This window comes from Methylobacterium sp. 190mf, assembly GCF_900107945.1.
In the GTDB taxonomy this organism is placed as follows: Bacteria; Pseudomonadota; Alphaproteobacteria; order Rhizobiales; family Beijerinckiaceae; genus Methylobacterium.
Genome location: NZ_FNVI01000008.1, coordinates 222183 through 262606, shown reverse-complemented (window position 1 = coordinate 262606; position 40424 = coordinate 222183). Strand labels below are relative to the sequence as shown.

At 72.0% G+C, this 40424-nt stretch carries 35 protein-coding genes and 1 pseudogene (1 of these 36 only partly in view); 7 read left to right on the top strand and 29 right to left on the bottom strand.

The genetic code is table 11. From position 1 onward, the window contains the following. Together C4T42_RS12265 and C4T42_RS12260 are read left to right on the top strand one after the other, a co-directional pair. On the top strand, positions 1–955 hold a 955-nt coding region (locus C4T42_RS12265), incomplete at its 5' end, for an autotransporter outer membrane beta-barrel domain-containing protein (protein WP_146073998.1). Between the two features lie 51 nt (positions 956–1006). Then, positions 1007–1157: pseudogene (locus C4T42_RS12260) on the top strand (IS5/IS1182 family transposase); the annotation flags it as partial. A gap of 75 nt (positions 1158–1232) precedes the next feature. On the opposite strand, the gene C4T42_RS12255 reads toward C4T42_RS12260, so the two are convergent. From C4T42_RS12255 to C4T42_RS12240, 4 genes are all read right to left on the bottom strand, one after another. Next, complete coding sequence (locus C4T42_RS12255; protein WP_081636521.1) at positions 1233–2729, bottom strand: diguanylate cyclase; 1497 nt, start codon at positions 2727–2729, stop codon at positions 1233–1235. Positions 2730–3087: 358 nt separating this feature from the next. Further along, a complete protein-coding gene (locus tag C4T42_RS12250) occupies positions 3088–4206 on the bottom strand; it encodes a metallophosphoesterase (RefSeq protein WP_020094937.1) in 1119 nt (372 codons plus the stop codon). A 161-nt stretch (positions 4207–4367) separates the two neighbouring features. Next, positions 4368–5009 carry an HAD-IA family hydrolase gene (locus C4T42_RS12245; protein ID WP_020094936.1) on the bottom strand — a complete coding sequence of 214 codons (642 nt, stop codon included), beginning with the start codon at positions 5007–5009 and terminating at the stop codon, positions 4368–4370. A 241-nt stretch (positions 5010–5250) separates the two neighbouring features. Further along, a complete protein-coding gene (locus C4T42_RS12240) occupies positions 5251–6432 on the bottom strand; it encodes an alanine racemase (protein WP_020094935.1) in 1182 nt (393 codons plus the stop codon). Positions 6433–6527: 95 nt separating this feature from the next. Between C4T42_RS12240 and C4T42_RS12235 the strand changes: the two genes are divergently transcribed. Next, on the top strand, positions 6528–7481 hold the full coding sequence (locus C4T42_RS12235; protein ID WP_020094934.1) for a LysR family transcriptional regulator: 954 nt from the start codon (positions 6528–6530) through the stop codon (positions 7479–7481). Between the two features lie 60 nt (positions 7482–7541). Here the strand turns inward: C4T42_RS12235 and C4T42_RS12230 are convergent, their stop codons facing one another. Together C4T42_RS12230 and C4T42_RS12225 are read right to left on the bottom strand one after the other, a co-directional pair. After that, entirely contained in the window at positions 7542–8081 is a 540-nt protein-coding gene (locus C4T42_RS12230; protein WP_020094933.1) for a L,D-transpeptidase family protein, read from the bottom strand. 78 nt (positions 8082–8159) lie between these two features. Next, positions 8160–9608: a GGDEF domain-containing protein gene (locus C4T42_RS12225; RefSeq protein WP_081636520.1), complete on the bottom strand. Its 1449-nt coding sequence runs from the start codon at positions 9606–9608 to the stop codon at positions 8160–8162. Between the two features lie 487 nt (positions 9609–10095). Here C4T42_RS12225 and C4T42_RS12220 point away from each other — a divergent pair, with 487 nt between their 5' ends. Next, positions 10096–11109 carry a crotonase/enoyl-CoA hydratase family protein gene (locus tag C4T42_RS12220; RefSeq protein WP_091681712.1) on the top strand — a complete coding sequence of 338 codons (1014 nt, stop codon included), beginning with the start codon at positions 10096–10098 and terminating at the stop codon, positions 11107–11109. Here C4T42_RS12220 and C4T42_RS12215 read toward each other — a convergent pair. From C4T42_RS12215 to C4T42_RS12170, 10 genes are all read right to left on the bottom strand, one after another. Next, entirely contained in the window at positions 11098–13428 is a 2331-nt protein-coding gene (locus tag C4T42_RS12215) for an EAL domain-containing protein (RefSeq protein WP_020094930.1), read from the bottom strand. The genes C4T42_RS12220 and C4T42_RS12215 overlap by 12 nt on opposite strands. A gap of 619 nt (positions 13429–14047) precedes the next feature. After that, complete coding sequence (locus C4T42_RS12210; protein WP_020094929.1) at positions 14048–15172, bottom strand: putative sulfate exporter family transporter; 1125 nt, start codon at positions 15170–15172, stop codon at positions 14048–14050. Positions 15173–15200: 28 nt separating this feature from the next. After that, on the bottom strand, positions 15201–15533 hold the full coding sequence (locus tag C4T42_RS12205; protein WP_020094928.1) for a hypothetical protein: 333 nt from the start codon (positions 15531–15533) through the stop codon (positions 15201–15203). A 13-nt stretch (positions 15534–15546) separates the two neighbouring features. Further along, complete coding sequence (locus C4T42_RS12200) at positions 15547–16752, bottom strand: molybdopterin-dependent oxidoreductase (protein WP_026605217.1); 1206 nt, start codon at positions 16750–16752, stop codon at positions 15547–15549. An 89-nt stretch (positions 16753–16841) separates the two neighbouring features. Then, a complete protein-coding gene (locus tag C4T42_RS12195; protein ID WP_049961882.1) occupies positions 16842–17681 on the bottom strand; it encodes a GntR family transcriptional regulator in 840 nt (279 codons plus the stop codon). Positions 17682–17756: 75 nt separating this feature from the next. After that, complete coding sequence (locus C4T42_RS12190) at positions 17757–18746, bottom strand: Ldh family oxidoreductase (protein ID WP_042672188.1); 990 nt, start codon at positions 18744–18746, stop codon at positions 17757–17759. Between the two features lie 4 nt (positions 18747–18750). Continuing rightward, the gene (locus C4T42_RS12185) at positions 18751–19692 is read right to left on the bottom strand and encodes a hydroxyacid dehydrogenase (protein ID WP_103985146.1); all 942 of its coding nucleotides are present in this window, start codon (positions 19690–19692) and stop codon (positions 18751–18753) included. A gap of 12 nt (positions 19693–19704) precedes the next feature. Continuing rightward, complete coding sequence (locus C4T42_RS12180) at positions 19705–21069, bottom strand: cation:dicarboxylase symporter family transporter (protein ID WP_100251796.1); 1365 nt, start codon at positions 21067–21069, stop codon at positions 19705–19707. A 136-nt stretch (positions 21070–21205) separates the two neighbouring features. Further along, on the bottom strand, positions 21206–22486 hold the full coding sequence (locus C4T42_RS12175; RefSeq protein ID WP_103985153.1) for a UxaA family hydrolase: 1281 nt from the start codon (positions 22484–22486) through the stop codon (positions 21206–21208). A 7-nt stretch (positions 22487–22493) separates the two neighbouring features. Continuing rightward, a complete protein-coding gene (locus C4T42_RS12170; protein WP_020094921.1) occupies positions 22494–22811 on the bottom strand; it encodes a UxaA family hydrolase in 318 nt (105 codons plus the stop codon). Positions 22812–23148: 337 nt separating this feature from the next. Here C4T42_RS12170 and C4T42_RS12165 point away from each other — a divergent pair, with 337 nt between their 5' ends. Beyond that, on the top strand, positions 23149–23895 hold the full coding sequence (locus tag C4T42_RS12165; protein ID WP_103985145.1) for a sulfite exporter TauE/SafE family protein: 747 nt from the start codon (positions 23149–23151) through the stop codon (positions 23893–23895). Between the two features lie 17 nt (positions 23896–23912). Here the strand turns inward: C4T42_RS12165 and C4T42_RS12160 are convergent, their stop codons facing one another. The 10 genes from C4T42_RS12160 to C4T42_RS12115 all read right to left on the bottom strand — a co-directional run bounded on the left by C4T42_RS12160 (position 23913) and on the right by C4T42_RS12115 (position 33890). Further along, complete coding sequence (locus C4T42_RS12160; protein ID WP_103985144.1) at positions 23913–24917, bottom strand: ABC transporter substrate-binding protein; 1005 nt, start codon at positions 24915–24917, stop codon at positions 23913–23915. 259 nt (positions 24918–25176) lie between these two features. Then, complete coding sequence (locus C4T42_RS12155) at positions 25177–26802, bottom strand: thiamine pyrophosphate-binding protein (protein ID WP_103985143.1); 1626 nt, start codon at positions 26800–26802, stop codon at positions 25177–25179. Between the two features lie 12 nt (positions 26803–26814). Further along, complete coding sequence (locus C4T42_RS12150) at positions 26815–28539, bottom strand: FAD-binding protein (RefSeq protein WP_103985142.1); 1725 nt, start codon at positions 28537–28539, stop codon at positions 26815–26817. Beyond that, the gene (locus C4T42_RS12145) at positions 28536–29147 is read right to left on the bottom strand and encodes a fumarate hydratase C-terminal domain-containing protein (RefSeq protein ID WP_020094916.1); all 612 of its coding nucleotides are present in this window, start codon (positions 29145–29147) and stop codon (positions 28536–28538) included. The genes C4T42_RS12150 and C4T42_RS12145 overlap by 4 nt, the downstream gene beginning before the upstream one ends. Positions 29148–29157: 10 nt before the next feature. Then, positions 29158–30030, bottom strand: coding sequence for a fumarate hydratase (locus C4T42_RS12140; RefSeq protein ID WP_042672195.1), 873 nt, complete (start codon positions 30028–30030; stop codon positions 29158–29160). A 30-nt stretch (positions 30031–30060) separates the two neighbouring features. Further along, positions 30061–30438 carry a succinate dehydrogenase gene (locus tag C4T42_RS12135; RefSeq protein WP_020094914.1) on the bottom strand — a complete coding sequence of 126 codons (378 nt, stop codon included), beginning with the start codon at positions 30436–30438 and terminating at the stop codon, positions 30061–30063. Further along, positions 30435–30764, bottom strand: a complete 330-nt coding sequence (locus C4T42_RS12130; protein ID WP_020094913.1) for a succinate dehydrogenase membrane anchor — start codon at positions 30762–30764, stop codon at positions 30435–30437. The genes C4T42_RS12135 and C4T42_RS12130 overlap by 4 nt, the downstream gene beginning before the upstream one ends. Continuing rightward, a complete protein-coding gene (locus C4T42_RS12125; RefSeq protein WP_020094912.1) occupies positions 30761–31513 on the bottom strand; it encodes a 2Fe-2S iron-sulfur cluster-binding protein in 753 nt (250 codons plus the stop codon). The genes C4T42_RS12130 and C4T42_RS12125 overlap by 4 nt, the downstream gene beginning before the upstream one ends. Then, complete coding sequence (locus C4T42_RS12120; RefSeq protein WP_020094911.1) at positions 31510–32532, bottom strand: ABC transporter substrate-binding protein; 1023 nt, start codon at positions 32530–32532, stop codon at positions 31510–31512. The genes C4T42_RS12125 and C4T42_RS12120 overlap by 4 nt, the downstream gene beginning before the upstream one ends. Before the next feature lie 434 nt (positions 32533–32966). After that, complete coding sequence (locus tag C4T42_RS12115; RefSeq protein WP_049961883.1) at positions 32967–33890, bottom strand: CDP-diacylglycerol diphosphatase; 924 nt, start codon at positions 33888–33890, stop codon at positions 32967–32969. 120 nt (positions 33891–34010) lie between these two features. On the opposite strand from C4T42_RS12115, the gene C4T42_RS12110 reads away from it, so the two are divergent. After that, on the top strand, positions 34011–34310 hold the full coding sequence (locus C4T42_RS12110) for a hypothetical protein (RefSeq protein ID WP_020094909.1): 300 nt from the start codon (positions 34011–34013) through the stop codon (positions 34308–34310). A gap of 51 nt (positions 34311–34361) precedes the next feature. Further along, the gene (locus C4T42_RS12105) at positions 34362–36059 is read left to right on the top strand and encodes an IlvD/Edd family dehydratase (protein ID WP_103985141.1); all 1698 of its coding nucleotides are present in this window, start codon (positions 34362–34364) and stop codon (positions 36057–36059) included. Positions 36060–36235: 176 nt separating this feature from the next. On the opposite strand, the gene C4T42_RS12100 is transcribed toward C4T42_RS12105, so the two are convergent. From C4T42_RS12100 to C4T42_RS12090, 3 genes are all read right to left on the bottom strand, one after another. Then, positions 36236–36778: a TetR/AcrR family transcriptional regulator gene (locus C4T42_RS12100; protein WP_020094907.1), complete on the bottom strand. Its 543-nt coding sequence runs from the start codon at positions 36776–36778 to the stop codon at positions 36236–36238. Between the two features lie 246 nt (positions 36779–37024). Next, the gene (locus C4T42_RS12095; RefSeq protein ID WP_103985140.1) at positions 37025–40138 is read right to left on the bottom strand and encodes an efflux RND transporter permease subunit; all 3114 of its coding nucleotides are present in this window, start codon (positions 40136–40138) and stop codon (positions 37025–37027) included. Then, positions 40135–40424 carry the 3' portion of an efflux RND transporter periplasmic adaptor subunit gene (locus tag C4T42_RS12090; protein WP_091978509.1) on the bottom strand. 796 nt of this gene lie beyond the right edge of the window, so only the last 290 of its 1086 coding nucleotides appear in the window; the start codon falls outside the window, past its right edge; the stop codon is at positions 40135–40137. Before C4T42_RS12090 ends, C4T42_RS12095 begins: the two co-directional genes overlap by 4 nt.

The window sequence follows — 40424 nt, the reverse complement described above, 5'->3', positions numbered from 1 at the left end:
GCTGGGCGGGGGCGCGGGCGCGTTCAGCGCGGGCGATCCGGGCCCGGGCCCGAACCGCACGGCGCTGCAGGTGCGCGGCGGCGCCGGGGCGGCGGCGGCGCCGCTTGGGGTGGGCGAGGGCCGGGTCTGGGCCGACGCGCTGTACGGGTTCGGCGCGCGCGCCGGCGACCGGGCGGCCACGGGCGCCGGGTTCGACGCGGGCGGGCTGCTGATGGGCGTCGACCGCCAGGTCGGGGCGGACACGCAGGTCGGCGGTGCGTTCAGCTACCTGCGCGCGGGCGGCACGTCGCGGGGCGCGGGGCTGGGGCGGTTCACCACTGACAGCTACGGCGGCACGCTCTACGCGAGCACGCGGCTCGGCGCCGTGGTGCTGCGGGGCACGGCGGGGGTGTCGTACGCGGACGGCCGGGTGGACCGGACGGTGGCGCTGGGCGCGGCGGTGTCGCAGGCGAGCGGGGTGTCGTCGGGCTGGAACGGCGGGGTGTCGGGCTTTGCCGGGTACGCGCTGGCGACCGGCCTGCCGGTCGAGGTCGTGCCGGAGGTGGGCTTCAGCTACGACCGGCTGACGCGGGGCCGTGTGTCCGAGCGGGGCGGTCTGGTCGGGCAGGGCTTCGGCGGGCAGGGCTTCGCGGTGGCCGACCTCGACGCGGCGCGCAGCCTGGTCGGCGGGCGGGTGACGAGTTGGGCGTTGGCGGGCATTCCGGACCTGCGGCTTGAGGGTCGGGCGTACTGGGCGCACGAGCTGGCCGACACGGCGGCTTTGATCCGCTCGAGCCTGTTCGGGGCGGGGTTCGCGGGTCGGACGAGCGCGCTGGGCCGGGATGGCGCGGTTCTGGGGGTGAGCCTGACGGGGGCGGTCGCCGAGGGCGTGCGGCTGTCGGTGGGCTATACCGGCGACGTCCGCCCGGGCGCCACCGCCCAGGTGTTCACCGCCGGCCTCCAAGCCGCGTGGTGACGGCCTCTTGAGCCACGCTCCTCGTCGCGGCCGGGTCGCTCCCGGCACCCGTGCCGATCCCGCAGCATCACGCCGCGCATCGCACGGCGCGGCGGCGAGGGCAGCGAGGATCTCGGACGCCACCGCTGGATCGTCGCGCACGCCGGCGTGGTCGGCGCGCTTCCGCCGCCTCGCCATCCGCTCCGGGCGGCGCGACGATCTCCGCGCGCCTTCGCCCATCCCGTCCGCGCCCTCGTCCGCCGGACCCGGGCCAGAGGGTCGTGTGGCCGTCTCCGCGTCAGAGGCGTCGGTGAGGAGCCAACTCGAGAGCGGACGCGCCGCGAACCGGCGTGGCAGTCGGATCCGTCGCGGCCGAGTAGGTTTCAGCCGTCCCCTTCTGCTTACGCTTCGCGGCGTAGAGGGCCGCGTCGGCGTGGCGCAGCAGCACGTCGCGGTCCTGTCCGGCCTCTCGTGACCGCGCGAGGCCGATCGTTCCCGTCACCCGCGCGATCTGACCCTGCCCTTTCACGACCATCTCGAGGTCGTGCAGGAGGCGCCGCACCATCGCCTGCACGCCCGCGCCATCGCAGCCGGCAGGCACCAGGATCGCGAACTCGTCGCCCCCCAACCGTGCCGGGAAGCAACCGGCGTAGCAGGGCGCGCGCAACCGCTCGGCTACGCAACGCAGAACCTCGTCGCCGGCCGCGTGCCCGAGGCGATCGTTCACGCCCTTGAAGCCGTCGAGGTCGATCAGGAGGACAGCCACATCGTCGTCGGAAGCGCGCGCCTCGCGCAGCCGCGCGTCGAGCGCGCGGTGGAATTCGGCTCGGTTGGCGAGTTGCGTCAGGTCATCGGTGCGCGCCTGATGGCGAAGACGCTGCTCCAAGCTGTGCCGTTCGGTGATGTCCTGGATCAGGCCGATGAGGGCGACGGGCTTACCCTTGACCAATTCGATCTCGCAGGAGCACCGCACGCGCCGGGCATTGCCCTTGGCGGTCACGAAATCGGCGTCCATCTCGAACGGCTCGCCCGTGTCCAGCACGCGCCTGACGGCCGCGCGGAAGAGGGCGCGATCGGGCTCGGGAAAGAAGTTCATGATCGCGCCAATCGGCACACCGCCGCTGACGGGCAGCTCGTGAATGACGAAGACGCCGTCCGACCAGGAGGTCGACCGCGTCTCGATATCGTAGCGGTACGAGCCCATCTCGGCCATGCGCTCCGCCTGCTTGAACTGGCGGCGCTCACGCTCCAGGCCCTCGACGGCCATCCGGCGCTCTTCGGCAGCCTCGGCTGCGCGCAGGGCCACGGCGCGCGCCTCGATCAGGGCCTCCGCGATGCAGGCCAGCTCTTCGAGCACCTCCAGGTCTGTCGTCGTCGGCTCGCGGGGCTGTTCGTCGAGGACGCAGAGCGTGCCGATCGTGATCTTGTCGCCGTCGGCTTGCCGGACGCGGACCGGCACGCCCGCGTAGTAGCGGATGTACGGGGCGTTCGTGACGAAGGGGCTGGCCACGAAGCGAGGGTCGAGGCTGGCATCCGCCACGATCAGCGGAGCCTCCGTCTCGAACACGACGGGGCAGAACGCCTGGGCACGCGGCGTCTCGGCCGCCAAGGGACCGCAACGCGCCTTGAACCACTGGCGCTCCGGGTCGATCAGGGTGATCGAGGACATGCCGGTGCCGAGCATGCGCTGCGCGAGCTTGGCGAGTGCATCGAACTCGCGCTCCGGCGGCGTGTCGAGGAGGGCGATCTCGGCCAGCGCCTGCTGGCGGAGTGCCTCGCGCTGGGTATTCGATATGGTCCCCTGCAGCACTGTTCGACCTCGCCGGAGCCAAGATGGTATCCGGGGGATACGACGAGAAGGATTAATCGAGGGTGCGATGGCCTGACCTTTCGTCGAGGCCCGGCTTCGTCCTGGGACCGGCGCTGTCCGGCACGCGCGCAGGGGCCGCTCTCACCGCTCTTCTCCCGCGAGCCGGCCGGCAGCTTCCGAGCGGGGGCGATCCGGCAGCGACCCGGGGTAGCCGTTCCGACGAACATGGCCCCTCCCGGGGGAAACAGCCGAGTGTCCGGCGATGCGGGCTTCGGCCGGCGCTGGGGCCTCCCGGGCCTGGATCGCTGACCCGTGCGAGAAGCCGCGCGGCGGCGCGCGCGCGTCAGGTGGCTGCCCGCAGGGTGATCCGCGTCAGCTCCGACGGACGCCCGAGCCGGAGGGCGAAGCCGGGCCAGAGCCCGGTGCCGTTGCTGACGTAGAGCCGCATGGCCCCGACCCGGTACGCCCCCGAGACGAACCCGGAATTGCCGCGCGCCACCAGCCGGTCCAGGCCGCGGATCATGCCGCCGTGGGTGTGGCCGGAGAGCTGGAGCGCCACGCCGCGCGCCGCGGCCCGCGCGGCGTTGGCCGGCTGGTGATCCAGCAGAACGATCGGCGCGCCCGGCGGTGCGCCCGCCAGGGCCGCGTCGAGGTCGGGCCCCGGATGCCCCGTGGCGGGCGCGGAGCGGTCGGTGACGCCGGCCAGCACCAGCGCGCCGCCCCCGCGCCTCAGGATCGTGTGGGTGTTGGCGAGGACGCGGATCCCCAGGCCCGCGAGATGGCGCATCCAGGAATCGTGGTCGAAGAAGTACTCGTGGTTGCCGGGCACGGCCCAGACACCGTCGCGCGCGCGCAGGGCCCGCAGCGGCGCGACGTCGTCTCGCCGGGCCTCCAGCGAACCGTCGATGAAGTCGCCGGTCACGACGATCAGGTCGGCCTGGAGGGCGTCGGCCCGCGCGACGACGGCCCGCGCCCAGGCGGCCGGGAACAGGCGGCTGATATGCAGGTCGGTCAGGTGCAGGATCGTGTAGCCGTCGAGGCCGGGGGGCAGGTCCGCGATCGCGACCGGGACGTCTTTCAGGGGCGGCACGCGCACGGCCTGCCACACGGCGACGGCCGAGAGGCCGGCGGCCGTCGAGGCCACCGCGATGCGCCAGGCGGTCGGGATCGCCCAGCCGCCCCCGGGCAGAGCCAGCGAGATCAGCGCGACGGCATCGAGGCCGAGCTGCATCACCGCCGCCAGCGCGATCGCACCGAACGCCCAGTTGAACAGGATCACGATCGGGCGCGGGAATTCGGGCGCGAAGACCGACCCGGAGGAGAGGCGGCTCCACAGGTGGTACTGGGAGGCGACCAGGAGGAGCCCGGCGAGGCCGAGCCTGAGCGCGAGCGGCACCGGCAGGGGCCACACCACCCGCGCGATGACGTAGGCCGCGGGCAGGCTGGGGATGAGGCGGATCATGGGCGGCTACATGGACCGGGCGACGGCCGAAAGGCAAAGCTCGCGCCGGGCCGCCCGGTGCGCGGCGGCACATGCGGTCGCCTCGCGCGGGTCGGGAGGTGCCCTCTGCCGGCCCGTCGCCCGCCCCGCCTTCCCCCCGCCGCGCCCGGAGAAGGTCAGCGTCAGCGCGCGCCCGGATCGAACCAGGCGCGCAGCGGATCGAGGGTGGTCTCGTGCGCCAGCGGGGGCGACGCGCCGTCCGGGGCCGCCATGCCCACGCGGTCGTGCCAGTACGTCGCCAGCCCCACCTGCGCCGTGCCCACGAGGTCGAAGGCCGAGCCCGCGACGAACAGGCAGCGCGCCGGCTCGACCCCGAGGGCCTGCAGTCCCAGCCGGTAGGGACGCGGATCGGGCTTGTAGAACCCGGCGCGCTCCGCCGTGACGACCGCGTCGAGTTCGACCCCCAGGCAGCCGGCGGCGATGCGACCCAGACGTTCGGAGCAGTTGGTCACGACGCCGAGCCGCACGGAGCGCGCCGCGAGCGCCTGCAGGGTCTCCGTCACGCCGGGCCAGGGCCGGAGCTCGCCGTAGCGATCCTCGAGGTCCGCCGCGAGGCGGCGCGGCAGGCCCACCGCCGCGGCGGCCTCCGCCACGAGATCCTCGTAGGGCTGGTACGCCCCCGTCCGGTAGGTGATCCGCAGGTACTCGGCCCGCCACCGGCGGCCGGCCTCCGTGCTGCCGGCGACCGAGTCCCACAGGGACCAGCTGTCGAGCAGGGCCGTCAGGAGGTCGAACAGGACGGCGTCGAACCGGTGGGCTGTCATGATGGGCTTCTCCTTCCGTATCGGGCGCCGCATCGGGCGGCGTCGGTGCCGGGGGCCTCGGGCCGCGCCGACCGGGCCCGGAGCGCGCGTCAGTGCGCGCGTCAGTGCGCGCGGGCGGCATGCGCCGCCCCGAGGAGGGCGGCGGTCACGCGCCTCGCGGTGTCCAGGCGGGCTCCCGCCGCGTCCGGCGCCGCCGGGCGCTCGCGAGGCGCCCGATCCGCGACGTCACGGTCGGCGCCGCCTACCAGCCATTGATGCGCGGCCAGACGGCGGCGACCCGCCCGTCGGCGTCGAGGACGTGGTAGCGGTCGTACTGGGCGCCCGTCGCGCAGGCGTGGTTCGGCAGGACGCGCACACGATCGCCGAGGGCCAGGTCGGGGAGGGCGGCGCGGGAGCCCGGGCGCAGGGCGAGGATGCCGTGCTCCTGGTTGGCGTCGGCGACGATCAGGTCCGGGTAGGGGCGGCCGGCGCGGTCGCAGACCACGCCGTAGCCCTGATCGACCGCCTGCCGGGCCGTGCCCCGGTCGCGCGACAGCGCCATCCAGCCGGCATCGGTGATGATCCAGCCCTTGTCGCGGCGGTGCCCGATCACGGTGGCGAGCACGCTCACCGCGATGTCGTCGACCGCGACGGAGCCGACCCCGGCCTGGAACAGGTCGCCGAACATGAACACGCCGGCACGGACCTCGGTGATCCCGTCGAGGTTCCGGGCGTAGCGCGCGGTCGGGGTCGAGCCGACGCTCACCACCGGGCACGGCAGGCCCGCCGCGCGCAGGAGGGTGGCCGCCGTCACCGCCGCCGCGCGCTCGCCCTCCGCGGCCGCGGCGAGATCCTCGGGATCGCTGAGGCCGTAGCTGTCGCCGGCGTGGAGCAGCACGCCGCGCAGGTCCGCCCCCGCGCCGAGCGCGCGCCCGATCGCCACCAGCAGCGCCGCGTCGGCCGGCTTCACGCCGGAGCGATGCCCGTCGGCGTCGACCTCGATCAGGACCGGTAGACGGTCGCCGGTCCGCGCGGCCCAGGCGGCGACCGCGTCCGCCTGCTCGATCGAGTCGAGCACCACGGCGAGGTCCGCACCCCAGCGGCGCCGGACCGCTCCGACGCGGTCGAGCTTCTGCGGGGCGATGCCGACGCCGTAGATCATGTCCCGGACCCCGCCCTCGGCGAAGTACTCGGCCTCGCGCAGGGTCGAGACGATCGCCGGGCCGGCCGGACCGGTCATCGCCAGGCGGGCGACGTCGATCGACTTCGCCGTCTTCAGGTGCGGCCGGAAGGCGACGCCCAGCCGGTCCAGGTGCGCCCGCAGCCCCGCGAGGTTCGCGCGCAGCCGCGCCTCGTCCAGGAGAAGGCACGGTGTCTGAAGAGGACCCGACGCCCCGTCGGCCTCCGCTGACGGCACCTGCGTCCCGACTCCGGTCTCCGGCATGTCCACGCCTCTCTGTCTCGCTGCCGGGTGACAGATCATGCCGGACCGCGAGACGCCATTAATCTGTTCGGCATTCTGGATTAAGGTCGGCCTTAATGCTCGACACCGACGATCTCCGCTTCTTCGTCGCGGTCGCGGCCAGCCCGTCCCTGGCCGCCGCGGCGCGCAGTCTGAACGTGTCGCCCCCCGCCGTGACGCAGCGGCTGCGCAGCCTGGAGAAGCGGCTGCGGGTCCATCTGGTGGACCGGTCCGGCCGCGGCCTCACGCTGACCGACGAGGGGGAGCTTCTGGCCGAGCGCGGTCGCGACCTCCTCGGCGCCTTCGACGATCTCGCCGACGCCCTGGCCGAGCGCGTCGGCGCGGTGACCGGACATCTGCGCGTCGTCGCCCCGCTCGGCTTCGGGCGCCGCTACGTGGCCCCGGTCGTGACGGCGTTCCGGCTGCGGCATCCGGGCGTGCGGATCGACCTGCTGCTCTCGGATCGCCTGGGCCGCATCCCGTCCGAGACCTGGGACCTCGCGATCCACGTCGGTGAGATCAGGGAGGCGACCCCGAGCCTGACCGTGCGCGCCCTCGCGCCGAACGACCGGATCCTCTGCGCGGCGCCCGCCTACCTGGCCCGGCATCCGGCCCCGCGCGTGCCGGCCGACCTGCGGGATCACACCTGCATCGCGCTGCGCGAGAACGACGAGGACGTGACGCTCTGGCGCTTCCGCGCGGCGGAGGGCGCCGAGGTCCGCGTCAGGGTGGATGCGGCCTTGGTCAGCAACGACGGCGACGTGGTGCGGGGCTGGGCCCTCGCGGGCCTCGGCGTGATCGTGCGCTCGGAATGGGATGTCGCCGACGACCTGCGCGCGGGGCGGCTGGCGCGCCTGCTCGAAGGCTACGCCCTGCCGTCGGCGCCGGTCGTCGCCCTGCTCGGCTCGGAACGGCGGTCGCGCGCGGCCCGGACGGAGCGGTTCCTCGAGGCGCTCCGGCGCTCGTTCGATCCGCTCCCGTGGCGCCCGCCCGCGGGTCCTGGCGCGGCCGCCGGGGATGCGGGGCCTTGAGGCGCCCCGGCCGCGCGCCGTCCGGCCCCGAACGCTCCGCCCGACGACGCCCGATCCCGCTCAGCTCCGGATCTCGATCGGCGTGCCGACCTCGACCCGCGCGTAGATCGCGCGGGCCTCGGCGTTGGTCACGCCCACGCAGCCATCCGTCCAGTCGATCAGACGATGCAGGCGGCCGACCCAGGAGAAGCCGTTCCTCAGACCGTGGATCATGATGTCTCCGCCGGGCGGCACGCCGGCCGCGGACGCCGCGGCGCGGTCGGCGGCGTCCGGATAGGAGATCCGCAGCGCGAGGTGGGCGATGCTGTCCGGGTTCTTGCCCGCGATGCGGTAGCGACCCTCGGGTGTTCGGCCGTCGCCCTCCATCGCCTTCGGGCCGATCGGCGCGAAGCCCAGCGAGACGCGGTAGACCGCCAGGACGCGTCCGCCGCGCAGCAGCGTCAGGCGCCGTTGCGCCTTCTCCACGCGGACGAGATCCGCGCGCTCGGCCTGCGGCACCAGGCCGGGGGCCGCGGAGCCCGCGGGACCGTCGGCCGTCCCGAAGAGGAGGGCGAGCGGCGCGACGCAGAGGATCGGTCCGACGAGGTGGCGGCGTCTCATCGGCCGATCCTACGGGGCAGGCGTTTCACGGCCAAACGACCGGGCCCGGATCGCCGCCGGTCAGGGTCGATCCCGGAGTCAGGCGGCCCATCGCAGGGCGTCGCGGCCGGCGTGCTTCGCCTCGTACAGAGCGCTGTCGGCCCGCTGAGCCAGCGCTTCGTAGCCCTCGCCCACGCGCGCGACGGCCAAGCCCATGCTCAGGCTGACCGGCGCTTCGGTCCCGGCACCGGTCGAGAACGGCAAGGCGCGTGCGCTCGCGCGGATCCGCTCGCACACCGCCCTGGCGCGCTCGAGGTCGCTCTCGCGGAGAAGGATCACGAACTCGTCGCCGCCGAGGCGCGCGACCAGATCCCCCGGGCGGATCTGCGATGCGAGCAGCGATCCGAGAGTCTCGAGCGCGCGATCGCCCGCCGGATGCCCCCAGCGGTCGTTGATCTGCTTGAAGTGATCGATGTCGATCGCGATCAGGCTGACGGGCGGGAGTGCCCTGACGGGCAGGATGGTCTCGATCTGATGCTCAAAGCCCGCACGGTTGAGCAGTCCTGTCAGGGAATCGGTGAAGGCGCTCCTCGTCATCTCCCGATCGTGCGCGGCCAGCTCGGCCGTGAGCCGCGCCCGCGCGGAGACCTCCGCCGCGACGGGCAGGCAGGTCAGCAGGATGAAGGCCAGAAACACCTGGAACGCCTGCGCCTGCGTGACGGCGTCGGCCGCGATCAGGACCATCGGCCCGCGACCGTACATCGTTGCGACGCCTCCGATGACGGCCACGACCATCACGGCCGCGGTGACACCCAGGCGGCCCAGCCGGAAAGCGATCAGGATGAGGGGCGGGAAGATCAGGAACAGCAAGGGGCGGCTGGTGCAGAAGAAGGTCGCGTACGCGACCGAGCCTGCGAGGACGAGCAAGGCGGCCGCTTCGAGCCGGTCCCGCCAGCTCCGCTCCGCGAGCGCACGCGCGTAATCGCCTCGGAACAGCGAGAGCAGGAAGGGCGTGAAGACGATGAGTCCCAGGCCGTCGCTCGCGACCCAGGTGCCGAACGAGCGCAACAGGGGCTGGCCGAAGACGAGATGCGCCGTCAAGCCTCCCAGGACGCCGCTCGCGGCCGGTGCCAGCAATCCCGCGATCGCGAGGAACCGCAGGGCGGATCTCGTGGATTGCAGCAGGGCGTCCTGCTCGTAGGTCCTTCGCAGGAGACGGACGGCCAACATCACCTCGGCGAGGTTGGCGAGACTGTACAGGAAGGGGCCGAGCACAGTGCCCCGCGTCAGGACATTGGCCGCGATGTTCGCGGCCAATCCGGCGCTCAGCACCGTGCCCGATCGGACCCTGTCATGGGAGAGCAGCAGGGCGACCAGAATGGCATTGGCCGGCCATAGGGCAGCGATGTCGTGTCCGCTACTGGCCAGGCTCAGTGTCGAAGCTGCGGTGCAGAAATAGAGAAACGCTGTCGTCAACCATAGATAGAGTGCCGGCTTCTCGTCGCTCTCGTCGTCGGATCGCTCTCGGATCATGGTCTCGATAGACATGAAAATTTATAACGAACAGATAATATTGTGCAACTATTGGTATGCTACTCGTCTATAATACAACTGCTGGGGATGGAGACAGCAATCGTCATGATCGGCGATCGGCGCAGCGAGCATTGCGCCGACTCGCATGATCGGAGATCGGAGCCGTTACGGGGTGCCGCTGAGGCGTCCGTCGCGCGGTTGACCGCGCGTCCCCGCGGCGGACCCGGTCTCGCGCGGAAGCGGCGGGCGTGCCGCTTCACGCCTGCCGTCCGCGATCCTGCCGGACCGAGCCGGCGCCGTCGAGGCCGTGGAGGTCGAGGGTCAGGGCGGCCGCCGGGGCGTCGGCGGGCCTCTCGTCCGGAGAGGCCCGCCTCGCAAGCAAAGGTGGCTAAAAGGCCGGCATTAACCAAAGCTTAATTATCTGAGGAGGGCCGCTCCGGCTGCCTAGCTCCGCAACGCCGGCTGAGATACGGTTAAGGATCACTTAACGGATCCGAATACGATGGCGTCTATTACAGGTCTCGCCAAAGACTTGGTGCCATACCCTGGTCCTGTGCCGCTGCGACGGCGTCCGACGGCCGCGCGGCGGCCGAGCGAGAAGCGGATCGCGCCGACCGTCTCGTCTCCCGACCACGGCCTTTCCGAACTCGCTCAGATCGAAGTCAATCTCGAAACCGACACCAGCACCCTGTGGGCCTTCATGCGCCCGCAGGGCCGCCCGTGCCAGAATCCCGAGATGCTGGCCGACTTCAGCCGCCTGCAGGATGGCATCGAGCGCGGTTTCGGCAACGGCAGCCTCGACCTGAACTACTTTGTCTTCGGTTCACGATTTCCCGGCGTGTTCAGTCTCGGCGGTGATCTGAGCCTGTTCGCGAGCAAGATCCGCGCGGGCGACGAGGCCGCGCTGGTCGGTTACGGCAACGCGTGCGTCGATGTTCTTCATCGCAACATGAACGCGCTGAACCTGCCGATCATCACGATCGGCCTCGTTCAGGGCGACGCGCTGGGCGGGGGGTTCGAGGGCCTGCTCTCGTTCGACGTGATCATCGCCGAGAAGGGCACCAAGTTCGGCTTCCCGGAGATCCTCTTCGGGCTCTTCCCCGGTATGGGGGCCTACAGCTTCCTCGCCCGGCGTCTGGGGACCATCAGGGCTCAGGAGATGATCCTCGATGGGAGAACCTACACCGCGGAGGAGATGCACGAACTGGGAATCGTTCACGTCCTCGCCGAGCGTGGCCAGGGCGAAGCGGCCGTGCGCGCGTACATCGCCGGCAACCACCGGCGCCGCAACGGGCAGCAGGCGATCTATCGAGCCGCCCGGGAGGTCAATCGCATATCGTTGGAGGAACTGAGAAAGATCGTCTCGGTCTGGGCGGCCGCCGCGATGAATCTCACGGACAGGGATCTGAGCATCATGGAGCGGCTCGTCCTGGCGCAGGACAGGCTCAGGGGAAAAGCCCAGGCCGCTCAGGCCCGCACGGTGACCGCGCGGGGGCCGGCGGGGTCAGCTCGCTAGCTTCGTCACGGGCTCCGCGGCCGCGAGCATGGCCCGGATCTGGGATGCGGCGACCGGACGACTGAACACGTAGCCCTGGATCAGATCGCAGCCCTCGGCCCGGAGGATGGAGAGCTGCGTCTCCGTCTCGACGCCCTCGACGACGATGGCCATCCCGATGCTCCTTCCCATCCCGACGATCGCCCGGATGATCGCGGTCGACTCGGCCTTCCTGTCCAGGTCCCACACGAACGACCGGTCGATCTTCAGCTTGTCGAAGGCGAAGTTTCTCAGGGAGCTCAGGGACGAGTAACCGGTTCCGAAATCGTCGATCGACAGGCGGATCCCGAGCTGGCGGAGCGTGTGGATGGTCTCGACGATCTTGTGCGTCGCGCCCAGCGTCACGCTCTCCGTGATCTCGAGCTCCAGGCGATGCGCCGGGAGGCCGGAGCGGTTCAGCGCGCCGATGACGTGGAAGGCCAGCTGCGGATCACCGAACTGACGCGGCGACATGTTGACCGCGACGCTCACGGTCGACGGCCAGTTCCGGGCCTCGCGGCACGCTTCGTTCAGAACCCAGTCGCCCAGCTGGACGATGAGCCCCGTGTCCTCGGCCACCGGGATGAAGTCCGACGGCGGGATGTAGCCGGAGACGGGGTGCTGCCACCGTAGCAGGGCCTCGCAGCTCACGATCGCCCCGGTGCTCGCGTCGACGATCGGCTGATAGTGCAGCTCCAGTTCGCCGTTGGTCAGGGCGGCCCGGAGATCGGACTCGAGGGCGTGCCGCGCGCGCGTGGCCGCTTCCATCTCGTGCTGGAAGATCTTGAACCCGCTCCTGCCGGCCCCCTTGATGGCGTAGAGGGCGATATCGGCGCATTTCAGCAGCCTGTCCTCGTCGTTGGCATGGAACGGGGCGATCGCGATGCCGATCGAGGCGCCGACCGTGACGTGGGTGCCGTCGATATCGAAAGGTCGCTCCAGCTCGTGCAGGACGCGCTGCGCGAGATCCTCCGCGACGGCCGGCGACGTGACGGATTGCTGGACGATGACGAACTCGTCGCCGCCGAGGCGGGCGACCGATCCGGACAGCGCCCCGATCCCGCGCAGCCGGTCCGCCACCATCTGCAACAACCTGTCTCCGGCCGGATGCCCCAGCGTGTCGTTGATGACCTTGAAGTGGTCGAGATCGAGCAGATGGACCGCGAAATCGCCCTTGCTGCTGGCGCTGGCTTTCAGCGCCTGGGAGACCTTGGCCTTGAAGCTGCTGCGATTGAGCAGGCCCGTCAGATCGTCGTAACGCGCCATCTGCTGGATGCGGGCTTCGCTCCGACGCCGCTCGGTGATGTCCTCGAAGATGATCACGTAGCCCTTCTCGGCGGTCCGCCGCTGCATCAGGGAGACCACGCGATCGTCGGGGAGGATCAGGACCAGGTTTCCCGACCTCAACGCGTTCGACGCCGCCGAGAATGTCGAGAGCGTCGCGCCGCGCCCCGCGGTTCGCTCATCGATGATGGCGCGGCTCAATGCGTACAGCGATTTGGCCGTCGAATTGGTGTGGATGCGGTTCGAGGGAATGCCCGATATCGAGAGGAACTGGTCGTTCCAGACCTGGAGCCGGCCGCGCGCGTCGAACATGCACAGTCCGTGCGACATGTTGCGCAACGCGATGTCGAAGAGATTGGCCTGGGCCTGGAATTTCTCGGCGAGCGCCTCCTTCTCGCGCGTCGTCACCAGGGCCGACACGATGATCTCGCGCGTGCTGAGCGTGATGTCGATCATGCCGTAGGCGAACAGGAGCGAGAGGATGCCGAGCGAGGCCCGCTCGCCGTCGCCCGACACGAGCAGGCCCGCCGACAGCGGCATCGCCGACAGGAGCACCTGCGCGATGGCCAGCAGGGGGCGGCCCGCATTGCGGCCCGAGATGCCCGCGGCGTAACCGATCGTGAACGTGGGGGTGATGACCTGGAGCGCGAGGTTGGACGACCGCGTCGTGATGAGGAACGACAGGATGCCGAGCGACGCGGCGTAGGCGAACGCGCCGAGGGAGAAGTAGGTCTCCCAGAGCTCGTAACGATCGTGCTTCTGCGGCCCCTTCGTCAGGTAGATCCGAGCGAGCACGATGCGGGTGAGGCCGATCAGGCCGACCGCGAACGCGGTCACCGTGATCGCGCGATCGTCGGACCAGAACGCCGCGGCCGTGGCGACGATCGTCCCGGACGCGGCGCCGACCGCGAGCGACGCGAACGGCTGATACAGCCCGTCGACGAGCGAGCGCTTCACGCAGCGCGCGAGGAGGGCATCTTCAGCGAGTGCGGCCCGCAGCTTGGAATACAGTCCCAACGCGGCGTCTCGCTACTTCGCTCTCGTCGAGGGGGTCATCATTGTAGCAGTTCAATCCCAGGTTATATCCGCATATTAGCGGCCTCGAATTTCAGAAATATTGAAAACCGTGGTTAACGGCGCGCGCGGGGCAAAACTCTGCTTCGAATATTTGTCTCCTCTGCGCAAATATTCGGTGATCTCCGTCGTTCGCAAGGCCGAATATCGGTGCCGCGCCGGGCAGTCCGGCGCATGTATGGACGGGACGGGCGCGGAGGGTTCACTCATATCCCGTCGGGCGTTGCGCCGCGGACACCCCATATCCGGAGCTGTCGTCTTGCTCGGCCGCGTTCGGCGCGAAGACGTCTGCCTGTTCGTCAGACGTCGCGGCGATCGCGCGATCCTGCCCCGGCGGCATCGTGGCACCGCCGATCCCGTTGCGCGCTCGACGTCCGCATCGGCGCCCGGATGACGTCGTCTCGTCGGGGACTTTCACGCTCCCGGGCGGGCGACATCGCTGTCCGCCGTGCGCGACCGCCACCGTTGCGTGTGAGCCGCTTCCCCGGCGCGATCGCGCTCGCGGAGCCCGGGCCACCCGCGCGTGGACGCCGGCGGGTGCGGCGCGCCGCCGGCGACCGGCTCAGCCGATCCCGAGGCCGCGGATGAGCAGGACGGCGACGGCCAGCAGCACGAGGAGCGAGGCGGTGACCGCCATCGTGACCCGGCCGCCGACCTGGGCCAGCACGCGCACGTCCACCCCGAGGCCGAGCGCGGCCATCGACACGATGGTGAGGAAGCCGGCGAGGCGGGAGATCGGCGCGACCCAGGCGTCCGGGATCAGCCCGAGCGAGCGCAGGCTCGCCAGGGCCAGGAAGCCGAGGATGAACCACGGGACCAGCTTGAAGAAGCCGGGCCGGCGCCGGGCGCTCCCGGGGGCGCTTCCCCCAGCAGGCTCGGCGGTCGCTCCCGCCGCCGGCAGGCGCGGGGCGAGGAGCGAGAGCGCCAGCACCACCGGCCCGAGCATCAGCACCCGGACCAGCTTGACGAGTGTGCCCACCTGCGTGGCGAGCGGGCCCACCGGGACGGTCGCGGCCAGCACCTGCGGCACCGCGTAGACGGTCAGGCCCGCGAGCACGCCGTACTGGTGCTCGCTGAAGCCGACGAGCGGCACGAACAGCGGCAGGCCCAGCACCATCAGCACGCCCAGCACCGCCGTGAAGGCGATGGCCGCCGCCACGTCCCGGTTGTCCGCCCCGATCACCGGCGCCACCGCGGCGATCGCCGAGTTGCCGCAGATGGCGTTGCCGCAGGCGATCAGCAGCGCCATGCGCACCGGTAGGCCCAGGGCGCGGCAGAGCGCGCAGCTCGCCAGGATGGTCAGCGCCACCGCCCCGACGATGCCGGCCAGCAGCGCCGGGCCCGAGGCGACGATCGCCCCGAGGCTGACCGCGGCGCCGAGCAGCGTGACGGCCACTTCCAGCACCTGCTTGGCCGAGAAGGCGATCCCGGCCTTGAAGCGCGCGCCCGGCACCCAGGCGGTCCGCACGGCCGTCCCCAGCAGGATGGCCAGCACCAGCGCCTCGACGTAGGGATGGCCGGTCAGGTGCTCCTCGCCGGCCTGCAGAGCCTGCGCCACCGCGGTGATGCCCAGGCACAGGAGCAGGCCCGGGAGCAGGGTGCCGGCCGCCCCGGCCCAGGCGGAGGCCCCCCGCGACCCGGTCGGCGCGGCCCCGGACCGGTCCGGCACGGCGGTTCTGACGGTCATCGCGCGACCTCCTGCCCGGTCTCGGCGCTCAGTAGGCCGCGCCGAGATAGCCGGCGATGGCCCGGGCCTGCTCCTCCGTGATCGGCGCCCGGTAGACCTTGATCATCTTGGCGACCTCGGCGTCCCAGAACGCCTGCCCCTTCCGGGGCGGCTGCATGGCGACGTAGTCGGCCGAGTGGCAGGTCAGGCAGTTCTCCTGCGCGGCCTGGAAGCCGGCCGCGTGCGCGGCATCCGGGGCCGGCCGGAACTGCGCCGTCGGCTCCGGCAGCGCGTAGGTCTCGGGCGCGGCCAGCGCGGGTGTCGCGGCCAGCGCGGCGGCGATCGCGACGACCGACGCGCGGGGTGGGCGGGTGCTGAACATGCCGATCCTCCCTCTAGGCCGCGCGCACGCGGGTCGTCTCGACGACGTTGCGCATGTAGCCGGCGGGGTTCCAGCGCGGCTCCATCGGCTGGGTCGCGCCGTCGTTGCCCGTGGCCCGCACGCGCAGGGCGTGGGCGCCCGGCGCGAGATCGACCTCCGCGGTCCAGGTGCGGAAGGCGTAGGGGCCGAGATCCTGGCCGAGCCGGGCCGCGCTCCAGGTCCGGCCGTCGTCGGCCGAGACCGCGACGTCCCGGATGCCCGAGCCGCCGTCGAACGCGATGCCCCGCAGGGCGACCGGACCCGCCTTCACCGGCGCGCCGTCGGTCAGGTTCGTCAGGAAGGAGCGGACGTTGAGGCGGCCGATCGGGACGGTCCTGTCCGGCGCCTTGCCGGGCTCGGTGCAGGCGCAGGGATTGTCGGGGATGCGGTAGGCCGTCTTCATCCAGAAGCCCTCGAAGGGGTGATCGAGGACGGCGATGCTGTCGAGGTGCTTGACCCAGTAGGTGCCGTAGTAGCCCGGCACCACGAGGCGGAGCGGGAAGCCGTTGAGCCAGGGCAGGTCCTGCCCGTTCATGCCCCAGGCGAGCAGCACCGCGCCGTCCCGGGCGTGGTCGAGGGTCAGCGCCTTGGCGAAGTCCGGCGTCTCGGGCAGGACCGGCCCGTCGAGGCCGTTGAAGGCGACCTGCACGGCGCCGGCCTTCACGCCGGCCCGGTCGAGCACCGTCTTGAGCGGCACGCCGGTCCAGCGGGCGCAGCCCATGGCGCCGTTGGCGAGCTGGCCGCCGGCGATGCGCGGCTCGAAGAAGCCGCGGGAATTGCCCGAGCACTGGTTGACCGCGACGATCTCGGTCTGGGGCATCGCCTTGAGGTCGGCGAGCGACAGGGAGAGCGGGCGCTCGACCTGCCCGGTCACGGCGACGCGGAAGGCCTGCGGGTCGATCTCGGTCGGGATGTCGGCGAGGTGGTAGCGGACGAAGAACGCGTCGTTCGGCGTGATCGCGCCCCCGTCGAAGACCGCGAACGGCGTCTCCAGCTGCGGCGGGCGCGCGGTCATCTGCAGGAGCGGCCGCTTGCCCGGATAGGCCACGAGCGGCCGCTCGCCGTTGCCGAAGGGCAGCGTCCCCCCGTCGGCCGCCCGTGCGCGCGGCACGCCCCCGAGCGCGGCGAGGGCGCCGAGGGCGCTCAGCCGCATGAAGTCCCGTCTTCCGCGATCGGTCATCGCGCGCTCCCCGTTCAGGCTGTGGCAGCGGAGGTCCGGTTCGGCGCGCCCCGCCTTCGACTGCGAGGCGGCGCGTCGGGGGATCCCGGTCAGCGAAGGACCGAGAGGTAGTGGATGTCCTGCGTCAGGCAGGTCGAGAGGCGCCACTCGACCGGCCGCTCCTCGAGGTCGATGGCGACGCGGTCGATCTCGAGGGCGGGGGTTCCGGCGGGCACCTGGAGCAGCTCGGCCTCGCGGGGCCCGATCGCCACGGCCTTCAGGCGCTCGTTGGCGGTGGCGATCGTGATGCCGTAGCGGGTGGCGTAGAGGCTGTAGAGGGTGTTCGGCAGCTCGATCTGGGCGATGCCCGGGAACAGGCCGGCGGGCACGCTGATCGTCTCGACCACGCACAGCTTGGCGTCGACGGCGCGCACGCGCTCGATCCGGACCACGCGGGCGGACCGCACGAGGTCGAGCCGCCCGCGCTCGTCGGCGCTGGCGGCCGCCTCCGCGATCCCCGTGACCCGGCTCGTGGGCATGCCGGTGCCGTCGCCGTCCGGCCGCAGCTTCAGGAAGCGGAAGACGCTCTGCTTGTCGTCGTGGTCGGCCACGAACGTCCCGCGGCCCTGGCGGCGCACCAGCAGGCTGTCGGCGGTGAGCGCGTCGAGCGCCTTGCGCACCGTCCCCTGGCTGACGCCCAGCTCGGCGGCGAGCTGCCCCTCGCTCGGAAGGATCTGGCCGGGCTGCCAGACCGCGTCGGCCAGGCGCTTCAGCAGCGTGTCGTAGACCTGCCGGTAGAGCGGGCGGAAGCCGACCGCGCCGGCGCGTCCCGAGTCTGCGCGCCCCGAGTCTGCGCGCCCCGAACCTGCCTGCCCTTCGCCTGACCGTTCCATCGCGTGACGACGCAGAGCCCCATCCGTGGGTAGAGCGTCGAAGGTTGTGTCCAGCACCTCTCCCTCCTCTCGCTTACGTCGCCCTGCCGACGGGAGCAATCACGGGTTCTTCCTCCGCACAGGCGTTACGCCTCACAGCGCCCGGATCTCGGCCACGAGGGCTTCGGCCACGTCGAGGCCCGCCTCAGCGGCCCGGCGGCGGAGCCCGAGCCGGCGGCTGCCCGGGAGCCGGGCGCCGTCCTGCGCCTCGATCGCGCCGGCCAGCGCCGCGAAGCGCTCCGGCGCGTCCGGGCTGAGCGCCGAAGCGTCGAGGGCGAGGATCAGCTGCCCGGTGCCCGGCGGGTCGCCCGCGGCGTCGAGGAACGAGGAGGCTTCACCGGCGAAGCGCGCGCCGACGAGCCCGGCGGCCAGCAGCTCGACCATCAGGGCGAGCGCCGTCCCCTTGGCGTCGCCCAGCGGCACCATGGTGCCGTCGAGGGCGGCCGTGGCGTCGGTCGTCGGGCGTCCCTCCGCGTCGAGGGCCCAGCCCTCGGGGATCGGCTCGCCGCGCTTGGCCGCCCCGACGATGTTGGCGCGGGCCACCTTCGACAGGGCGAGGTCGACCACGATCGGCGCGCGGCCCGGCAGCGGGCAGGCGAAGGCCAGCGGGTTGGTGCCGAACACCGCCTGACGCCCGCCCCAGGGGGCCATCGCGGCGGGCGTGTTGGCGAAGAGCAGGGCGACGCAGCCCTGCTCGGCCAGGGCCTCGACCGGGCGGCCGGCCGCGCCGCAATGGTGTGAGCGGCGGATGCCCGCCGCCGCCACGCCCTGCTGGCGCGCGACGCCCGGCAGCGCCTCCAGGGCGAGGTCGATCGCCGGGTAGGCGAAGCCGTGGGCGGCGTCGATCGCGAGCAGGCCCGGCCGCGGGCGCGACGCAAGCGGGACCGCGTCGCCCGCGACCTTCCCGGCACGCACCTGCGCCGCGTAGGGCGCGACCCGCGACAGGCCGTGGCCCTTGAGCCCGTCCGCCTCGGCGCCGACCAGGGCGCGGGCGACGCTCCGGGCCGCGGCCTCGGCCGTGCCGCAGCGGACGAGGGCGTCGGCGGCGAGGGCCTCGGCCTCCGACAGGGTCAGGTTCGGCATCGGCTCAGCGCTCCGTGAGATGGCGGCGGACGGCCGCGGCCGTGACGGCGGAGACGCGCACGTTCGATTCCTGCGTCACCCCGGCGATGTGCGGCGTGAGGATCAGGTTCGGCACGTCGGCGAAGACGGCGCCCGCCGCCGCGTCGAGGGGCTCCCGGTCGAACACGTCCAGCGCCGCGCCGCCGAGATGGCCGGAGCGCAGGGCTTGCGCCACGGCGGCCTCGTCCACCACCCCGCCGCGGGCCGCGTTGATCAGGATCGCGCCCGCAGGCATCCGGGCCAGCGCCGCCGCGTCGATCAACCCGCGGGTCTGATCGGTGAGCGGCACGTGCAGCGAGAGCACGTCGCTCTGCGCGATCAGCGCGTCGAGCGCCTGGCTCTGCACGGGGCCGTAGGCCGGGTTCCAGGCCGGGTCGTCCGCGGCCACGAAGGGGTCGTGGGCGGCGACCGTCATGCCGAGGGCCGCCGCCCTCCGGGCAGTCTCGCGGGCGATCGACCCGAAGCCGACGAGGCCGAGGCGCTTGCCGGCGATCTCGCGGCCCATCAGGGCGTTGCGCGGCCACGTGCCGGCGGCGACGGGGGCGGTGGCCCCGTAGGCGCCGCGCAGGAGCAGCATCGCGGTGGCGACCACGTACTCGGCGACCGCGCCGTCGTTGGCGCCGGTGGCCGGGTAGACCGCGATGCCGCGCGCCCGGCAGGCCGGGACGTCGATGTTGTCGAGGCCGACGCCGAGGCGGCCGACGACCTTGAGGTCGCGGGCGGCGTCGAGCAGAGGGCCGCGGACCTGGGTCCGGTTGCGCACGATCAGGGCGTCGGCCCGGGCCACGGCGGCGGCGAGGTCCCCGGGCCGGTCGACGAGGCCGGGATCGTACTGCACGTCGAGGCCGGCGAGCTCGGCCGCGATCGCGGCCTCGTCCATGAACTCGCTGATGATGACCTTGGGCATGGAGGATCCTTCTCAGGTCGCCGGCACGGCAGCGGGGAGGGGGCGGCGCGAGGCCGCCGCCGGCTCGCGGGCGGGGATCGCGTCCGCCGCCTCGTCCTCGTCGTCGAGAAGGTCGAGGTTCGGGGTGATGCGGCCGTCGAGCACCGCCCGGGCGTGGGCGAGGTCGATCTTGCCCTCCCAGCGGGCGATCACGAGGGTCGCCACCATGTTGCCGACCGCGTTGGTCACGCAGCGCAGCTCGTTCAGGATGCGGTCCACCCCGATGATCAGGGCGATGCCCGCCACCGGCAGGAGCTGCGAGGCCTGGAGCGTCGCGGCGAGCACGAACAGGATGGCGCCGGCCACGCCTGCCACGCCCTTCGAGGTCACCAGCGCGATGGCGAGGATGCCGAGCTCCTGCTCCCAGGTCAGCGGCACGTTGAGAGCCTGGGCGATGAAGCCGATCGCCATGGTCAGGTAGATGCACGAGCCGTCCATGTTGAAGGACAGGCCGGCGGGCATCACGAGGCCGGTGACGCTCTTGTCGACCCCGAGGCCGTTGAGCTTGGCCATGATCCGCGGCAGCACCGATTCCGAGCTCGTGGTGCCGAGCAGGATGAACAGCTCCTCCCGGCTGTAGCGGAACAGCTTCCACAGGCTCAGGCCGACGTAGAAGCGCATCACGCCGCCGAGGAAGACCGCGATGAACACGATGAAGGTCAGGTAGAGGGAGACGATCAGCATCCCGTACTGGGCGAGGATGCCGAGCCCGAACTTGCCGATGGTGAAGGCCATCGCCCCGAAGGCTCCGATCGGCGCGAAGTGCATGATCAGGCCGACGACCTTCATCAGCACGTCGCCGAAGGCGTGGACCACCTTGAGCGGGAACTCGCCGCGCCGGCCGAGCATCGCCAGACCCATGCCGACGAGCACCGAGAAGAACATCACCTGGATCAGGTCGCCCTTGGCGAAGGCGTCGACCGCGCTGTGCGGGATGATGTTGGCGACGATCTCCATCGGCGACTGCGCGTGGGCCTTGCCGGCGATGCCGGCGACCAGCTTGGCGTCGAGGCTGTCGACCGTGGCGTTCACGCCGTCGCCCGGCCGCAGCAGGTTGACGAACAGGAGGCCCGCGGCGAGCGCCACGGTCGTGGCGACCTCGAAGTACAGGATGGTCTTCAGGCCCATCCGGCCGACGCTCTTCATGTCGCCGACATGCGCGATGCCGACCACGACCGTGCAGAAGATCACGGGGGCGACGATCATCTTGATCAGGTTGATGAACATGTCGCCGAGGATCTTGCAGCCCACGGCGAAATCGGGGGCCACCACCCCGACCGCGATGCCCAGCGCGATGCCGAGCAGGACCTGGCCGTAGATCGACCGAAGCAGCCTCATGCGTTCCTCCAGAATGACGGGACGGAGGCCGCCGCGGTTTCCCCCGCGGTCGTGCGCTCCGGCGTGGTCCTGACCCCGTGGCGTCGGGGCCGCGCCCGCGGACCGGATCGCGGTCCGCGGGCGCGGGACTTGTGCGTCAGGCGCTGCGGTAGAGCTTCGTCATCACGAATTCCCGGTGGCCGAGGGACTCGGCCGCCGTGAGCCGGCCGTTGGCGGTGCGCACCACCATGTCGATGAGCGCGTCGCCGGCCTGCGGGATCGTCATCTCACGGGTGAGCACACCCGAGACGTCGACGTCGATATGCTCGCCCATGGTCCGCACGGTCCGGGGATTGCCGGTGATCTTGATCACCGGGACGATCGGGTTGCCGATGACGTTGCCCTGGCCGGTCGGGAAGGTGTGCACCACGTAGCCGGCCGCCGCCATCAGGGTGACGCACTCGGCCGCCGCCGAGGACGTGTCCATGAAGTACAGGCCGGGCCCCTTGGCGGGCGCCTCCGCGGGCTGCAGCGCGTCGATGAACCGGCACTCGTGGCCGATCTTCTCGAGGTTGCCGAGCGCCTTCTCCTCGATCGTGGTGAGGCCGCCCGCGATGTTGCCCTTGGTCGGCTGCGAGTCCGAGAGATCGTCGGTCTTGTGGGCCTCGATCACGTCGTTCTGGTAGGCCTTCCACATCGTGTACCACTTGTCGGAGACTTCCGGGCTGATCGCCCGCTCGCGACAGAGGTGCTCCGCGCCGGTGATCTCCGAGGTCTCGCCGAACACCCCGTAGATCCCGTGCGGGATCAGCTTGTCGTACATGTTGCCGACGGTGGGGCAGGAGGCGAGGCCGGTGGTGGTGTCGGACTCGCCGCACTTGGTCGAGACCCAGAGGTCGGCGATCGGGCATTCCTCGCGCTGGAGCTCGGTGGCCCACTGCACGAAGCGCTTGGCCTGGTAGCTCGCCCTGGCGACGATCGCGATGTCGCCGTGGCCCTCGATGCCGAAGCCGACGACCGGCTTGCCGGTCTTGGCGATGCCCTCGACCACGCGGTTGGTCCACTGGTCCTCGATGCCGATCACCACGACGGCGGCGACGTTCGGGTTCGAGCCGATGCCGATCAGGGTGCGGAAGTGGAGGTCCAGGTCCTCGCCGAACTGGAGCCGGCCGTAGGCGTGGGGCAGCGCCATCGTGCCCTTCACATTGTTGGCGACCGCCTCGCAGGCGGCGTTGGACAGGTCGTCCAGCGGCAGGAGCACGACGTGGTTGCGCACGCCGACCCGGCCGTTCTCCCGGCGCCAGCCCATGAAGGTGGCGGAGGTGTAGTTCTCCGAGGCGCGCCCGGTCGCGAGCGCCTTGGTGGCGAACTGATCGGGCGCACCGCCGACGAAGGGGGTGGCGATCTCGTGTTCGAGCTGAGCGGCTTCCTTGAACATCGTCACCTCACCAGCGCTTCGTCTTGACGTTGTGGACGTGGACGTGCTCGCCCTTGGCGACGTCCTTGATGACCTTGCCGATGTCCTGGCCGTACTTGATGGCCGTGTCGCCGGCCTTCAGGTCGGTGAGCGCGACCTTGTGGCCGATCGGGATGTCGTGGCGGACATGGACCTCGAAGGTGCTGTCGTTCTCGGTGACCACCCCGAAGGCGTCGGTGCTCGCGCTCAGGCCCTCGATCACCGCGACGGCGACGTTGTCCTGGGGGGAATGGGCGAGAAGATGCGGCTTGCGGCGCCCCGCGCCGGACGCGGCGTGGCTGCTCATGCGGTCCTCCTGATCTGCGTCGTCGGCTTCTCGGCGGCGACTGGTCTTATATAAGACCAATGAGGTGTCCGGCGTCAACGGGTGATCGAGGGGTGCGGGTGATTTCACTGGTTCGGGGACGGCACCGAGCGCCCCCTCCTCCTCTGTGGCGGTGGGAGGTCGCGAGCCGGATCCGGAGGGCCGACCCTGTCGCGCCGCAGAGGCATGTGCCTTGCTCAGTCGAACAAGTCTTATATAAGATACATGGAAAGAGAGCCCGCCCCGGCGGGACGCGGGCCGGGAGGACGAGAATGGCGGGTGTGCGCGCGGATGGGATCGGCCGGGCCGGGCGCCCCCGGTGAACGAGACGCTTCTCCTGATCCTGTGCGTCGGCTGCGCCGGCGTGATCTCGGGCCTGACGGGCTTCGCCTTCGCGCTGATCGCCTCCGGCACGCTGCTGTCGATCCGCACGCCCGTGGAGGCGACCGCCCTGGTGCTCGTCTGCAGCATCCTCTCGCAGGTGATCTCGATCCTGCGCCTGCGGACCTGGCCGCCGCGGGGCACCGCCTTCGCGATGATCCTGCCGGGCATCGTCGGCGCGCCGATCGGCATCCACCTGCTGCATGATCTCGATCCGCGCTTCATCAAGGTCGCGATCGGCGCCTTCCTTGTCCTCTACAGCGGCGGCGTCGCGCTGCTGCGCGCCGATTACCGGGTCGGCTTCGGCAATCGCTGGAGTGACGGCGCGATCGGCTTCCTGGGCGGCGTGCTGGGCGGGATCGCCGGCCTGTCCGGCGCCCTGCCGACGGCCTGGAGCCTCGTGCGCGGCTGGGATCCGCGCACCCAGCGGGCGGTCTACCAGTCCTTCACCCTGGTGATGCAGGTCTGGGCCCTGACGATCCTCGTCTATCTCGATCCGCTGCCGCCCGAGCTCCTCGGCGACCTCGCCCTGGCGCTGCCGGTGGTGCTGGTGAGCGTGCTCGCCGGGCTCTCGCTGTTCGCCCGGATCGACCAGCGCCGCTTCCGCACGCTCGTCCTCGCGCTGCTCGCCGCGATCGGCCTGACCACGACGGCCCTGGCGCTGCCCGGCCTGCTGCAGAACTGAGCGCGGCCGGTGGGGCGTCAGCTGCCCGCCTTGTCGTGGACGCCCGCGAAGAACAGGTCCTTCCAGCTCTCCGGCCGGCGACGGATCGTGCCGGTGCGGGCCATGAAGTCGGCGACCTTTCCGACCGCCCGGGGCGTCGCCGTGAAGGAGACCTGCGGGTCCTTCAGGATCTCGGTGATCAGCCCGACATCGCTCCCGTTGCGGGCGAGCCGCACGTAGGCGCGCGCCGCCTCCGACGGATCGGCCGTGATCGCGGCGAGCGCGTCGTCCAGGGCGGCGTTGAAAGCCGCGACGACACGGGGATTGGCGCCCGCGAAGGCCGAGGACGCCCAGACGACGTTGAAGGTCGAGGGTTCGCCCAGCACGTCGAAGCTGTTCAGCACCGTGCGGATGCCGGGCCGGCGCAGCTCCAGCTCCTGGATCGGCGCGGCGGTGAAATGGGCCGTCACCTCGCTGCCCCCGAGGAGCGCCGCCATGCCGTCGGGATGGGAGAGGGTGACGGTGAGCCGGTCGAGGTCGTTGCGGCGGCCTGCGCCGAGCTCCTTCTCGGCGGCCATCTGCAGGAACATCGCCTGGACCGAGACCTTCACGGCGGGGAGCGCGATCTTGTCCCGGTCGGTGAAGTCGGCGAGCCGGTGCACCTTCGGATTGCTGGTGTTCATCAGGAGCGGCATGCTGTTCATCGCCGCCACGCCCTTCACCGCCATGGCGGTGCCCTCGGTCTTCGACCAGAGCAGCACGAGGGGCGGCACGCCGCCGGCCGCGAACTGGATCGTCCCGGAGAGCAGGGCGTCGTTCATCGCCGCCCCGCCCGCGAGGGTGAGGTAGCGCGCCTGGAGCCCCGCCACGCCGCGGGCGGCCGCGGCCTTCTGGAGCAGGCCCTGCTCCTCCATCAGCATCAGCGGCAGGTGGCCGAGGCTCGGCTGGCGGGCGATCGCCACCGCGCCGACCTCGTCGGCCCGCCCCGGGACGGGACTCGCCAGGAACGCCGCTGCCCCGGCCAGAACGTCGCGTCTGCGCATGATTCCCCTCCTTGAGCCCAAGGTCCACGACCGTCGCGCCGGCGCACGTGGCGGGCGCGACCTGCCCCCTCTCCCGAGCGGGAGAGGGTTGGGGTGAGGGATGAGAAGGTTCAGGATTAAGCCCGCCCTCGAACCGCCTACGCGGTGCGCCTCGTCCGGATAGGTCTCATCCCTCACCCTGTCCCTCTCCCGCCCGGGAGAGGGGACCCGCGCCTCATTCGGCAAGACGGCGTCGCCGTCATGTATCGTGCTCGCCCCCTCAGCCGGGGCGGCGGATCACCGGCGCCGCCACGCTCGCGATCATCACGTTGATGCAGGCCGGCAGGCCGCTGGCCTGGGCCGCCTCCAGCGCCGCCGGAAGCTCGGCCGCCTCGGTCACCAGCGCCCCGAAGCCGCCGAGGGCCTGGACGACCGCGTCGTAGCGGGTCGGGAGCAGGTCGCAGTGGCGCGTCCGCTCGGGGCCGTAGCTGCGCAGCTGGATCTGGTGCTCGGCGTTCCAGCGCGCGTCGTTGCCGACCACCGCGACGAACGGGATTCGATAGCGCACGGCGGTGTCGAACTCGGCCATGTGGAAGCCGAAGGTGCCGTCGCCCAGCACCGCGACCACGGGGGCCCCGGGGCGCTCCAGCGCGGCGGCGATCGCGAAGGGGATCGACGCGCCGATCGTGCCCGAGACGCCGTTGATCAGCCGGCGCCCGGCGCGGACCAGGGCCTGCGGCCACTGCCCGATCTCGCCGCCGTCGCAGATCAGCGTGCCGTCGGGGTGGCGTTCCAGGAAGGCGTCGACCGCCCGGCACAGCTCCACCGGGTGCAGGCGCGCACCACCCCCGCGCAGCTCCGCCCAGGCGGGCGGCCGGTAGGCGAGGGCGGCCCGCGCCTCCCGGTGCCAGGCGTCCCGGCGGGGGAGGGCGGTGCCGCTTACGGTCAGCGCCGCCAGCACCGGCCGCGGATCGGCGACCCCCGAGACGGTGAGACGGTCGGCCGGCGCGCGGGCCAGCAGCGCCGGATCGGGATCGACGAGGGCGAAGCGGCAGTCGGGCGCGAGGGCGGGAGCCGCGCCGAAGCGCAGGGTGAAGTCGAGCGGCTTGCCGAGGAGCACGAGGAGATCGGTCCGCGCCAGGATTTCGGCGAAGGCACCGAGTGCCGGATCGTTGATCCCGCGCGGGCTCTCCATGCCGACGACCGGCAGGCCGAGCGTCTCCTCCAGCGCCGCCATGGCGGCCCGGCCGGAGGCGTCGCACAGGGCCGGGCCGCAGGCGATGAGCGGCCGTTCCGCACCGGCGAGGGCGGCGCGCAGGTCGGCCACGAGGTCCGGCGCCGGCTCGGCGGCCCGGATGGAAGCCGCGGCCCGGTCCGGGATCCGCACCGAGGCGGCGGGGACGACCATGTCCAGCAGGTCGACCGGCAGGCTGAGATGGACCGGACCGGGCCGCCCCTCGCGGGCGATCCGGAAGGCCCGGGCGAGGTCCGGCCCGAGCACCGCGACCGACCCGGCGGTCCAGGCCGCCTTGGTCATCGGCCGGGCGATGTCGGCCTGGGCCAGCTCCTGGAAGGCGCCCCGCCCGAGCTCGGACAGGCCCGCATGGCCCGAGAGCAGCAGCACGGGCGAGTCCGCCGCGAGCGCCGTGGTGAGCGCCGCCGCGCCGTTGGTGTGGCCCTGTCCGCCCGTGACCAGAGCGACGCCGACCTCGCCGGTCAGCCGGCCCCAGGCATCGGCCATGTGGACGCAGGCCGCCTCCTGGCGGGTGTGGACGAGGCTGATCCCGGTCTCCAGCAGGGCGTCGAAGACCGGCATGATGTGGTTGCCCGACAGGGTGAAGATCCGGGTGACGCCGAGCGCCTCCAGGGTCCGGGCCACGATGTCGGCGCCGCGCAGGGTCTGCATGGCGGGTTCTCCTCAGGCGGCGGCGTCGAGGAGCGAGCCGCCGGGCCGCACATGCGTGAAGTGCACCGGCTCCATCGCGAGGTCGAGCGCCCCGCCGCGCTGGCGCACCACGGTGAAGTGCGAGGTCGCGAGGTCCGAGGCCTCCGGGAAATCCTCGCGAAAATGGGCACCGCGGCTGTCGGTGCGGGCGAGCGCCGCCCGGGCGACCGCCTGCGAGACCAGAACGAGGTTCTCGAGGTTCAGCCGGTCCATCCAGGTGAGCGCGTAGCGGCGGTCGCCGTCCGGCGCGCCGGCCCGGGCGACCGCGTCGGAGAGCCCGTCGAGGGTGGAGAGCGCCCGGGTCAGGCCGGCCTCGTCCCGCAGGATGCCGACATCGGCCCACATCGTCTCGTAGAGCGCCTCGCGGATCTCCGGCAGCGACCCCGCCGGCCGGCCGAGCGGGCCGTAGGCGCGGGCGAGGCCCGCCTCGATGGCGGTGGGATCGGGCTCGGCGAGGCGGCCCTCGCGCGTCACGGCCCGCGCCATGGACTGGCCGGCCAGCCCCCCGAACACCGTGGAGTTCGCAACGCCGTTGCCGCCAAGACGGTTCGCCCCGTGGACGCCGCCGGTATCCTCGCCGGCCGCGAAGAGGCGCGGCAGCGCGGTGGTGCAGTCGACCGCGAACTGGAGGCCGCCCATCATGTAATGGGCGGTGGGGATGACCTCGACGAGCCCGCCCGCGAGGTCGAAGCCGCAATCGGCGCAGCGCTCGACCATGCCCTTGAACCGGCGGCGCACGTCCTCGGGGCCGAGATGGCTCATCTGGATGTGGACGCCCCCGCTCGGCGTGGCGAAGCCGTCGCGCAGCCGCCGCATGATCGAGCGGCTGACCACGTCCCGGGTCGCGCGCTCGGCCCGCGGATCGTAGGCCTCCATGAAGCGCTGGCCGGTGGAATCGAGGAGCCAGCCGCCGGCCCCGCGCAGGCCCTCCTCCAGCACCGTCCCGGTCATGCGGGTGCCGGCGCCGGCGAGCAGCCCGGTCGGGTGGAACTGCACCATCTCCATGTCGCGCAACGGCAGCCCCGCGCGCAGCGCCATGGCGAGCCCGTCGCAGGACTTGTCGCCCGACGGCGTGTGGTACTTGTACATGGTCGGCCCGCCGCCGGTGGCGAGCAGCACGGCCTTGGCCCGCACCAGCTTCGGTTCGCCGGTGCGCATGTCGAGCATCAGCACGCCCGCCAGCCCCGATCCATCCCGGGCCGGGATCAGCTCCAGGGCACGGTGGTCCTCCAGGCGGCGCACGTCCCGGCGCCAGACCTGCTCGGACAGGCGGTTGATGATCTCGATGCCGGTGAGGTCGCCCTTGTGCACCGTCCGGTCGAAGGTCTGGCCGGCGAAGGCCTTCTGGTGGACGCTGCCGTCCGGGTTGCGGTCGAAGAAGCAGCCGAGCTCGGTCTCCAGCTCGCGGATCCGCACCTGCGCCTCGGTGACGAGCGTCCAGGCCAGCGCCTGGTCGTTCAGCCACTTGCCGCCCTCGATCGTGTCCATGAAGTGCCGCTCGACCGAGTCGCCCGGCGCCAGCGCCACGTTGTAGCCGCCCTGGACCATGCGGGTGCAGCCGCATTTCCCCATCAGACCCTTCACCGCGACGGTGACGTCGAGGTCGGGCGCGATCTTCTTGGCGTGGAGCGCGGCGAACAGCCCGGCCCCGCCGGAGCCGAGGATCAGGATGTCGGTCTGGACCTGCTCGGGGCTCATCGGGCATCTTCCAGGGAGGCGATGACGGCGTCGCGCCGGGCGGCCACGTCGCGCTGCACGTCGGCGAAGAGCGAGCCGCCGTGGGAATCCATCCCGACCAGCAGCGGCCCGAAATCGCGGATCGCGAATTGCCACAGGCTCTCGGGGTGGAGGTCGTCGAGGTCGACGTCCACGATGGTCTCGATCCAGGTGGTCTCCAGCGCCGCCGCGCCGCCGACGATCGCCAGGTACGCGCCGCCGCGCCGCGCGAAGGCGTCGAGGGTCGCCGGTCCCATGCCGCCCTTGCCGACGATGAGGCGCACGCCCTCTCGCTCCATCAGGGCGTCGGTGAAGCGCTCCATGCGCATCGACGTGGTGGTGCCGATGCAGAACGGTGCGAAGCCGACCGGCGCCTCGTTGGAGACCGGGACGCGATGGACGTTCGGCGCGGTGTGGATCACCGCGTGGCCGTTCAGGTCGAGCCGGGTGCGGCGGTCCCGGTCGAACATGTGGATCAGGGTCGCGTCGCGGATGCCGAACAGCCAACGCCGCAGGGTGACGGTGTCGCCGATCCGGAGCGCCCGGATCTCGGCCTCGCCGGCCGGCATGTCGAGGACGTGGTGGGCCACGGTCTGCTCCTCAATCGAACGCGATGCCGCCGGGCGTGAGCGTCGCGCGGGCGCGGCGGGCCGAGTGGCACTGGATGTTCACCGCGACCGGGTTCTGGGTGATGTGGGTCGCGGCGAGCTCGACATGGACGGCGAAGCTCGTGGACCGGCCCCCGAGCCCCTGCGGGCCGATGCCGAGTTCGTTCACGGCCCGCGACAGCTCGGCCTCGATCCGGGCGCCTTCGGGATCGGAGCAGACCGAGCGCAGCGGCCGGGTCGCCGCCACCTTGGCGAGGTGCATGCACAGGTCGGAGGTGCCGCCGAGCCCGACGCCCACGATGGTCGGCGGGCAGACCCGGCCGCCGAGCTCGATCACCCGGTCGATGACGAAGCGCTTGGCCGCGCCGATCCCGTCCGAGGGCAGCAGCATCTGCAGGAACGAGCCGTTCTCGGAGCCCGAGCCCTTCGGGATCATCTCCACCGCCACGGTCTCGGGCCGGTCGTCGAAGTCGACGTGGATGATCGGCACGCGGATGCCGCAGGAGGTCTGCTCGTTCCTGCGGGTGATCGGGTGGACCACCGAGGAGCGCAGGGAGAAGTCCTTGGTCGCCCGCTCGCAGCCGCGCCGGATCGCGGCCTTGAGCGCGGCGCCGTCGAAGCGCACGTCGGCGCCGATCACGACGTTGTAGATCGGGATGCCGGTATCCTGGCAGAGGATATTCTTCGTGCGCTCCGCGACCGCGACGTTCTCCACCATCGTGTCGAGGATGGCGCGGCCGGTGGCGCTGGTCTCGGCCCGCTGCAGGTCGGCGAAGCCCGCCTTGATGTCGGGCGGCAGGATCTTCAGGGCGCGGACGTAGAGGTCGCGGCAGACCTCCTCGAATTCGCGGATGTCGAGATCCATGGCGGGTCTCCGCTGGTGACGGTCGGGGGATCAGGCCCCGCTCAGGAGGAACAGCAGGCCGACCGCGAAGGCGGCCGCGAGACAGCCCGCCACGACGCCGGCATTGCGCTCGCGGAAGCGCAGCCACTCGATGGCGAGCACGCGCAACCCCAGCGCCATGTGGACGGCGAGCGCGCAGACGAGTCCCCATTCGGCCGTGCGGACGAGGCCGTTGTGGGTGAGGCCGAGGAAGCTCTCCAGCCGGTCGGCACCCTGGAGCGCGGTGCCGAGCGCGATGAAGTGCATCGGCAGGAACAGCGCCAGGGCGATCCCCGAGAGCCGGTGGATCAGCGCGGCGGCGAAGCCGGGCCGGCGCAGGGACGCGCGGGTGATGCCGGCCCGCCCGGCCGTGCCCGGGGCGGTCCTCATGCCGCGTACACCGCGAGTGCCGCCCGCAGGCCCAGCCCGGCGAGCAGGGCCGAGAGGGCGATCATGGCGACGTCGAGGGAGCGGCCGCGCCAGCCGGTCCACTCGCGCAGGACGCTGCGCAGGCCGATCGGCGCGTGGATCGCGGCGGCCAGGACGAAGACCGCGTAGAACAGCAGGAAGGCGAGGTTGCCCTGCGTCCGGCCCAGGATCTCGCCGGCCGTGAGCCCGCCGCGCACCGCGTAGAGGATCGTGCCGAGATGGACCGCGACCGTGACCGCCAGGATCGCCGCGGTGCCGCGCTGGGCGAGGTACAGGAGCGGGCTCATCCGCGCCTCCAGAACCGGCGCAGCGCCGCCTTGCCGGTCTCGCGCTTGAGGCCCGCGATCGAGAAGGTCGGGCTCAGGCCCTTCGGACAGTGCTCGGTGCAGCTCATGTGGCTGTGGCAGGAGTGGCAGCCGGCATCGCCCGCCACCGCGGCGAGCCGATCCCGGTCGCGGTCGCGCACGTCGTTGACCAGCGTCCAGGCCCGGTTGAGGGCCGCCGGCCCGAGATAGTCGGGGTTCCACGTCACCAGATCGCAGGCGGCGTAGCAGACGCCGCAATTGATGCACTCGATGCCGGCATCGACCTCCCGGCGCGCGGCGGATTCCGGTTCCACGACCGCGAAATCCTCGGGCGGGTTCTCGCCCGGCTCGAAGAAGCCGTGGGCCCGGCGCCACTTCTCGAAGAAGGGCTCCATGTCGACCGCGAGGTCCTTCACCACCGGCAGGTTGCGCAGGGGCTCCAGCAGAAGCTCTCCGTCGGGCGCCACGGCGGCGACCCGGGTCCGGCAGGTCCAGCGCGGGCGCCCGTTCACCGTCATGCCGCAGGAGCCGCACATGCCGACGCGGCAGGCGAACCGGTAGGCGAGGGTCGGGTCCTGGTCGCGCTGGATCTCGGTGACGACGTCGAGCACCGTCTGGTTGGCCCGGCGCGGCACCGCGTAGTCCGCGACGGTCTCGCCGCGCCGGACATGCACCCGCAGCGTCTCGCCTGCACCCGGGTCGACGGCCGCGTGGCCGACGGGAGCCGTCACCGGTTGGCCTCCTTCGGAGCGCCGGCAGCGTTCGGATCGGGGAAGAACAGCTCGCTCTCGCTGTCGGCCTTGGCCGAGACCAGCCCGGCCCGGTTCATGTACGCGAGGTAGGCGAGCATCCGCTCGGGCTTGGTGGTCCAGGCGTTCTGCGGCGCGCGGATGATGGCCACGGCCTCCTCGGGCGAGATCTTCGCCCCCTCGGCCTTGATCCACAGGGCGGCGGCCCGGGCCGGGTCGTCGCGGATCAGCGCGAGGCTCTCCTCCAGCGCCGCCCGGAAGGCCGCCGTGACCTTGGGGTTCTCGGTGACGAAGCGGTTGGTCGCCCAGACGAGGTTGAAGGTGTGGGGGCCGCCCATCACGTCGTAGCTGTCGAGCACCTTGCGGGCGCGCGGGTCCTTCAGCTCCATCTCCTGGAAGGGCGGAGAGCCGAAATGGGCGGTGATCTCGGAGCGGCCGCCCATCATGGCGGTCTGCGCGTCCGGGTGCCCCATCGAGACGGTGAGCGGGTCGAGCTTGGCCTGCTGGCCCGGCCCGAAGGCCTTCTCGGCGGCCATCTGCAGGGTGATGGCCTGGATCGAGGTCTTGGCGGTCGGCAGGGCGATCTTGTCCTGGGGCCCGAAATCCGTGATCGCCTTCACCGCCGGGTTGATGGTGACCAGCCAGAGCGGCATCGCGTTCAGCGCCGCCACGCCCTTGACCTTGAGATTGCCCTGCGTCCGGCCCCAGATCGTCAGGAACGGGCCGACGCCGCCGGAGGCGAGGTCGAGGTTCCCGGAGAGCAGGGCCTCGTTCATCCCCGAGCCGCCGGTGAAGCGCAGCCACTCGGCCTTGACGTCGAGCCCGCGCTGCTTGGCCTGCTTCTCGAGCAGGCCCTCCTCCTCCATCACGGTGAGCGGCAGGTAGGAGATCCCGAACTGCTTGGCGAGCCGCACGGTCGAGACCTCGGCCCGGGCGGCGCCGAGCGCCCCCCATAGGACCGCGACCGTCCCGACGAGCCGGATGATGCTCCGTGCCGTCATGGCGCTCCTCACCTGTCCGCGCGCCGATCTTGCGAAGTCCGCGACCTCGTCGGCGTCGGATCGAGGATACGCCCCCGGGAAGGCCTGTCAACATTCATGTGTCATATATATGACTTGAGGGCCGAGCTCCCGGTGGCTGCACCGAGGCGCCCCGTGCGCGAGGGGACCGGCGGCGGATCGGCGGCGTGCGACCGGCTCTCGCCCTCGCTCTCATCGCGATGATCGTCGACATGGCACGCGTCAGAGTCGGCCCTTGTCTCGGGCTACCCGCCCCGCTGCGGGCGTCGGCACAGATTTAAGGTCATTTATAAGACTTGCGCGCAGGCGTGCCGCTGCCGGCTGCCGCGACGTCGCTCACGCGAGGGCCGGCCGGAATGCGGCCTGCGGCCGGCACCGCGCAACCCGACCCGCGGCGGAAGCCGGATCCGCCCGCGTCAGTCTTCCAGTGGCCGAAATCCGCTCGATGCGGGCTCCGCCGCCACGGCGCAGGTGTGGTCCTGCACGACCTCGCCGTTGGAGGCCTTGCCGAAGCGGCTGGTCACCAGACCGTCCAGGAGCACGAAGCCCGGCTTCGCGCCCGGAAACTCGGCGCCCACGACAGCCAGGGCGTGCTCGCCCATGGCCGAGCGCGCCCCGTCGTCGCGCGCCAGCAGGTCGAACGGGTCCGCGGTGCCGAGATCCTCGCCGAGCACGCGCATCGCCCTGTACGGGCGACCGACCAGCGGCTCCGCGAGAGGGGCCCAGCGATCCCCGATCGTGGGTGCGAGGCGGCGGAGGGTGTCGCGGACATCCTGGCGGACGCAGTCGATGTGGATGTGCAGCTGCCCCTGAGTCCGCCGCAGCCGCGAATTCACCGCGAGACTGACGTCCCGCCGGTCGAGCGGATGGCCGAGACGCTCCTCCACGAAGGTTCGGGCGCGCCACGCCTTGGCGAAGTAGTTCGTCGTGCCGGGCTGGAGGAGCACGGGGCTCTCGATGCCGGTGATGCGCGCCGTCGGGATCAGGAGGAACTGCGCCCGCCCGCGAAGGTCTTTGAGGATGGCGTATCCCTTCTCGACCCCACCCTCCAGGTCGACCAGGCTGCACGGTGCGGGGCCCTGTCCGCGCAACGCGTGGGGGACGCACGCGCCGTGCACGATCGCCCACAGGGCTCCGCCCTTCCCGAGGAGGTTGGGCACGAGGGCGACGGCCAGCCAGACGGCCGTCGCCGCGAGGACGAGCAGGATGCCCAGCGATCGCCGCGACAGCCCGGTCCTCGCGCGCCCCGTCGAGCCGCGCGGTGACACGGTGCCCGGCCGGCCGCGGACGGCGTCACGCACCTGACGGGTGAGCTCGGCCGCGGCTCTGCGCAAATCCATGACGTGACCCGGTAGCCCGTTGCCGCGAAGCGCCGGGGCCGCCGACGCCGGAACCGTCTTACAGATCGCCCGCCGCCTGAGCGATCTCTGTCCCGCTACGGATGCAACGCCGGACGGATCGTGCGGAACGCGGGCGCCGCCGTGGAGGCTGGCACCGGACGCGGTGACGCGGCCGCGCTTTTCGCGCTCCGGAAGCCGCGCGGCCCCTTCTCGGACACCTATCCGATGGGCCATGCCTTGAGAGGCCTCGTCATCGGCGCCGGACTGGGACATGCCTGTCCGCACCCCGATGCCGTCGGCGGCCGCAACCGATCCGGCGGCGCGCCGCCGGGAACGCGGCGCGAACGACAGGGGTGGGACGACGCGCGCGAGGACCTGCTCGACGCGCGCTCCGGGAGCCGGGAGCCCGGCGACCGCTGAGACAGACCGGACGGCCGGGGCGACCCGGGCCGCCCACGCGAGGAGACGACCATGACCGACGAACCGCACGGCTTCGACCGCGGCCTGACCAATTACGGCGACCGCGACTTCGCCCGGTACCTGCGCCGCTCCTTCGCGCGCTCGATGGGCATCTCGGTCGGCCTGCTGAACAAGCCGGTGGTCGGCATCGCCATGACGCCGTCGGGCTTCAACAACTGCCACCGGGGCATGCCCGAGCTGGTGGAGGCGGTCTCCCGCGGCGTGCTGGCGGCCGGCGCCCTGCCGCGGCCGTTCCCGACCGTGTCGCTCGGCGAGGTTTTCCTCAACCCGACCAGCATGATGTACCGCAACCTCATGGCCATGGACACCGAGGAGATGATCGGGGCCCAGCCGATGGACGCGGTGGTGCTGATCGGCGGCTGCGACAAGACCGTGCCGGCCCAGCTCATGGGCGCGGCCTCCGCCGACCTGCCGGCGATCCAGCTCGTCACCGGCCCGATGTCGACCGGCCGCCACCGGGGCCAGCGGCTCGGCGCCTGCACGGATTGCCGGGGCTTCTGGGCCAAGTACCGGGCCGGCACCGTCGACGCCGAGGAGATCGCCGAGGTCGAGGGTCGGCTCTCCGTCACGGCCGGCACCTGCGCGGTGATGGGCACGGCCTCGACCATGGCGTGCATCGCGGAGGCGCTCGGCATGTCGCTGCCGGGCACCGCGGCGATCCCGGCGGTGCATTCCGACCGGCTGGTGGCCGCCGAGGAGACCGGCCGCGCGGCGGTGCGGCTGATCGAGACGCGGATCCGGCCCTCCCAGGTGATCACGCAGAAGTCGGTCGAGAACGCGATCCGCGTGCTGATGGCGGTGTCGGGCTCGACCAACGCCATCGTGCACCTCACCGCCATCGCCGGGCGGCTCGGCATCCGGATCTCGCCCGAGCGGTTCAATCAGATCTCCGACGAGACGCCGGTGCTGGTCGATCTGAAGCCCGTGGGCCAGGGCTACATGGAGGATTTCCACGCCGCCGGCGGCATGGGCGCGCTCCTGCGCGAACTGCGCCCGCTCCTTCACCTCGACACCATGGACGTGGAGGGCCGGATGCTCGCCGAGCGTCTGGACGAGCCGGAGGCCTGGGTCGACCGCGCGGTGATCCGCACCGCGGCGGATCCCGTATCGCCCGTCGGCGGCTTGGTGGCCCTGTCCGGCAGCCTCGCGCCCGACGGGGCGATCTTCAAGCGCGCGGCGGCGACGCCCGAGCTGTTCGAGTCGGAGGGCCGGGCGGTGGTGTTCACCGGCCTGGAGGACCTCTCGGCGCGCATCGACGACCCCGACCTCGATGTGGCGCCCGGCGACATCCTCGTCCTGCAGAATGCCGGCCCGCACGCGGCCGGCATGCCGGAGGCGGGCTACCTGCCGATCCCCAAGAAGCTGGCGCAGGCGGGCGTGAAGGACATGGTGCGCATCTCCGACGCGCGGATGTCGGGCACGGCCTTCGGGTCGATCGTCCTCCACGTGGCCCCGGAGGCCGCGGTGGGCGGACCGCTGGCCGCGGTGCGCGACGGCGACCGCATCCGCCTGTCGATCCGGGACAAGCGCGTCGATCTCCTGGTCGCGCAGGACGAGATCGCCCGCCGGCTCGCCGACCATCGCCCGCCCCCGGCCCCGGCCCGGGGCTACAAGGCGCTCTACCGGCGCAGCGTCACGCAGGCCCCGGAAGGCTGTGACTTCGACTTCCTCGCCAAGGCGGAGGGCTGACGGCCCGCAACCCTCCGTCCGGACGCGCCGGACGGCCGTGACGGACACCGTCGATCCGAAAACCGCGGCCCGCCCGACCGCGGGCCGCGCGCCGTCGCGGCATCTGAGGCCATCGCATCGCCCGTGCCTGTCCCGGCGGTGAGGCGGCCCGAGCCGGGGTGCCGCCTCGGACCGGCTCAGCCCGGGATCGTGGAGCGCGCCGCCTCGAGCAGTTCCCCGGCCAGGGCCTCGTCGTCGACGCCCCGGGCCAGCACCACCGCCCCCACCATGGTCGACAGCGCGATCAGGGCGCGCTGCCGGCGGCGTTCCTTCGACGCTCTGGGCAGCCTGTCCGCGATGAGACCGGCGAGCCCCTTGACCCCCTGGGTGAACCGCGCCCGCAGGGCGCTTCCGGGCGGCTCACGCCCGACGTCGTTCACCAGCGCCGCGACGGGGCAGCCTCTCCCCGGCGTGCGGACATGCCCCAGGGAGAGGTAATTCTCGATGAAGGCGTCGAGGTTGGCCCGGTACTCGGCGCTGATCGCCGCGTCGAACGCCTCCGCAGCGAGGGCATCCTTGCTGGCGAACTGACCGTAGAAGCCGCCATGGGTCAGGCCCGCGGCCGCCATGATGTCGACGACGCCGATACCGTGCAGGCCGCGCTCCCGGAACAGGGCCGAGGCGACCTCGACCACGCGCTGGCGGTTCAGCTTGGCTTGCTCCTGCGAGACCCTCGGCATCGTACCGTCCTCCGCTCCGCCTCCTCACATAGATGCGAGATGTCATTTATTGAAGGGACGGCGAGCCGCGGATGCCCGAGGCCGGGCGGAGAGCGGCGTCGCGGTCGCGCCGCGGCGGCCGTTCAGGGCTGCCGACCGGCCCGGGCGAGGGGGCGAAGCGCGGGCCGGTCGACGCACCGCGCGCCCGGGACCCGAGCGCGCGATCGCGGGATGCCCCGAGCGGGGCATCGGTGGGGGGCGGCCGGGTCAGGGCTCGGCCGGCACGGGCACCGGTGCGGGGCCGGGTGCGGTCCGCGGCGCGTGCGCGTCCCGCGCCACCCGGAACCAGAGGGCGTAGAGTGCCGGCAGGAACAGCAGGGTCAGCAGGGTCCCGACGCCGACGCCGCCGATGAGCACGTAGGCCAGCGCCCCCCAGAACACCGAGTGGGTCAGCGGGACGAAGGCGAGCATCGCGGCAGCGGCCGTCAGGATCACCGGTCGGGCCCGCCGCACCGTCGACTCGACGATGGCCTCGTAGTCCGACAGGCCCGCCGCGCGGTCGTGGTGGATCTGGTCCACCAGGATCAGCGTGTTGCGCATCAGGATGCCGGACAGCGCGATCAGGCCGAGGATCGCGTTGAAGCCGAAGGGCTGGTGGAAGACGAGCAGCGTCGGGACCGCCCCGACGAGGCCGAGCGGCGCGGTCGCGAACACCATGAACATCGTGGTGAACGAGCGGACCTGCAGCATGATGACCGTCAGGGTCATGATCAGCATCAGCGGGAAGACCGTGACGAGCGCCTTCATCGCCTTCTCGCTCTCCTCCACCGAGCCGGCCGTGTCGATGCGGTAGCCGGGCGGCAGCCTCGCCTTGATGGCCGCGAGTTCGGGGACGATCTGCGCGTGGATGTCCGGCGGCTGCTTGCCGTCGATCACGTCGCCCTGCACGCGGATGTAGGTCTCGCGGTTGTAGCGCTTGAGCACCGCGTCCTCGTTGCGGCTCTCCAGGTGCGCGACCTGGGAGAGCGGCACCTGCCGCCCGTCCCGCGTGGCCAGCGTCAGGTCGCCGATGTCGCCGAGCGAGCGGCGCTCGGGGCCGGGGCTGCGCAGGAGCACGTCCACGGAGCGGAGGTTCTCGCGGACCTGGGTCGCCGGCGTCCCGTTGAGGTAGCTCTGCAGCTGCTGGCCGGCCTCCTTCGGCGTCAGGCCGATCAGGCGCAGGCGCTCCTGGTCGAGGGCGAGGTGCAGGGTCGGCGTCCTGTCGCCCCAGTCGAGGTGGACGAGGCGCATGTTGGGGTTGGCCATCATGACGTCGCGCACCTCCGCGGCGATGCCCCGGATGACGGTGAGGTCGGGCCCGACCACCCGGAAGGCGACGGGGAAGCGCACCGGCGGCCCGAACACGATCTGCAGCACCCGCACCCGCGCCTCGGGGAAGCGGCCGTCGTCCACGAGCTTGCGCACCTTGCCGCGCAGCACGTCGCGGGCGTGGGAATCCGCGGTCTGGACGACGATCTGCGCGAAGGCGGGGTCCGGCAGCTCCGGGTCGAACGAGAGCACGAAGCGCGGCATGCCCTGGCCGATATAGCTCGTGATCTCGCCCGCCTCGGGCAGCGCGCGCACGGCCGCCTCGACCTTCCGGACGCTGGCCTCGGTGGTCGCGAAGGCGGACCCGGTCGGCAGCGTCACCTCGACGATGAGCTCGGAGCGCTCCGAGTTCGGGAAGAACTGCTTCTCGACCTTGCCCATGCCGACCGCGGCCGCCGCGAACAGCGCCACGGTGATGCCGGCGGCCATCCACTTGTGGTCGACCGAGAGCCGCACGACCCGGCGCAGGCGCTGGTAGTTCCGCGTGGCGTAGATCGCGGCGTGCCCGCCCTCGACCTTCTTGATGTCGGGCAGGAGCTTGACGCCGAGGTAGGGCGTGAAGGTCACGGCCACGATCCACGAGACGATCAGCGAGAAGGCCACCACCCAGAAGATGTTGCCGGCATACTCGCCCGCCGTGGAGGCGGCGAAGCCCACCGGCAGGAAGCCCGCGATGGTGACGAGCGTGCCGGTCAGCATCGGCGCGGCGGTGGCGCTCCAGGCATGGGTCGCCGCCGAGACCCGGTCGGCGCCCTCCTCCATGCGCACCACCATCATCTCGATGGCGATGATGGCGTCGTCGACGAGGAGGCCCAGTGAGATGATGAGCGCGCCGAGCGTGATGCGGTCGAAGTCGCGGCCGGTGATCATCATCACCACGAACACGGCCGAGAGGGTGAGCGGCACCGCCAGCGCCACCACGATGCCGACCCGGAAGCCGAGCGCCACGAGGCTGACGAAGATCACCACCGAGAGCGCTGTGAAGAACTTCACCATGAACTCGTGGATGGCGTCGTCGATCACCCTCGCCTGGTCGGTGATCTTCGTGAAGGTGATGCCGGTCGGGAGATCGCGATGGATCGCGACCTCCTCGGCGTTCAGCGCCTCGCCCAGGCTCAGTCCGTTGAAGCCCGGCTTCATCACGAGGCCGAGCACCAGGGCCGGCGCGCCGTCGTTGCGGATCGCGAAGGTCTTCGGGTCCTCGTAGCCGCGTTTCACCTCGGCGATGTCGCCGAGCTTGAGGCTGCGGTCGCCGGCCGCCACCGGCAGGTCGCGGATCGCGTCGAGGCCGTCGATGGCGCCGTCGAGGCGCAGGTAGACCCGCGGGCCGTCGGCCTCGACGAAGCCGGCCGGCGTCACGTCGTTCTGGTTGGCGAGCGCCGCCAGCAGCTGCTGGCCGGTGATGCCCAGGGTCGCGAGGCGCTGGTAGGAGACCTCGACGAAGATCTTCTGCGCCTGCTCGCCGAGGATGTTGATCTTCTCGACGCCGGGCACGCGCAGCAGCCGCTGGCGCAGGTCCTCGGCGCGGAGCACGAGATGCCGGTGCGGCAGCCCCTGGGCCTGGAGCGCGTAGAGGGCGAAGTAGACGTCCGAGAACTCGTCGTTGAACAGCGGCCCGAGCACGCCGCGCGGCAGGCCGGAGGCCTGGTCGGAGAGCTTCTTGCGCGCTTGGTAGAATTCCGACTGGAGCCGGGCCGGCGGCATACTGTCCTTGAAGAAGACCTTCATCAGCATCAGGCCGGGGCGGACGGTCGTCTCGACGCGGTCGTAGTAGACGAGCTCCTGCAGCCGCTTCTCCAGCGGGTCGGCGACCTGCCGCTGCATCTCGTCGGTGGTCGCGCCGGGCCAGGCGGCCGAGACCGCCATGGTCTTGACCGTGAAGGTCGGGTCCTCGGCGCGCCCGAGCTTCTCGAAGGCGAAGATCCCGGCCGCGGTGACGGCGAGCAGGAGGAACAGCGTGACGGCGCGCTCGCGCACCGCCAGGGCCGAGAGATTGAAGCCGGAGGCGTTCATCGGCCGGCCTCCACGACGCTGGCGTCGGCCTGACGGACCTTCTCGCCCGCTCTCAGCAGATGGGCGCCGAGCGCGACGATCCGGTCACCGGGCGTCAGGCCCGAGGCGACTTCCGCGGTCTCCTCCGACAGGCGCGCGACGGTGACGGGCTGCGCCGCGACGGTCTGGGTCTCGGCGTCGTAGCGCCAGACGGCCGAGCCGCCGCCCTGGTCGAACAGGGCCCCCAGCGGCACGGACACCGAAGCCCGCGCCTGCCCCTGGGCAGGGATCAGCTGGAGCGTCACAG

What these genes read in the sequence shown, in the direction of transcription:
- C4T42_RS12250 (WP_020094937.1), bottom strand. Translation starts at nt 4,206, where the DNA reads ATGATCCGCCTCATCCCCAGCCTGCCCGCGGCCTACGTCATCGCGCGG.
- C4T42_RS12245 (WP_020094936.1), bottom strand. Translation starts at nt 5,009, where the DNA reads ATGACAGCCCACCGGTTCGACGCCGTCCTGTTCGACCTCCTGACGGCC.
- C4T42_RS12240 (WP_020094935.1), bottom strand. Translation starts at nt 6,432, where the DNA reads ATGCCGGAGACCGGAGTCGGGACGCAGGTGCCGTCAGCGGAGGCCGAC.
- C4T42_RS12235 (WP_020094934.1), top strand. Translation starts at nt 6,528, where the DNA reads ATGCTCGACACCGACGATCTCCGCTTCTTCGTCGCGGTCGCGGCCAGC.
- C4T42_RS12230 (WP_020094933.1), bottom strand. Translation starts at nt 8,081, where the DNA reads ATGAGACGCCGCCACCTCGTCGGACCGATCCTCTGCGTCGCGCCGCTC.
- C4T42_RS12225 (WP_081636520.1), bottom strand. Translation starts at nt 9,608, where the DNA reads ATGTCTATCGAGACCATGATCCGAGAGCGATCCGACGACGAGAGCGAC.
- C4T42_RS12220 (WP_091681712.1), top strand. Translation starts at nt 10,096, where the DNA reads ATGGCGTCTATTACAGGTCTCGCCAAAGACTTGGTGCCATACCCTGGT.
- C4T42_RS12210 (WP_020094929.1), bottom strand. Translation starts at nt 15,172, where the DNA reads ATGACCGTCAGAACCGCCGTGCCGGACCGGTCCGGGGCCGCGCCGACC.
- C4T42_RS12205 (WP_020094928.1), bottom strand. Translation starts at nt 15,533, where the DNA reads ATGTTCAGCACCCGCCCACCCCGCGCGTCGGTCGTCGCGATCGCCGCC.
- C4T42_RS12200 (WP_026605217.1), bottom strand. Translation starts at nt 16,752, where the DNA reads ATGACCGATCGCGGAAGACGGGACTTCATGCGGCTGAGCGCCCTCGGC.
- C4T42_RS12190 (WP_042672188.1), bottom strand. Translation starts at nt 18,746, where the DNA reads ATGCCGAACCTGACCCTGTCGGAGGCCGAGGCCCTCGCCGCCGACGCC.
- C4T42_RS12185 (WP_103985146.1), bottom strand. Translation starts at nt 19,692, where the DNA reads ATGCCCAAGGTCATCATCAGCGAGTTCATGGACGAGGCCGCGATCGCG.
- C4T42_RS12180 (WP_100251796.1), bottom strand. Translation starts at nt 21,069, where the DNA reads ATGAGGCTGCTTCGGTCGATCTACGGCCAGGTCCTGCTCGGCATCGCG.
- C4T42_RS12175 (WP_103985153.1), bottom strand. Translation starts at nt 22,486, where the DNA reads ATGTTCAAGGAAGCCGCTCAGCTCGAACACGAGATCGCCACCCCCTTC.
- C4T42_RS12170 (WP_020094921.1), bottom strand. Translation starts at nt 22,811, where the DNA reads ATGAGCAGCCACGCCGCGTCCGGCGCGGGGCGCCGCAAGCCGCATCTT.
- C4T42_RS12160 (WP_103985144.1), bottom strand. Translation starts at nt 24,917, where the DNA reads ATGCGCAGACGCGACGTTCTGGCCGGGGCAGCGGCGTTCCTGGCGAGT.
- C4T42_RS12155 (WP_103985143.1), bottom strand. Translation starts at nt 26,802, where the DNA reads ATGCAGACCCTGCGCGGCGCCGACATCGTGGCCCGGACCCTGGAGGCG.
- C4T42_RS12150 (WP_103985142.1), bottom strand. Translation starts at nt 28,539, where the DNA reads ATGAGCCCCGAGCAGGTCCAGACCGACATCCTGATCCTCGGCTCCGGC.
- C4T42_RS12140 (WP_042672195.1), bottom strand. Translation starts at nt 30,030, where the DNA reads ATGGATCTCGACATCCGCGAATTCGAGGAGGTCTGCCGCGACCTCTAC.
- C4T42_RS12135 (WP_020094914.1), bottom strand. Translation starts at nt 30,438, where the DNA reads ATGAGGACCGCCCCGGGCACGGCCGGGCGGGCCGGCATCACCCGCGCG.
- C4T42_RS12130 (WP_020094913.1), bottom strand. Translation starts at nt 30,764, where the DNA reads ATGAGCCCGCTCCTGTACCTCGCCCAGCGCGGCACCGCGGCGATCCTG.
- C4T42_RS12120 (WP_020094911.1), bottom strand. Translation starts at nt 32,532, where the DNA reads ATGACGGCACGGAGCATCATCCGGCTCGTCGGGACGGTCGCGGTCCTA.
- C4T42_RS12115 (WP_049961883.1), bottom strand. Translation starts at nt 33,890, where the DNA reads ATGGATTTGCGCAGAGCCGCGGCCGAGCTCACCCGTCAGGTGCGTGAC.
- C4T42_RS12105 (WP_103985141.1), top strand. Translation starts at nt 34,362, where the DNA reads ATGACCGACGAACCGCACGGCTTCGACCGCGGCCTGACCAATTACGGC.
- C4T42_RS12100 (WP_020094907.1), bottom strand. Translation starts at nt 36,778, where the DNA reads ATGCCGAGGGTCTCGCAGGAGCAAGCCAAGCTGAACCGCCAGCGCGTG.
- C4T42_RS12095 (WP_103985140.1), bottom strand. Translation starts at nt 40,138, where the DNA reads ATGAACGCCTCCGGCTTCAATCTCTCGGCCCTGGCGGTGCGCGAGCGC.